Source organism: Actinoplanes sandaracinus, from assembly GCF_030009775.1.
In the GTDB taxonomy this organism is placed as follows: Bacteria; Actinomycetota; Actinomycetes; order Mycobacteriales; family Micromonosporaceae; genus Actinoplanes; species Actinoplanes sandaracinus.
On the sequence record NZ_JASCTH010000009.1, the window covers coordinates 115,042 to 172,101 of the forward strand.

The 57,060-nt window shown below is 71.8% G+C and carries 52 protein-coding genes (2 of these 52 cut by a window edge); 33 read left to right on the forward strand and 19 right to left on the reverse strand.

Annotated elements, in window-relative coordinates:
- The 3 genes in view from QLQ12_RS15605 to QLQ12_RS15615 are tightly spaced (at most 16 nt apart) and all read left to right on the forward strand, a layout consistent with a single transcriptional unit that may run on beyond the window.
- Positions 1-1,673: the 3' portion of a hybrid sensor histidine kinase/response regulator gene (locus QLQ12_RS15605; protein WP_282760585.1), read on the forward strand. The gene continues 403 nt to the left of window position 1, outside the view; 1,673 of the gene's 2,076 nt are visible here — the last part of the coding sequence; the start codon falls outside the window, past its left edge; its stop codon occupies positions 1,671-1,673.
- Positions 1,674-1,689: 16 nt separating this feature from the next.
- Positions 1,690-2,760, forward strand: coding sequence for a chemotaxis-specific protein-glutamate methyltransferase CheB (gene cheB, locus QLQ12_RS15610; RefSeq protein WP_282760587.1), 1,071 nt, complete (start codon positions 1,690-1,692; stop codon positions 2,758-2,760).
- A complete protein-coding gene (locus QLQ12_RS15615) occupies positions 2,757-4,745 on the forward strand; it encodes a response regulator (RefSeq protein ID WP_282760589.1) in 1,989 nt (662 codons plus the stop codon). Before cheB ends, QLQ12_RS15615 begins: the two co-directional genes overlap by 4 nt.
- A 4-nt stretch (positions 4,746-4,749) precedes the next feature.
- Here the strand turns inward: QLQ12_RS15615 and QLQ12_RS15620 are convergent, their stop codons facing one another.
- The 3 genes from QLQ12_RS15620 to QLQ12_RS15630 form a co-directional block, all read right to left on the reverse strand.
- On the reverse strand, positions 4,750-7,047 hold the full coding sequence (locus QLQ12_RS15620) for an N-acetylmuramoyl-L-alanine amidase (protein WP_282760590.1): 2,298 nt from the start codon (positions 7,045-7,047) through the stop codon (positions 4,750-4,752).
- 143 nt (positions 7,048-7,190) lie between these two features.
- A complete protein-coding gene (locus tag QLQ12_RS15625) occupies positions 7,191-9,680 on the reverse strand; it encodes an FtsX-like permease family protein (protein WP_282760591.1) in 2,490 nt (829 codons plus the stop codon).
- Positions 9,677-10,444, reverse strand: coding sequence for an ABC transporter ATP-binding protein (locus QLQ12_RS15630; protein WP_282760592.1), 768 nt, complete (start codon positions 10,442-10,444; stop codon positions 9,677-9,679). The genes QLQ12_RS15625 and QLQ12_RS15630 overlap by 4 nt, the downstream gene beginning before the upstream one ends.
- A gap of 140 nt (positions 10,445-10,584) precedes the next feature.
- Here QLQ12_RS15630 and QLQ12_RS15635 point away from each other — a divergent pair, with 140 nt between their 5' ends.
- Together QLQ12_RS15635 and QLQ12_RS15640 are read left to right on the forward strand one after the other, a co-directional pair.
- Positions 10,585-11,748: a sensor histidine kinase gene (locus QLQ12_RS15635; protein WP_282760593.1), complete on the forward strand. Its 1,164-nt coding sequence runs from the start codon at positions 10,585-10,587 to the stop codon at positions 11,746-11,748.
- Positions 11,745-12,383 (forward strand): response regulator, encoded by a 639-nt coding sequence (locus QLQ12_RS15640; RefSeq protein ID WP_282760595.1) that lies wholly within the window; start codon positions 11,745-11,747, stop codon positions 12,381-12,383. The genes QLQ12_RS15635 and QLQ12_RS15640 overlap by 4 nt, the downstream gene beginning before the upstream one ends.
- On the opposite strand, the gene QLQ12_RS15645 is transcribed toward QLQ12_RS15640, so the two are convergent.
- Positions 12,376-13,389: a sulfotransferase family protein gene (locus QLQ12_RS15645; RefSeq protein ID WP_282760596.1), complete on the reverse strand. Its 1,014-nt coding sequence runs from the start codon at positions 13,387-13,389 to the stop codon at positions 12,376-12,378. The genes QLQ12_RS15640 and QLQ12_RS15645 overlap by 8 nt on opposite strands.
- 254 nt (positions 13,390-13,643) lie before the next feature.
- Entirely contained in the window at positions 13,644-14,531 is an 888-nt protein-coding gene (locus QLQ12_RS15650) for a DMT family transporter (protein WP_282760598.1), read from the reverse strand.
- A gap of 70 nt (positions 14,532-14,601) precedes the next feature.
- Here QLQ12_RS15650 and QLQ12_RS15655 point away from each other — a divergent pair, with 70 nt between their 5' ends.
- Positions 14,602-15,525 (forward strand): LysR family transcriptional regulator, encoded by a 924-nt coding sequence (locus QLQ12_RS15655; protein ID WP_282760599.1) that lies wholly within the window; start codon positions 14,602-14,604, stop codon positions 15,523-15,525.
- Positions 15,526-15,543: 18 nt separating this feature from the next.
- Here QLQ12_RS15655 and QLQ12_RS15660 read toward each other — a convergent pair whose 3' ends face one another.
- Genes QLQ12_RS15660 through QLQ12_RS15670 form a run of 3 tightly spaced genes read right to left on the reverse strand, consistent with a single transcriptional unit; the run spans position 15,544 to position 17,403 of the window.
- Positions 15,544-16,059, reverse strand: a complete 516-nt coding sequence (locus QLQ12_RS15660; RefSeq protein WP_282760601.1) for a GNAT family N-acetyltransferase — start codon at positions 16,057-16,059, stop codon at positions 15,544-15,546.
- A 43-nt stretch (positions 16,060-16,102) separates the two neighbouring features.
- Positions 16,103-16,672, reverse strand: a complete 570-nt coding sequence (locus tag QLQ12_RS15665) for a DUF305 domain-containing protein (RefSeq protein WP_282760603.1) — start codon at positions 16,670-16,672, stop codon at positions 16,103-16,105.
- On the reverse strand, positions 16,657-17,403 hold the full coding sequence (locus QLQ12_RS15670; RefSeq protein WP_282760605.1) for a lytic polysaccharide monooxygenase: 747 nt from the start codon (positions 17,401-17,403) through the stop codon (positions 16,657-16,659). The genes QLQ12_RS15665 and QLQ12_RS15670 overlap by 16 nt, the downstream gene beginning before the upstream one ends.
- A 204-nt stretch (positions 17,404-17,607) precedes the next feature.
- Here QLQ12_RS15670 and QLQ12_RS15675 point away from each other — a divergent pair, with 204 nt between their 5' ends.
- Positions 17,608-17,910, forward strand: a complete 303-nt coding sequence (locus tag QLQ12_RS15675) for a DUF1905 domain-containing protein (protein ID WP_282760607.1) — start codon at positions 17,608-17,610, stop codon at positions 17,908-17,910.
- A 50-nt stretch (positions 17,911-17,960) separates the two neighbouring features.
- On the opposite strand, the gene QLQ12_RS15680 is transcribed toward QLQ12_RS15675, so the two are convergent.
- On the reverse strand, positions 17,961-18,590 hold the full coding sequence (locus QLQ12_RS15680) for a TetR/AcrR family transcriptional regulator (protein WP_282760609.1): 630 nt from the start codon (positions 18,588-18,590) through the stop codon (positions 17,961-17,963).
- Between the two features lie 49 nt (positions 18,591-18,639).
- On the opposite strand from QLQ12_RS15680, the gene QLQ12_RS15685 reads away from it, so the two are divergent.
- Positions 18,640-19,329, forward strand: a complete 690-nt coding sequence (locus QLQ12_RS15685) for an SGNH/GDSL hydrolase family protein (RefSeq protein ID WP_282760611.1) — start codon at positions 18,640-18,642, stop codon at positions 19,327-19,329.
- An 86-nt stretch (positions 19,330-19,415) separates the two neighbouring features.
- Here QLQ12_RS15685 and QLQ12_RS15690 read toward each other — a convergent pair whose 3' ends face one another.
- Positions 19,416-21,605, reverse strand: a complete 2,190-nt coding sequence (locus tag QLQ12_RS15690) for a putative bifunctional diguanylate cyclase/phosphodiesterase (protein WP_282760613.1) — start codon at positions 21,603-21,605, stop codon at positions 19,416-19,418.
- Positions 21,606-21,740: 135 nt separating this feature from the next.
- Here QLQ12_RS15690 and QLQ12_RS15695 point away from each other — a divergent pair, with 135 nt between their 5' ends.
- A complete protein-coding gene (locus tag QLQ12_RS15695) occupies positions 21,741-23,462 on the forward strand; it encodes a methyl-accepting chemotaxis protein (RefSeq protein ID WP_282760615.1) in 1,722 nt (573 codons plus the stop codon).
- A gap of 48 nt (positions 23,463-23,510) precedes the next feature.
- Positions 23,511-24,164, forward strand: a complete 654-nt coding sequence (locus QLQ12_RS15700) for a phosphatase PAP2 family protein (RefSeq protein ID WP_282760617.1) — start codon at positions 23,511-23,513, stop codon at positions 24,162-24,164.
- A gap of 104 nt (positions 24,165-24,268) precedes the next feature.
- Here QLQ12_RS15700 and QLQ12_RS15705 read toward each other — a convergent pair whose 3' ends face one another.
- Positions 24,269-25,864 (reverse strand): flavin monoamine oxidase family protein, encoded by a 1,596-nt coding sequence (locus QLQ12_RS15705; protein ID WP_282760619.1) that lies wholly within the window; start codon positions 25,862-25,864, stop codon positions 24,269-24,271.
- 117 nt (positions 25,865-25,981) lie between these two features.
- Between QLQ12_RS15705 and QLQ12_RS15710 the strand changes: the two genes are divergently transcribed.
- Positions 25,982-26,599 carry a 6TM ABC transporter family protein gene (locus QLQ12_RS15710; RefSeq protein ID WP_282760621.1) on the forward strand — a complete coding sequence of 206 codons (618 nt, stop codon included), beginning with the start codon at positions 25,982-25,984 and terminating at the stop codon, positions 26,597-26,599.
- A 50-nt stretch (positions 26,600-26,649) separates the two neighbouring features.
- Positions 26,650-27,303: a VOC family protein gene (locus tag QLQ12_RS15715; protein WP_282760623.1), complete on the forward strand. Its 654-nt coding sequence runs from the start codon at positions 26,650-26,652 to the stop codon at positions 27,301-27,303.
- A 73-nt stretch (positions 27,304-27,376) separates the two neighbouring features.
- Here QLQ12_RS15715 and aceB read toward each other — a convergent pair whose 3' ends face one another.
- Positions 27,377-29,002, reverse strand: a complete 1,626-nt coding sequence (gene aceB / locus QLQ12_RS15720; protein WP_282760625.1) for a malate synthase A — start codon at positions 29,000-29,002, stop codon at positions 27,377-27,379.
- A 33-nt stretch (positions 29,003-29,035) separates the two neighbouring features.
- Positions 29,036-30,322 (reverse strand): isocitrate lyase, encoded by a 1,287-nt coding sequence (gene aceA / locus QLQ12_RS15725; RefSeq protein ID WP_282760627.1) that lies wholly within the window; start codon positions 30,320-30,322, stop codon positions 29,036-29,038.
- 129 nt (positions 30,323-30,451) lie between these two features.
- Here aceA and QLQ12_RS15730 point away from each other — a divergent pair, with 129 nt between their 5' ends.
- Positions 30,452-31,924, forward strand: a complete 1,473-nt coding sequence (locus tag QLQ12_RS15730) for a helix-turn-helix domain-containing protein (protein WP_282760630.1) — start codon at positions 30,452-30,454, stop codon at positions 31,922-31,924.
- A gap of 313 nt (positions 31,925-32,237) precedes the next feature.
- Positions 32,238-32,366, forward strand: a complete 129-nt coding sequence (locus QLQ12_RS15735; RefSeq protein ID WP_282760633.1) for a DNA-binding transcriptional response regulator — start codon at positions 32,238-32,240, stop codon at positions 32,364-32,366.
- Between the two features lie 1,500 nt (positions 32,367-33,866).
- On the opposite strand, the gene QLQ12_RS15740 is transcribed toward QLQ12_RS15735, so the two are convergent.
- Positions 33,867-34,253, reverse strand: a complete 387-nt coding sequence (locus QLQ12_RS15740; protein WP_282760634.1) for a RidA family protein — start codon at positions 34,251-34,253, stop codon at positions 33,867-33,869.
- A gap of 506 nt (positions 34,254-34,759) precedes the next feature.
- On the reverse strand, positions 34,760-36,208 hold the full coding sequence (locus tag QLQ12_RS15745; protein ID WP_282760636.1) for an ATP-binding protein: 1,449 nt from the start codon (positions 36,206-36,208) through the stop codon (positions 34,760-34,762).
- Between the two features lie 145 nt (positions 36,209-36,353).
- Here QLQ12_RS15745 and QLQ12_RS15750 point away from each other — a divergent pair, with 145 nt between their 5' ends.
- The 4 genes from QLQ12_RS15750 to QLQ12_RS15765 are packed head-to-tail and all read left to right on the forward strand — an operon-like array spanning position 36,354 to position 39,827.
- The gene (locus QLQ12_RS15750; RefSeq protein ID WP_282760637.1) at positions 36,354-36,542 is read left to right on the forward strand and encodes an antitoxin; all 189 of its coding nucleotides are present in this window, start codon (positions 36,354-36,356) and stop codon (positions 36,540-36,542) included.
- Positions 36,543-36,568: 26 nt separating this feature from the next.
- Positions 36,569-38,368: a glycoside hydrolase family 15 protein gene (locus QLQ12_RS15755; protein WP_282760639.1), complete on the forward strand. Its 1,800-nt coding sequence runs from the start codon at positions 36,569-36,571 to the stop codon at positions 38,366-38,368.
- 46 nt (positions 38,369-38,414) lie between these two features.
- The gene (locus tag QLQ12_RS15760; protein ID WP_282760641.1) at positions 38,415-39,221 is read left to right on the forward strand and encodes a class I SAM-dependent methyltransferase; all 807 of its coding nucleotides are present in this window, start codon (positions 38,415-38,417) and stop codon (positions 39,219-39,221) included.
- A 48-nt stretch (positions 39,222-39,269) separates the two neighbouring features.
- Positions 39,270-39,827: a hypothetical protein gene (locus QLQ12_RS15765; protein ID WP_282760642.1), complete on the forward strand. Its 558-nt coding sequence runs from the start codon at positions 39,270-39,272 to the stop codon at positions 39,825-39,827.
- Positions 39,828-40,063: 236 nt separating this feature from the next.
- Here QLQ12_RS15765 and QLQ12_RS15770 read toward each other — a convergent pair whose 3' ends face one another.
- Positions 40,064-40,486 (reverse strand): hypothetical protein, encoded by a 423-nt coding sequence (locus QLQ12_RS15770; RefSeq protein ID WP_282760643.1) that lies wholly within the window; start codon positions 40,484-40,486, stop codon positions 40,064-40,066.
- 237 nt (positions 40,487-40,723) lie between these two features.
- Between QLQ12_RS15770 and QLQ12_RS15775 the strand changes: the two genes are divergently transcribed.
- The 11 genes from QLQ12_RS15775 to QLQ12_RS15825 all read left to right on the forward strand — a co-directional run bounded on the left by QLQ12_RS15775 (position 40,724) and on the right by QLQ12_RS15825 (position 49,814).
- The gene (locus QLQ12_RS15775) at positions 40,724-41,122 is read left to right on the forward strand and encodes an SRPBCC family protein (RefSeq protein ID WP_282760645.1); all 399 of its coding nucleotides are present in this window, start codon (positions 40,724-40,726) and stop codon (positions 41,120-41,122) included.
- A 42-nt stretch (positions 41,123-41,164) separates the two neighbouring features.
- The gene (locus QLQ12_RS15780) at positions 41,165-41,809 is read left to right on the forward strand and encodes a LysE family translocator (RefSeq protein WP_282760647.1); all 645 of its coding nucleotides are present in this window, start codon (positions 41,165-41,167) and stop codon (positions 41,807-41,809) included.
- A 421-nt stretch (positions 41,810-42,230) separates the two neighbouring features.
- A complete protein-coding gene (locus tag QLQ12_RS15785) occupies positions 42,231-43,352 on the forward strand; it encodes an ABC transporter substrate-binding protein (RefSeq protein WP_282760649.1) in 1,122 nt (373 codons plus the stop codon).
- Positions 43,353-43,377: 25 nt separating this feature from the next.
- Entirely contained in the window at positions 43,378-44,241 is an 864-nt protein-coding gene (locus QLQ12_RS15790) for an ABC transporter permease (RefSeq protein ID WP_282760650.1), read from the forward strand.
- Positions 44,229-44,993, forward strand: coding sequence for an ABC transporter permease (locus QLQ12_RS15795; protein WP_282760652.1), 765 nt, complete (start codon positions 44,229-44,231; stop codon positions 44,991-44,993). Before QLQ12_RS15790 ends, QLQ12_RS15795 begins: the two co-directional genes overlap by 13 nt.
- The gene (locus tag QLQ12_RS15800; protein WP_282760654.1) at positions 44,990-46,009 is read left to right on the forward strand and encodes an ABC transporter ATP-binding protein; all 1,020 of its coding nucleotides are present in this window, start codon (positions 44,990-44,992) and stop codon (positions 46,007-46,009) included. Before QLQ12_RS15795 ends, QLQ12_RS15800 begins: the two co-directional genes overlap by 4 nt.
- A 112-nt stretch (positions 46,010-46,121) precedes the next feature.
- The gene (locus QLQ12_RS15805; RefSeq protein ID WP_407651487.1) at positions 46,122-47,480 is read left to right on the forward strand and encodes a cellulase family glycosylhydrolase; all 1,359 of its coding nucleotides are present in this window, start codon (positions 46,122-46,124) and stop codon (positions 47,478-47,480) included.
- Between the two features lie 100 nt (positions 47,481-47,580).
- On the forward strand, positions 47,581-47,949 hold the full coding sequence (locus QLQ12_RS15810; RefSeq protein ID WP_282760656.1) for an ArsR/SmtB family transcription factor: 369 nt from the start codon (positions 47,581-47,583) through the stop codon (positions 47,947-47,949).
- The gene (locus tag QLQ12_RS15815) at positions 47,946-48,578 is read left to right on the forward strand and encodes an SRPBCC family protein (RefSeq protein ID WP_282760657.1); all 633 of its coding nucleotides are present in this window, start codon (positions 47,946-47,948) and stop codon (positions 48,576-48,578) included. The genes QLQ12_RS15810 and QLQ12_RS15815 overlap by 4 nt, the downstream gene beginning before the upstream one ends.
- Before the next feature lie 81 nt (positions 48,579-48,659).
- Entirely contained in the window at positions 48,660-48,998 is a 339-nt protein-coding gene (locus tag QLQ12_RS15820) for an MmcQ/YjbR family DNA-binding protein (RefSeq protein WP_282760659.1), read from the forward strand.
- A 33-nt stretch (positions 48,999-49,031) separates the two neighbouring features.
- Complete coding sequence (locus tag QLQ12_RS15825; RefSeq protein ID WP_282760660.1) at positions 49,032-49,814, forward strand: arylamine N-acetyltransferase family protein; 783 nt, start codon at positions 49,032-49,034, stop codon at positions 49,812-49,814.
- Positions 49,815-49,877: 63 nt separating this feature from the next.
- Here the strand turns inward: QLQ12_RS15825 and QLQ12_RS15830 are convergent, their stop codons facing one another.
- Positions 49,878-50,915: an ABC transporter substrate-binding protein gene (locus QLQ12_RS15830; RefSeq protein WP_282760661.1), complete on the reverse strand. Its 1,038-nt coding sequence runs from the start codon at positions 50,913-50,915 to the stop codon at positions 49,878-49,880.
- 148 nt (positions 50,916-51,063) lie between these two features.
- Between QLQ12_RS15830 and QLQ12_RS15835 the strand changes: the two genes are divergently transcribed.
- Genes QLQ12_RS15835 through QLQ12_RS15845 form a run of 3 tightly spaced genes read left to right on the forward strand, consistent with a single transcriptional unit; the run spans position 51,064 to position 53,985 of the window.
- Entirely contained in the window at positions 51,064-52,086 is a 1,023-nt protein-coding gene (locus QLQ12_RS15835) for a FecCD family ABC transporter permease (protein ID WP_407651488.1), read from the forward strand.
- Positions 52,083-53,120 carry a FecCD family ABC transporter permease gene (locus QLQ12_RS15840; protein ID WP_328518280.1) on the forward strand — a complete coding sequence of 346 codons (1,038 nt, stop codon included), beginning with the start codon at positions 52,083-52,085 and terminating at the stop codon, positions 53,118-53,120. Before QLQ12_RS15835 ends, QLQ12_RS15840 begins: the two co-directional genes overlap by 4 nt.
- Before the next feature lie 34 nt (positions 53,121-53,154).
- Positions 53,155-53,985, forward strand: a complete 831-nt coding sequence (locus QLQ12_RS15845) for an ABC transporter ATP-binding protein (protein ID WP_282760664.1) — start codon at positions 53,155-53,157, stop codon at positions 53,983-53,985.
- Between the two features lie 144 nt (positions 53,986-54,129).
- Here the strand turns inward: QLQ12_RS15845 and lhgO are convergent, their stop codons facing one another.
- The gene (gene lhgO / locus QLQ12_RS15850; RefSeq protein WP_282760666.1) at positions 54,130-55,326 is read right to left on the reverse strand and encodes an L-2-hydroxyglutarate oxidase; all 1,197 of its coding nucleotides are present in this window, start codon (positions 55,324-55,326) and stop codon (positions 54,130-54,132) included.
- 134 nt (positions 55,327-55,460) lie between these two features.
- Positions 55,461-56,018: a LemA family protein gene (locus tag QLQ12_RS15855; protein WP_282760668.1), complete on the reverse strand. Its 558-nt coding sequence runs from the start codon at positions 56,016-56,018 to the stop codon at positions 55,461-55,463.
- A gap of 59 nt (positions 56,019-56,077) precedes the next feature.
- On the opposite strand from QLQ12_RS15855, the gene QLQ12_RS15860 reads away from it, so the two are divergent.
- Positions 56,078-57,060, forward strand: the 5' portion of a protein-coding gene (locus QLQ12_RS15860) for a DUF2207 family protein (protein WP_282760670.1). 475 nt of this gene lie beyond the right edge of the window; 983 of the gene's 1,458 nt are visible here — the first part of the coding sequence; the start codon lies at positions 56,078-56,080; its stop codon lies off the right edge, out of view.

A 57,060-nucleotide genomic window follows, 5' to 3' on the forward strand; every position in this document is an offset into this window, starting at 1 on the left:
GGGCGGCGACACAGGATCTGGACGACCTGCTGGACGCGATCGGCGAGACCAACGCCCGGATGGCGCCGCTGCGTGCCGGCTGCGCCACATTCGACCGCCTGCAACGGTCCGCCGAACAGGTCGCCGAACAGCTGCGCCTCGGCAGGGGCACGGCCACCGGCCCGGCCCGCGCCGCGGCGGAGCGGCTGGCCGGGCAGCTCGGATCGGCGGGCCGCCGTTTCACCGACGCGGTGGACCAGATCGAACGGGAACTCGACGACGTCCGGGCCAAGGCCGAGGGGTTGCGCCTGGTGCCGGTCGGCTCGATGTTCACGGCCATGCGCCGGGCGGTGCGGGACGCCGCCGACGGCGAGGGCCGACGGGTCCGGTTCGCCGCCCGGGGCGCCGGCATCCGGATGGGCGCGCACCTGCTGGGACCGGTCAGCGGCGCGTTCCTGCACGTGGTGCGCAACGCGGTGGTGCACGGGATCGAACCGGAGGACGTGCGGCTGACCGCCGGCAAACCGGCCGAGGGCACCATCACCGTCGAGGTGGAACGGCGGGGGCGGTACGCGGTGTTCCGGTGCGTCGACGACGGGCGCGGCTTCGACCTGGACGCGCTGCGGCGTACCGCCGAGGCCCGGGGCCTGCTGCCGCCCGGCGGGCCGCCGCCGGACATCGACGAGCTGCTGGGGCTGGTGCTGCAGGGCGGGATCAGCACGTCGCCGTCGGTGACCGAGGTGTCCGGGCGCGGCATCGGCATGGACGCGGTCCGTGAGGTGGCCGCACAGCTCCAGGGCGAGGTCTCGGTCCGCACCACGCCCGGCCAGGGCACCACCGTCGAACTGGTCATCCCGCTCGCCCTGCTCGCCATGACCGGGCTGATCGTGGAGGCGGCCGGCACGGTGGCCACCCTGCCGCTGGACGCGGTGCGGGCCTGCGTGCGGCTCAGCGCCGAGGAGGCGGCGGCCGCGGCTGCCGGCGGCCGGCTGATCCACGAGGACAGCGCCGCCCCGTTCCTGCCGCTGGCCGAGGTCCTGTACGCCGGCTCGGTCGTCCCCGACGCGCCGGCCATCGGCGCCGCGGTCGTGGTGAACAGCGACGGCGGCGTCTTCGCCGTCGGCGTGGACCGGCTGGCCGGCACGTGCGCACTGGTCGCCCGGCCGCTGCCGGACCTCGCCCCGGCCTCAGCGGTGATCGGCAGCGTCGCGGTCGACGCCGACGGCAATCCCCGGCTGGTGCTGGACCCGCAGGGCCTGGCCGACGAGGTGTTCCGCAGCGACACCGGCGGGGTCCGCGGGGCCGCCGCCGCGCCTGCGGCCCCGCTGCCGATCCTGGTGGTCGACGACTCGCTGACCACCCGGATGCTGGAACGCAGCATCCTGGAGTCGGCCGGCTACGAGGTGGACCTGGCCGCCTCCGGCGAGGAGGGCCTGGACAAGGCCCGGGCCCGTGACTACGGCCTGTTCCTCACCGACATCGACATGCCCGGCATCGACGGGTTCACCTTCGTCGCGCGGACCCGCGCCGACCCGCGACTGGCCGGCGTTCCGGCGATCATGGTCAGCTCCCGGGCGAGCGCCGCCGACCGGGACCGCGGCCGCGAGGCCGGGGCCAGCGCGTACGTGGTGAAGGGCGAATTCGACCAGGAGCAGCTGCTGGCACACATCCGGCGGCTGGTGGTCCGGTCATGACGCGGGAAGCATGGTCATGACCCGGGTGCTGATCGTCGAGGACTCCGCGACCATGCGCCACCACCTGCGGGAGGCGCTCGCCCCGGATCCGCAGCTGGAGGTGGTCGGCGAGGCCCCGGACGGGGAACGGGCGGTGCAGATGACCGCCCGGCTGCGGCCCGACGTGATCACGATGGACATGATGTTGCCCGGGATCAGTGGGCTGGCCGCCACCGAGCAGATCATGGCGGAGCATCCGACCCCCATCCTGGTGGTGTCGTCGGCTGACCGGGAGGAGCTGTTCAGCACGTACAACGCCCTGGCCGCGGGCGCGGTGGACGTGATGGAGAAGCCGCGCGGGGACGACTCGGACGCGGACTGGGCGGTGCGGTTGCGCACCTCGCTGCGGCTGGTCGCCCGGATCCGGGTGATCACCCACCCACGGGCCCGGCTGGACGGCCGGGTGGCCACGCCTCCGCCCCGGCCGGCCACGGCGCCGGTGCCGGTGCCGATCACGCCCGGCGCGCTGGCCGTGGTGGCGGTCGGCGCCTCCACCGGCGGACCGGGCGTGCTCACCGAACTGCTGCGGTCGCTGCCGCCCAACTTCCCGGCCCCGGTGCTGATCGTGCAGCACATCGCCGCGAGCGAGCAGTTCGCGGTCGCCTTCTCCGACTGGCTGGGCGGGCAGACCGGCCGCGACGTCCGGTACGCCGTCGACGGCACCCTGGTCAGCCGGGTGGCCGGGCAGATCGTGCTCGCTCCCCCGGACCGGCACCTGTTCGTCCGCGACCGGATGTTGCGGCTCAGCACCGACCCGCCCCGGCACTCCTGCCGGCCGTCGGTGGACGTGCTGTTCGAGTCGGTGGCCGACGAGTTCGGGCCGAGCGCGGCCGGCTGCCTGCTCACCGGGATGGGCCGGGACGGGGCGGCGGGGCTGCTGCGGATGCGCGACCGGGGCGCGGTCACCTTCGCCCAGGACGAGGCCAGTTGCACCGTCTACGGCATGCCGCGGGAGGCGGCGCTTCTCGGGGCCGCCACCCACGTGCTGCCGCCGGTCAGGATCGCCGCCCGCCTGGCCGAGCTGCATCCCCCGGGGGTGCGCCGATGACACCGACGGTGCTGATCGTGGACGACAGCCTGACCGTACGGATGGACCTGCACGAGGCGTTCTCCGACGACGGGTTCGCCACCATCCTGTGCGCCACCGGCGCCGAGGCGCGGATCGCGTTCACCGGCAAGGAGTTCGACGCGGCCGTGCTCGACGTGCTCCTGCCGGACGCCGACGGCCTCGAACTGCTCACCGAACTGCGGCACACGCCCGGCCACGACCAGGTGGTGACGATGCTGCTGTCCAGCGAGAGCGAGGTCACCGACCGGCTGGCCGGGCTGCGCATCGGCGCCGACGAGTACGTGGGCAAACCCTACGACGCCGGGTACGTGGTGGCCCGTACCCGTCAACTGCTCGGGGAGTCCCCGGACCGGACCGCCGACCGCACCACCGTCCTGGTCATCGACGACAGCATGACGTTCCGGGAACAGCTGCGGGAGCTGCTGGAACCCGAGGGGTACACGGTGCTGACCGCGTCCGGCGGCGAGGAGGGCCTGCGGATGGCCTCCGACCGCCGGCCGCACGCCGTGATCGTCGACGGCGTGATGCCCGGCATCGACGGCGCCACCGTGATCCGCCGCATCCGCCTCGACCCGGCGCTGCGCGACACGCCGTGCCTGCTGATGACGGCCGCCGACGACTACGCCACCGAGATGCAGATGCTGGACGCCGGCGCCGACGCGTTCGTCCGCAAACAGCAGGATCTGGCGGTGGTGCTGGCGAAGCTGGCCGCGGTGCTGCGGCAGAGCGCCGAGCAGCTGCCGATCGGGACGACCGGCGGGGTGCACGGGCCCGGCAAGGTGCTGATCGTCGGCCAGGACCGCCGCGAGCTGGAACGGTGGGCCGAGCCGCTACGCGCCGACGGGTACGACGTCGTGCACGCCAACAGCATCGACGACACCCTCGACCTGCTCGCCGCCCAGCCGGTCGACTGCATCGTGGTCGGCCTCGACGACGCCGCCGAACAGGCCCGCGACGCCTGCCGCCGGCTGCGCGAGTCCCCGCACGTCGGGGACCTGCCGTTGGTGATGACCGGGGACGAGGAGCAGATGCTGGACTGCCTGGCCGCCGGCGCCGACGACTACGTGCGAGACGTCGACGTGCCGGAGGGGCTGCGGGTGCACGTACGCGCCCAGATCCGCCGCAAGCAGTCGCACGACGAGGCGCGCCGGATCCGGGAGGAGCTGATGCGCCGCGAACTGGACGCGGCCGAGGAACGGGCGGCCCGGCAGCTCGCCGAGACCCGGGCGGCGCTGGTCGAGGAGCTGGAGTGGCGCAACCGCGAGTTGGAGGCGTTCTCCGGCTCGGTCTCGCACGACCTGCGCGGCCCGCTCCAGGTGATCAGCAGTTTCGCCGAGCACCTGCTGGAGGAGGAAGAGGAGCCGATCGGCGAGCTGACCCGACACCGGCTGACCCGGATCCACGCGGCCGCGATGCGGATGGCGGACCTGGTGGAGTCGCTGCTCATCCTGGCTCGGGCCAGCCGCGGCGAACTCCGCCGGGAGCGGTTCGACATGACGGCGACGGCACGCCAGGTGATCTCCGAGGTCGCGGCCCGCGAGCCCGACCGGCAGGTGACCTTCACGGTACGGGAGAACATGACCGCCGACGCGGACGAGGGCCTGGTCCGGGTGATCCTGGAGAACCTGATCAACAACGCGGTGAAGTTCAGCCGCAAGGTGGCGAACCCGGTCGTCGAGGTCGGCGCCGACGACGGCCGGTACTACATCCGCGACAACGGCGCCGGTTTCCCGGCCGACCAGGCCGGCCAGCTTTTCCGGCCGTTCGCCCGGCTGCACGACGCCCGCGACTTCCCGGGCACCGGCATCGGCCTGACCACCGTGCACCGCGCGGTGGAACGCCACGGCGGCGAGATCTGGGCGGAGGGTGGGGAGGGCCGGGGCGCGACCTTCTGGTTCACGCTCCCGGCCTCCGACGGGTACACCGGCCCGGAGCGGCGCGACGGCTCGCGCCGCTCCGGGTGAGGCGTCACTTGATGTAGGCGAGGCCGTCCGACACCACGGCGGGCCGGCCGGACGTGCCGGCGACCACGATCTGGACGGTGTGCTTCTTCGCTTTCGTCGACGACACCCACAGCGCCTGGCGGTACTTCGTGGACCCGGCGCGGGTGTCGATCGTGGCGACCTTCTTGCCGTCCAGGTAGATGTACGCTTTGCCGGTCTTGGCGCCGCGGGAGAACAGCAGCGCGGCGGACCGTCCGGTGAAGGTGTAGGTCAGCTTCGCGTTCTTGCGCGTCGCGGCCAGCGCCTTGCCGCTCAGGTACTTCTTGCTGCTCCGCTTCGTCCACGAGCCGGTCTTCTTGGCGCCGGTCTCCGGGGCGAGGACGACGCCGCGGGTCATCGACGCGGCCCGGGTGTTGCCGGACATGTCGCGGGCGGTGACGGTCCAGACCGTGTTGCCGGGGCGGACCGTGGTGGTCCAGCTACCGACCGGGCCGAGGTTGGCCGACCGCGGGCGGCTCACCGTGTAACCGGCGAACTTCAGGTTGTCGGCGCCGGTGAGGCCGAGCCGGACCGGGATCGAGGTGGTGCTGTAGGTGCCGCCGACCAGGTTCAGCGGCAGGGGGCCGCGGTAGACGGGCGCGGTGGTGTCGCCGTAGACGGTCACGCCGACCCGGGCCGTGCTGCCGGAGGTGTGCACGGCACGGATCGTGACGCCGTGGGCGCCGGCCGGGATGGCCACGGTCACGCTGCGGTCGCCGCCGGGCAGCGTCCTCACGACCTGCCCGTCGAGCAGGACCTCGAACTTCTCCACCTCGGTGGACGCGTTGGCGACGGCCCAGGTCAGGGTGGCCGAGTCGCGCACGTAGTAGTCTCCGCCGGAGTAACCGCCGCCGGTGACCGACTTCAGCTCCATGCCGGTGACCATCGCCTGCGACCTGCTCCGGATCTCCGGCAGCCGCGCGTAGAGGTTCTTGCCCGGGCAGGCGGTGGCGGTCGCGTCGCGGTGGCCGGAGAGCCGGACGAACGTCTTGCCGTTCAGGTCGCCGCTGCTGGTCGGGTTGTAGCCGTACTTGCCGAGGCGGGCGGCCGCCACCTGCGCGACGATCGTCTCGATGGCCGCCGTCGACTGCGCGGTCTCGTAGTTGCCGATCACCGCGATCGCCACCGAGCCGGTGTTGTAGCCCTTGGTCGCGGCCGGCACGACGGCGTTCTCGACCCCGCCGGTACGTCCCTCGTAGAGCCGCCCGCACTTGTCGACCAGGAAGTTGTAGCCGAGGTCGGAGAAGCCGTCGATCTTGACGTCGTAGCTCTGGATGGCCCGGATGATCGCCGGGGCGTCCGCGCACTCGTACTCGTTCGCCTTCTCGCCGTGCGCGGTGTGGTGCAGGAACACCACCCGCACGTCGGAGGCGAGGGCGATGGCGCCCTTCGACACGATGGTCTCGTCGGCGCTCCACGCCCTGCGCGAGTAGTACGGCGGGAACTGCGCCTTCACCGGAACCGTGGAGGTGGGCGCGACGGTCGGCACGGACGACGCGGCCGGCGGGGTGGTGACCTCCTCGACCGCCGAGTTGATCACCGCCTTCGGGTCCGCCCGCACCGGAGCCGGGCTCTCCTCGACCAGGGCCGGCTCGGCGGAGGGAACCTCCTGGATGTCCTCGACCGGGCCGTCGCCCTCGACCGGCGGATCCTCCACGACCGGGAGCTCCTCCTCGGCCGGGGGCTCGCCGTTCTCCGTATCCGTCGGGGACGGGCTCGGCGAGGCGCTGGTGGACGGCTCGCCGGCGCCACGGCCGCCGGGCTCGCTGCCCGGGTCGACCAGGTCCAGGCGCAGGCCGGCGGGCAAGCCGGAGCCCTTGCCCGCGACGCGGGCGGCCACCCCGTCGGACGGGCCGACCCACAGCGGCTCGGTGGCGCCGCGGCCGAGGTCGGCCGCCTCGGTGCCGTCCGGGCCGCTGTCACGTTCTTCGAGGGACTGCCAGGCCGACCACTTGCCGGTGGAGACGCTGCGGGTCTTCACCTCGATGGTGCCGTCCGGAGCGGACCGCCCGTCGTCCCAGCTGACGCCGAGCAGGCTGAACCGCTTCGTGTTCTGCTCCGGCAGGTCCGCCTTGGCGCCGACGGCGGTGAGGCCGAGGGCGTTCAGCTCGGTCTTGATCCGCGGTGGTTCCGGACTCGGGTCCGGTGCGAGGAATCCGGTGGTCGCGACCGGGGCGGCGGCCTCGGCTTCCGAGCCGGACGGCCAGGTCAGGGCGGCGACTCCGCCGCCCGCTGCGAGCACGGCGACCGCCGTGCCGATTCCGATCGCGAGCTTGCGCTGCATTCCCCGTGTCCCCCGCGGTGATCGACGTACGTTGCGGCGGAACCATACCGAACGATCCGGACGCGTTCTGTCCCGCACCGACCGATCACCGAGCGTGTGGAGTCCGAGTGCGCTCCGCACCCGGACTCCACACGCTCACCGGGTCACTCGGTGCCGAGCGCGGTCACCGGGCTGACCCGCGCCGCCCGGCGGGCCGGCAGCACCCCGGCCAGCGCGGTCAGCGCCACGAGCACCACGAAGACCGCGGCGAGCTGCCACACCGGCAGGGTGAGCGGCGCGTTCAGGCCGATGGCCGAGACGGCGAGCCAGGCGTACGGGACACCGAGCAGCACCCCGAGCACCGCGCCGATCACGCCGTACATCGCCGACTCGGTGGTGAGCATCGTCTGCAGCCCGCCGCGGGACATCCCGACCGCGCGCAGCAGGCCGGACTCCCGGACCCGTTCGACGACCGACAGCGCGGTGGTGGCGCCGACGCCGACGATCGCGATCAGCACCGTCAGGCCGATCAGGGCAAGAGCGATCATCATCAGTACGGCCAGCGCGTCGTTGACCTGGTCACGCTGGTCGGCGAGCACCGCGACGCCGAGTCCCGGCTGGGCGGCGGCGATCGAGCGCAGGGCCCGCAGGCCCTCGGTGCGGCCGTCCTCGCCGGACTTCGCGGCGTCGGCGAGCAGCCCGTTCGGTGCGGCCGGGACGCCGAGCGCCGTCAGGTCGGCGGGGTCGAGCAGGACCTCGCTGTGCAGCGGGGCGTCACCGCCGAGGACGGCCACGACCGTCAGACGTGCCGACTTGCCCTCACGGGTGACCGTGACCGGGTCGCCCACCGCCAGCCCGTCGAGCCATCCGGCGATCACCGCCTTGCCGGCGGCCAGGTCGGTGACCGATCCGGCCTTGACGTCGAGGCCGGACAGCCGGGGCAGCGCCGTCGTGGACAGGTCGGTGGCGCGGGCGTTCTCCATGCCGGCCACCGTGACGTCCTCGACCCGCCGGTACGTGGTGACCTGGGTGAGTTCCGCCGCCTTCGCGGCCCGGTCGGCGATCCCGGCCGCCAGCGTGGTCCCCGCCTCGCCCTTCAGCTCGAAGTCGGTCGGCGCCGCGGCCACCGACTCGCGCTCGGCGAGGATCCGGATCGAGTCGCCGCCGACCAGCACCCCGGTGACCAGGGTGACGCCGAGCGCGACCACCACCGACACCGCCGCCGCGCGCCGGGCGCTGCCGCCGACGCCGCCGATGGCCAGCTCGCCGACCGGGCCGAGCCGGCGCAGCGGCCAGCCGGCGATCGCGAGGACCGGCCGGACCAGCGCCGGTCCGAGCGCGATCAGCGCGATGAACGCCAGCCCACCGGACCCGACGACGCTGAGCAGCATCGCCTCGGCCGGGTAGTCCTTCTCGGCGGGGCCGGGCAGGTTCATCCACACCATGCCCGCCAGGCCGGCGGCGCCCAGGGCGAGGATCAGGCCGATGGCCGCCCGCAGCCAGCCGATGCCCTGCCTGGCGCCGGTGCTCGCGGCCGAGCGCAGCGCCTCCAGGGGTGCGACCCGGGCGGCGGAGAGCGCCGGGGCGAGGACGGCCACGACCGTGATCAGCACGGCCAGCAGGATGGTCCCGGCGGCCTGGACCAGCGGGAGGCCGGGCTGGGACAGCTCGACACCGAAGACTCCGGCCACGAGCGGGACCAGGTGGCCGACGGCCAGCGCGGCGAGCACCCCGGTGAGCCCGGCGATCAGGCCGGTGAGGGCGCCTTCGGCGGCGAGCGCGCGGGCCAGCGAGCCACGGCCGGCGCCGACCGCGCGGAGCAGGGCGAGCTGCCGCATCCGCTGCGCGAAGACGATCCGGAACGTGGAGGCGGCGATCAGGCCGGCCGCGACGACGGCGACCGCGACGAACACCCGCACCACGATGAAGAGCTGGTCGACCTCCGCGGCGGCCGAGCGGGCCTCCTGGAGCCGGACGTCCGCCCCCGTGGCGATCTCCGGCGCGCTCTCCCCCGCGACCAGGGGCGTGATGGCGGCCCGCACCGATTCCGGATCGGTGCCGGGCTCGAGACGGAGCTCGGCGCGCTCGATGAACTCGCCGCCGTTCACCGCGGCCACGGTCGCCACCGAGCCGTACGACAGGAAGCCGAGGTCGTCGCGCGGCTCCACCACGCCGACCACGGTGAGTGTGGTCTTCTTGCCCTCGTTCACGTCGACGGTCGTGGTCGTGCCGAGGGACAGCCCCATCCGTTCCACGGTCCGCGGGGTGACCGCGATCTCGCCGGTCGCCGTGGGATAGCGGCCCTCGGTCAGTGTGACGGTGCTCAGCGGCCCGGTGCCCGGGTCGGCGCTGATGACGAGGTAGCCGGCGCCGAGCTCGACGCCGCTCTCGCTGCGGGCGACCGCCTCGGCGACGCCGGGCAGCTTGCTGATCGCGGTGAGATCCCCCGTGGTGATCTCACCGTTGCGGACGACCAGGGCGGCGGCCTCCGGGGTGCCGCTGAGGCCGTTGAGGACGCTGCGCTCGGTGATCTGCTGGGCGAGCACGGTGGCGTAGACGACGAACGAGGCGACCAGCACGGCCAGGCCGGTGAGCAGCAGCCGGGCCGGCCGCTTGCTCACCCCGGCGAGCTGGGTGCGCAGGACCACGCTCATCGGCCGGCCGCCAGGCTCTGCAGGGCGTCGGTGACGGCGGCGATGGTCGGGGCGTGGATCTCCCCGGCCAGCCGTCCGTCGGCGAGCATGACGACGCGGTCGGCGTACGCCGCCGCGCCCGGGTCGTGGGTGACCATGACGATGGTCTGGCCGAGGTCACGGGCCGAGTCCCGGAGCAGGGCGAGGACCTCGGCACCTGCGCGTGAGTCGAGGTTGCCGGTCGGTTCGTCGGCGAAGACCACCTCGGGGCGGGAGACCAGCGCCCGGGCCAGGGCGACGCGCTGCTGCTGGCCGCCGGAGAGCTCGCTGGGCAGGTGCCCGAGCCGTCCGGCCAGGCCCAGTGTGGCGATCAGCCGGTCCTGGAACTCGGTGTCCGGCTTGCGGCCGGCCAGGTCGAGCGGAAGGGTGATGTTGGCGGCCGCGGTGAGCTGCGGCAGCAGGTTGAACGACTGGAAGACGAAGCCGATCCGCTCGCGGCGGGCCTTGGTGAGCACCTTGTCCGGCTGGGTGGTCAGATCGGTGCCGCCGAGCAGCACCTGGCCGGAGGTGGCCGTGTCCAGGCCGGCGAGGCAGTGCATCAGGGTGGACTTGCCGGAGCCCGACGGGCCCATGATCGCGGTGAACCGGCCCCGCTCGAAGCCCACGGTGACGCCGTCGAGCGCACGGACCGCGGTGTCACCGGTGCCGTACACCTTCACCAGGTCAACGGCCGCGACCGCCGCCAGGCTGTCACGACTGGCGACGGGTGTGGGCTGCCTTTGCATGAATGCTCCAAGTTCGCTGTGAATCGGACGTGACGGATACTGGCTGATCTATGCAACCCACCGCATCCACCCGGCGTCAGGGGCCGGCTCTTACTTTCGGCCGATGGGGCCGGGGAGCCGGCCGCCTACGCTGGGTCACGATGATGAACCACACCCTGTTCCGGATGGGCCAGCTCTCGGCCCTCGGTGTGCTGGCGCTGCTCGGCATCCTCGACGTGCAGGGCGGTCTCATGTCCGAGGGCGCGGCCGGCGGGTTGTGGCGGGTGGCCACCGCGGTCGCCACGGCGGCGGTGTGGCTGCCCGCGCACCGGCCGGGCTCGGTGTCGCTGCCCCGGGTCGCGATCCTGCTCGGCCTGCACTCCGTGGCCCTGACCGTGCTCCTCTACCCGTACAGCTCCGGCGGGTCGCTGTGGGGGCTGGCCGAGTCGCTGGCGTTGCTGGGCGTGCTGATGGTGGTGGCGCGCCGGGGACGGGCCAGGTGGGCGGCCCCGGCGGTGGCGGTGGTGTTCCTGGCGGTCGCCGTCCTGCCGCTGCGGACCGGGCTGTTCACCGAAGCCGTCGTGTTCTGCCTGATCCAGGCCCTGGGTGGGGCCGCCGCCATCGGCATCGGGGTCTACCTGCGCATGCTGGAGGGCAACCGGCAGCGGGCGGTCGACGCGGTCCGCGCCGAGCAGCGCGCCGAGTTCGCCCGTGACCTGCACGACTTCATCGCCCACCACGTGACCGGCATCGTCGTGCAGGCGCAGGGCGCGAAGTTCATCGCCGAGCAGGACCCGAAACGGGTGCTGCTGGCCCTGGAGCAGATCGAGCACGCCGGCGCCGAGACGATGGCGTCGATGCGCAGGATGGTCGGCGTGCTGCGCGACCCCGAGTCCCGGCCGGACGCGCCGCTGGCCCCGGTCGCGGGGGTGCCGGACCTGGCGGCCCTGATCGACCAGTTCACCGCCGCCGGTGGGCCGCCCGCCAGGCTGCACGTCGACGGCGATGTGGCGTCCGTGCCGGTGGAGGTGTCGACCTCGGCCTACCGGGTGGTGATGGAGGCGCTCACCAACACCCGCCAGCACGCGCGGGAGGCGACCGCGGTGGACGTCTGGCTGTCCCGTACCCCGTCGCAGTTGCTGGTGAGGGTGGCCAACGACGGACCGGCGCCGAGGCCGCCAACGCCGCGTGATCGCCCGGGGTACGGTCTCGTCGGCCTCGCCGAGCGGGTCCGCGCCGTGGGCGGGCGGATCACGGCGGGGCCCGGCGTCGACGGCGGTTGGGCCGTCGACGCGGCGTTACCGCTGGAGTGGAGTGTCTCTTGATTCGCGTACTGATCGCCGATGACCAGGCCATGGTCCGGACCGGCTTCGGCATGATCATCGGAGCCCAGCCGGACATGGAGGTGGTCGGCGAGGCGGCCGACGGGGTGGAGGCGGTCGCGGAGGCGCGGCGGCTGAAGCCGGACGTCGCGCTGATGGACATCCGGATGCCGCGGATGGACGGTCTCCAGGCTTTGCGGCTGCTCGCCGGGCCCGAGGTCACCGAGCCGGTGAAGGTGGTCGTGGTGACCACCTTCGACCTCGACGAGTACGTGCACCAGGCGCTGCTCGGCGGCGCCGCCGGGTTTCTGCTCAAGGACTCCGGGCCGGCGTTGCTGATCGAGGCGGTGCGGGCGGCCGCCTCCGGGGACGCGCTGGTCAGCCCGTCGATCACGGTCCGGCTGCTGCGTCACCTGGCCGCCCCGGCGCCGGCCGGCGGCGACGGCGGGCTGTCCCCTCGGGAACTGGACGTGGTCCGCCTGACCGCCCGTGGCCAGACCAACGCGGAGATCGCCGGTGAGCTGTTCATCTCGGTCGGCACGGTGAAGACGCACCTCGGCAGCATCCACGGCAAGTTGGGCACCCGGAACCGGGTGGAGATCGCCGCCTGGGCCTGGGAGCGCCGGCTGGTCAGCTGACCGGGCGGGCGCCGAGCTGCCCGGCGGTGAGCAGGGCGGCGACCGGCGGCTCGGCCGGCTCGGCCGACCGGATCCGCCTCCACAGTTCGCGGGCTGCGCGCTTGGCCGGGCCGAGCCGGTGCCGGGCGATCAGCCGGGCGTCCGAGCGCATCCGGGTGAGGCGCGGAACCGGCGCCGACGGCTGGTACCCGAACCGGGCCAGCCGGTCACCGAACATCTCCTCGCACCGGCGCAGCTCCTCGGCCGACAGGCGGGTCCGCCAGCTCTGGACGCGCTCGGTGGTGGGCGCCCGGTGGGTCAGCGTGTGCCAGGTCTTGTACTCCGGCACGGCGACCGGCGCCAGCTTGTTCGGCGTGCTCATCGCCGGGTCGTAGTCCTCCCGCAGGAACTCGCACACCCGGCGCAGGTGCGGTTCCGGGTCGGCGACCAGGTCCTCGTAGCGGACCTGGTGGTAGACGTCTTTCGGGTAGCGGCGCTCGGCCAGCAGCGACGCGTCCGCCGACTTCGTCCAGTAGTCGATCAGCTTGTCGAACTCCGACGGCTTCCACGGCGTCTCCTTGAGCGACGCCACGCAGTCCCGCCCGTCCCGCATGATGTTGATGATCTGCGCGTCCGGGAACAGCCGCAGGATGGTCGGCAGGTGCCGCAGGTAGAGCGGCCGCTTGTCGCCCCAGCGGGGCTTGCCGAAGCGCTGCGAGTACATCCGGTAGACGATGCCGCACGCGGAGCCGAGTGTCGGCGGGCCGGCGACGATCGCGGCGGTCACCTCGTCGCCGTTCAGGCCGAGGTCCTCGAACTGCGCCGACTCCACGATGTAGCGGGCCAGCCCGTGCCGCCGCGCGGGCTCGGTGAGGTCACCGAACACGGCGCGCCTCTGGTAGGCGGCGAGGAGGAACCGGGTCTCCGGCGGGACCGCGATCCGCGGGTGGGCGTGCACCATGAGTTGCAGCATCGTCGTGCCGGACCGGGGGCAGCCGACGATGAAGATCGGGCGGTCAGCAGGCATCGCGACCACCGTTCCCCAGCACTGTCATCTCGCTCCTCTCGGGGCCCTACTTTCGATCTTGAAGATTGGGCAGAGATTTCGCAGCGAACCTGTGAGAGGAGGGTGCCCAACCTTTTGTCTCGCTGTGCGTCAACTAGAAATATTCCTAAAAAGCACACATCGCCCTCCGTGGCGTTATATAAAAGTCCTGGTCAGAGCCGATCAGATGGCGAGGCCGGCTCGCATAGCGGGCCGGCCTCTCCACCTAGCCTCACTCAGCGTGACGGCTCCAGGATCTTCTCTTCCGCGCGCGCCGGCACCGGCCGGGTGCAGAACCAGCACCCCGCGACGACCACGGCGAAACCTGCCACGGTTCCCGGCCCGACAGGCTCGTTCAACAGCGCCACACCGAGCAGGACGGCCACCACCGGGTTGACGTAGGTGACCAGGCCGGCACGGTTCGACCCGGCGAGGCCGATCAGTTTGTAGAACGCCAGCAGCGCCACCGCCGTGCAGAAGACCCCGAGCACCGCCAGCGCGCCCCAGGCGTCGGCGCCGACCGGCGCGTCCGGCAAGGCGAAGAGGCTCGCCGGCAGCAGCACCAGCGTGGTGATCACCGTGGTGCCGACGGTCAGCGACTCCGGCGGGAGGTCCGCGGCGTGCCGCTGCACCAGCATCGTCGCGACGGCGTAGCTGACCGCGGCGGCCAGCACCATGGCCGCGCCGAGCAGGCCGTACCGGTCGCCGGACAGATCCACGCCCACCAGGATCACCACTCCCGCGAAACCGAGGAACAGACCGAGGATCCGGACCGGGGTGAGCGGCTCGGCCCGCGACAGCAGCAGCGCGATGACGACCGGCTCGACGGCGATCAGGATGCCGGTCAATGACGACGTGATGTGCTGCTCACCGTAGGTGATCAACAGGAACGGGCCGATGATGTGCACCGCGGCGATCAGCGCGACCACCCGCATCCGGCCGCGCAGCGCCCCGAGCGTGCCGCGCATCAGCGCGAACGGGATCAGCACGGCGGCCGCGATCGCGGTGCGGCCGGCGACCACGAGGACCGGCGACAGATCCTCGATCGCGATCTTGATGAGGAAGTACGGGATGCCCCAGAGGAACGAGACCACCGCGAACAGGAGCCAGGCGAGACGATTCACAAGATCAGACTGGACCCGTACGGTAATAAGCGGAAGCGGTCACCTGCTGATGCCGTGTTAAGGAAAACTGATGATCGATCCGCGTCGCCTCCAGGTCCTCATCGAGGTCGCCCGGCAGGGCAGCTTCAACCGTGCCGCCGCCGAGCTGCGCCTCACCCCGTCCGCGGTGTCCCAGCAGATCAGCGCGCTGGAGCGGGCCGTCGGCACCCCCGTGGTCCGGCGCAGCACCCGCGGCGTCGAGCTGACCGAGGCCGGCCGCGTGCTCACCGAGACCGCCGCGACCATCGCCGCCGAGTTGCTCACCGCCGAGCGGGAGATCGCCCGCCTCGCCGCCACCCGCGCCGAGCCGCTGACCGTGGCCACGTTCACCAGCGGTGGGCAACGGATCCTGCCGCACGCGCTCACCCGATTCACCGTCGAGCGCCCCGGTGTCGAGCTCACCGTGATCGAGAGTGAGCCGGAGGAGAGCCTGACCCTGGTCCGCTCCGGCGCGGCCGACCTGGCACTGGTCTACCACTTCGACGGGCCGCCGCCGGTCCCCGCCGGCCTCGACTGGACACCACTGCTCGACGACCCGATGTGGATCGTGCTGCCGGCCGGGCACCGGCACGCCGGGCGCACCTCCCTCGCGATCGCCGAACTCGCCGGGGAGCGCTGGGTGCACGGCTGCCTGTCGGTCGGCGAGATGCTGGAGCACTACGCGGCCATGGCCGGTTTCGAGGTGGAGACCGCGTGCCGGGGCACCGACTACCAGTTCGCGCAGTCCCTGGTCCGGGCCGGGGTGGGGATCGCGATGATCCCCGAGGTGGCGCTCACCGCCGACTCGGCCGGGCTGACCGCGGCCCGGCTCATCCCACCCGGCCCGTGCCGGCACGTGGGCGCCGCCACCGCCCGGCGGCGCCGCACCGACCCACTGGTGGCGGGACTGCTGCGGACGCTGCGGGAGACCGTGCGGGCGCTGCCGGCCACCGTGCTGGCCGTTCCTCGCGGCTGACCGGCTCTTTCTCGCGGGTTAGAGAGCGATCCAGTAACGCCTGAGCGGGCCCAGCTCGGTGTCGCGGATGTCCTCCAGCACGCCGCCGTTGCGCTCGATCACCCGGGCCGACCAGAGATTGTCGACGTTGCAGGTGACCAGCGCCCGGCTCAGACCCCGCGCCCGCGCCTCCGGCAGGATCTCGGCGAGCGCCCAGGAGGCGAGGCCGCGGTGCCGCTCCGAGGGGCGCACCCCGTAACCGATGTGCCCGCCCGCCCGGAGCAGGAAGTCGTTCAGCTCGTGACGCAGCGCGATCGCGCCGAGGTAGCGGTCGCCCTCGACGATCCAGCGGAACGAACACGGCACCCAGCCGTCGGCCGCCTCCTTCTCCGCGGCGTTCAGGCGGTCGACCCACTCCGCGAAACCCTCGGGCGAGTCGACCTCGTCGGCTTCGCGCACGCCCGCGCCGTCCTGGTGGACGCCACGGCCCCACTCGTCACGCGACTCGATCCAGGAGGCGTGCAGGAGGGCGGTCGGTGACGTCAGTCGCGGCATGCGCCGACCGTACCCAAACAAGCATGTGCTCCTCGCCCGGTTTTCAACCCGCGGCGAGCGCGAGCAGCCTCCCAATCTGGCCCTGCCGCGCCTCCGACATGCGTGTGGCCAGGCCGACGGCTTCGGGGTACGACCCCGCGGTCGCCTCCATCCGGATCGTCTCCATCGCGTTGTGCAGGTTGCCGAGCAGCAGGGCCACCGCGGCCCGGTCGAAGTCGGCGCCCTCGAGCGCGCGCAGCCCGGCGAAGTCCTCCTCGCGCAGCGAGTGCAGATCGCCGTGCCCGGCGTGCGCACCGGCCGACGGATCGGCCTCGACCGGCCGCTTCCACCGCTCCAGCCAGCCGCGCAGGGTGGCGCTCTCGGTGCGCCACTGGCCGCGCAGTTCGGTGGCGACCGCCTTGATCTCGGGGTTGACCGCCCCGCTCCCGGCGATCTCCGCGACCCGGTCCCCCTCGGTGATCTGGGCCAGGCCCATCTGCGCGAACATCACGTCGGTGTCGTTGAACGCCTCCTCCGCAGCGGGGCCACCGCACGCGGCCAGCAGGCACAGCAGCAGGAGGGCGAGGGCGGCCCGGCACGCCGGGCCGCCCGTTCCCGCTAGACGGCGGCCCACAGCGCCGCGGCGTGCGGGGGCTCCCAGCCGGTCAGCGCGGTGTGCGCCTGCCGGCACTGGTAGGCGGCGCCGTCGAAGGTCACCCGGGTGCCCACCGGGTACGCCGTCCCGGCAGCCCAGGTGGTGGCGCCGGGGTCGTTCGTCGGGGTCGGCGTCGGCGTCGGCGTCGGCGTCGGGCTCACGGTCACCGTCGGGGTCGGAGCCGGGGTCGTCGGGCCGCCGCCGATGTTCACGTCCACGCACGAGTAGAACGCGTTGATCGTGTCCGCGACGTTCCACCGGGCCAGCACGGTCTGCCGTCCGCGATAGCCGGACAGGTCGACCGTGTGCGACTTGGTGGCCCCCGGCTGGGCGCCGTTGTCGTCGAACGACGCGACCCGTTTGGCGCCGATGAAGTACTCCCAGGTCGACGTCCGGTGCCGGGCGGTGAGCACCCAGTTGAAGGTGACGCTGGCGCCGACGGTCGCGGCCGGCCAGTTCTTGGAGTCGTCGTTGAGGACGGTGAACCGGCTGCCGCCGCCGTTGCACTGCATCGAGCCCTTGGGCTGCTCGACGCTCTGCGGCTCGTAGACGATGTCACCGCACCCGGAGACCGCGCCGCTGGCGCAGTTGGCCTGCCGACTGGGCGGGGAGGAGATGTAACCGTGCGCGGACGCCGGGGAGACGGCCACGAAGAGGGAACCACCGACCGCCGCGACGGTCAGGGCGGGAAGGACGAACCTGCGTCTCATGCACTTGCTCCTTGGTGTTCAAGCGAGGGACGGCGTGTTCATCAACGTAAATTAAAGAGTCCTAACAGTAAACATTGTTAAGGATTTTTTAGGGTTGATCCGCTTCACGCTCCACCTAGGCTGGTGGCATGTCTGCCGTAGCCCCGGAGGCATGCCGCACGCGATCGCGCCGGGAATGTCGCACCCGGGTGGCATGCTGCGCGGGTGAGGGTGGATTTCGAGAGTGAACTGTGGATCTGGGACGCGCGCCGCAGCGACAGCTGGACCTTCGTGAGCCTGCCGGTGGCCGCCGCCGAGGAGATCCGCGACCGGGCCGGCGGCCTGCGGCGTGGCTTCGGGTCCCTGCGGGTCCGCGCCACGGTGGGCCGCACGTCGTGGACCACCTCGGTCTTCCCGGACAGCGCCCGCGATTCCTATGTGCTGCCGGTGAAACGGGCGGTCCGCACGGCCGAGTCCCTGGCGGCCGGCGATGTCGCCGCCGTCTCCGTCGTGTTGCTCGACCTGTGAGACCGTGCCGCGCGACGTAACCGCTCGGCCGCGAGACCGCGCCGCCCGGCCTAGGCGACCGGGGCCGCGAAGGCCCGCGCCACCGAGGCTTCGGCCGCGCCGGGCCGGTCCCCGGCGCCGACCGCGAAGTTGACCAGGTAACGGCGGAACTCGCCGTCGCCGCCCGGCGGGCCGGCGTAGAAACCTGCCAGTTCGAGGCTGACCAGCCCGTGCACCTGACACCAGCCCTGCCGGGTGAGCACCCACGGCTCGACCGGGCGGAACCGTCCCGCCTCGACGCATCGCGGGATCACGTCCCGCGCCACCCGCAGCGTGTGAAGGCCCGCCCCCCGGTCCTGCGGCGTCAACGCGAAGCCGGTCGCGCCGAACATCACCCGGTACATGTGTGGGGCCCGGTGCGCGGCCCGACGGTAGGCGAGCGCGAGGGCCACACAGTCGGTCACCGGGTCCTCGGTCGCCGGCACCAGCGCCAGTTCGGCCGCCAGCCGGGTGAAGCCCTCGTGGATGATCGCCCGGACCACCGCCGGCATCCCGCCGAAGTGCGTGTACACCGCCATCGTCGACGTGCCCGCGGCCCGGGCGAGCGACCGCGCGGACAGGGCGCCGGGCCCCTCGCTCGCCAGCACCCGGGCACCGGCCTCGACGAGTTCCGCCCGCGGGTCTCGACCACGCTTCACCACCCGCCTACCATAACGAGTGTTATTGAATAACACCTGTTATGGAGGCGCCATGATCCGCGTGAAACCGGCGAGCGGCCCCTGCCACGGGCAGACCTCCGGCCCCGGCCCGGCCCTGCGCCTGGCGATCCTGGGCGACTCCTCGGCCGCCGGCTTCGGCGCGCCCGACCACGCCGGCGCTCTCGCCGGCCGGCTCGCCGAGGCCCTCGCCACCCGCCTCGGGCGTGCCGTCTCCTGGCGGGTGTCCGCGCGCGGTGGCGCCACCGCCCGCACCGCCGCCGGCCTGCTGCCCGGCCTCACCGACCCGGCGGCCGGCTGGCGCCCGGAAGTGGTCCTGATCGTCGTCGGCGTCAACGACACCACCCGGCTGCGCCGTCCGGCGGCCTTCCAGCGAGACGTCGCCCGGCTGGTCGTCGCGGTCCGCGACCACCTCCGATCCCCGGTCCCGGTGCTGCTCGCCGGCCTCCCGCCGATGCACCGCTTCCCCGGCCTGCCCGCACCGGCCCGTCTGCTTCTCGGCGCCCACGCCCGCCGTCTCGACCGCCGGCTGGCCGCCCTCGCCGCCTCCGCGGCCACCGCCGGCCTCGCCGGTGAGTCGCCTGCCCTCCACCACCTGCCGGTCGGCGACCTGCCGCTCGACCAGCCGGGCCTGTTCGCCCCGGACGGGTTCCATCCGGCCCCGGCCGCCTATCAGGTGTGGGGCAGCCTGCTGGCCGACCAGGTCGCTCCCCTGCTGGTGTAAACCGGGCCGGCCCTCAGCGCTGCCGCTCTCCTTATGCCGCCACTCTCCGCGCCGCCTCAAACGCCTGACCCGGCCGGGCGGTGGGGTCAGGCGGCGTGGGACTCGGTGCGGGCCGGCAGAGCCATCGCCGGCCGGCCGAAGTGATAGCCCTGCGCGCGCCGGTATCCGAGGCGGTACAGCTCGGCCGCCTGTTCCGGCGTTTCGACGCCTTCGGCGACGGCCACCAGCCCGAGGCCGTTGGCCACCTGGATCAGGGAGGTGGCGATGACGGCGTGGCGCCCGGCCATCGTGACGTTCTCGATGAACGACTTGTCGACCTTGAGGATGCTGACCGGGAGGGTCTGCAGCAGGCCGAGCGACGAGTGCCCGGTGCCGAAGTCGTCGAGGGCGATCTCGATGCCGAGGCCGTTGAGTTCGTGAACGGCCCGGACGGCGGCGCCGCCACCGAAGACGGCGGTCTCGGTGACCTCGACGATGAGGCGGGCGGGGTGGACACCGGTTTCGGCGAGGATCGCGGCGACCATGTCGACGAATCCGGGTTCGGCGAGCTGGCGGGCGGAGACGTTGACACCGAAGCGGTACGGGGCCACGCCGCGCCGCCACCAGTCGGCGAACTGGAGACAGGCGGTCCGCAGAATCCACTCGCCGAGCTCGACGATGAGCCCGGTGCGTTCGGCGACCGGGATGAACACGTCGGGCCTGACGTAACCGCGCTCGGGGTGCCACCAGCGGACCAGGCTCTCCACAGCGACGACGTTGCCGTGCGGCAGTTCGACGATGGGCTGGTAGACGAGGTGGAACTCGCCACGGTCCAGGGCGGTACGCAGTTCGGCGCCGAGGCGGGCCTCCTCGTCGGTGCGGTCGTCGAGGTCGGCGGAGTAGCGGCGTTGCCGGCCACCGTCGGCTTTCGCGGCGTACATGGCGACGTCGGCGCGCCGCAGCACCTCGACCGGTTCGGTGCCGTCGGCGATGCCGACGCTGGCGCCGACGAGCAGGTCGTGACCGCCGACGTGGGCCGGGCGGTGGATCGCCGACCGCAGCCGGGCGGCGAGTTCGTCGCCGCCGTCCGCGGGCAGCATGACGGCGAACTCGTCGCCGCCCATCCGCGCGGCGACCGCCTCGGGCGGCAGCTCCGCGGCGATCCGCCGCGCGACCACGGCCAGCAGATCGTCGCCGACGGCGTGCCCGAACCGGTCGTTGACCGCCTTGAACCCGTTCAGGTCGAGCAGCAGCACGGTCGGTGAACCGGCTCCGGCCGCCTCGACGAGTCGCTGCTCGAAGGCACGGCGGTTGGCCAGGCCGGTCAGCTCGTCGTGCATGGCCAGGTCGCCGAGGCGGGACGCCTGCGCCTTGACCTGCTGGACCAGGCCCCACATGCGGAGCACGACCAGCAGGAACAGCACGACCGCGCCGACGCCCAGCGACATCCAGGCGATGCCACCGGGGTCAGTGGCGCCCTGGAGGAAGAGCAGTCCGGGGGCGATCAGCGTGAACGCGGCCAGGACGGCGAGCCGGGTACGGCCGATCCGCTGAACGTCGATGTGGGTGTCCGGGCGCCGCCGCATGGACGGGTGCAGGGCGGCGGCGCCCCAGCACGCGTACGCCACCAGGAATCCGGAGTCGATGATCCCGCCGGTGTACTCCGCGGTGCTGGACATGGTCGTGTAGACGAGGTCGCCGGTCAGCAGGATGGCCGACCCGATCGCGAGCAGGCGCAGGCTGGGGGTGCGGTTCTCGGGCCGGGTGAGCATCCGGGCGACCGCGGTGGTCAGCAGGATGTCGGCCAGCGGGTAGCCGATGGTGACGAGCCGTTCCAGCAGCGGGGAGCCGGCGTCCTCCAGGGTGGGGCCGACCACCGAGACCCAGAAGATCAGCCCGATGCCGGTGGAGATGATCGCGGCGTCGATCAGGCCGCCCCGCTCCCGGTCGCCCTGGCCACGGCCGAGCCTCGACAGCGAGGCCCAGAGGAGCGGGTACGCGCCCAGGTACAACGCGTCGGCCCAGGACGGGTACGGATACTCGCCGAGCCGTAGCTCGGTCACGTCGTAGACGATGTCCGCGCAGACGGAGGTCAGCGCCCCGGCGGCGAACAGCGCCCAGGCCCCCCGGTGCCGGGGCCGGTTGCGCAGGATGCCGACGACCATCGCGGCGACCGACGACAGCCCCACCGCGTTGACATAGATCCTGGCGGTGAGAGTGTCGTCGGGAAGCAGGGGGTAGCAGAGGGCGGCGATGATCGCCACCGTCAGCCACCCCGCCCACATCGGGACCCTCATCCGCACGAATCCGCTATCGGCGGCCGGGGCCGGTGGTTGAGTGGTCCGGCTCAGCAAGCCCTCCGGCGGGCCGAACAGAGCCGTGTGGGGCGATTCCGGCCGGCCGCGGCACTGCGCCGGGGCGAGCTGTTACCGGTGTTGGGGCTGGTCGCGATCATGCTGGCGCTGCTCGGGGTGCCCGTCTATCTGGTGACCGTGTCCGCCTTCGATCGCCTGGAGCACACCCTGCTGGCGCGTGAGGGCGAGGAGTTGCGGGTGGCGATCAGCGCCCACGGGCAGCGGCTGCGCGACTTCGGGGTGACCAACTCGATCTGGACCGCCCTGTACGACGACGTGGCGACCGGCGACGCGGAGCAGTTCGCGATCGACATCCCGCCGGACGTGCTCACCCGGCAGTACGAGATCTCCGCGGCCATGATCGTCGACCCGCTGGGCCGGATCCGGGCCGGCGGCCGCATCACGAGCGCCGCCTACCAGGCCATGCCGGCCCCGCTGGACGACCCGGAGACCCTGCGCGGCTATCTGCGCGACGGCCCGGCCGGCGCCTCCCTGTGCGGGCTGACCAGCGTGACCGGCACGCCGACCGAGTTCTGCTCGTTCCCGGTCTATCGCGATGGGGGGACCGGGTCGTCCAACGGCCACCTGCTGCTGTTGCGGGTCCTGGACCGCGCCGGACTGGCGTCGCTGGCCGGGCAGATCGACGAAGACATCACGATGCCCGTGTCGCCCCGCGAGGGCGCCGAGGTGCAGCGCGAGCTGGACAGCATGTTCGGCCCGATCACCGTCACCACCGCGGTGGCCGGCGACGAGATCGCGGTGTCCTGCACGATCACCGGGGTGGACGGGGTGCCGGTCACCTTCGAAGGTCTCAACGACCGGCCGATCCACGCCCGGGCCCAGGTCACGCTGGCGCAGCTCGCGGTGGTGGTGCTGGTGGCGGTGGCGATCGCGGGACTGGCGGTCGGCATCGCGATGCGGCGGGCGGTCCGGCACCAGGTGAAGCCGCTGCGCCGTACCACCGAGAAGATCATGAGTTCGCGGGATCTGGCGCTGCGGGTGCCGCCGTCCGACGACGCGGACATCAACGTGGTCGGGAACGCCATCAACGACATGCTCGCCGCGATCGACCGGCACGCCGCCGAACTCGCCGGGATGCGGGCCCGTGAGGAGCACGAGCGGGAGCGGGAACAGCGGGAACGCGAACAGCAGCGGGAGGAGATGCTGCGCCGGGTGGAGATCGAGTCGGAACAGATCATCGGGGGTGTCAGCGATCGGCTGGGCGACGCGGTCCGCGGGGTGGACGCGGTCCGGGCCTCGGTGCACGAGATCAACACCGGTGCGGCCGCCGCGCACGCCGCCACCGAGCAGATGGCCGGGCACGCGGCACAGGCCGATCAGGCCGCCGAGGCGCTGACGGTGAGCCTGCCCGCGACCCGGGAGATGGTGGCGATGATCGCGTCGATCGCCGGGCAGACCCGGATGCTGGCGCTGAACGCGACGATCGAGGCGGCCCGTGCCGGGCCGGCCGGGCTGGGGTTCGCGGTGGTCGCCGACGAGGTCCGCAAGCTGGCCGACGACACCGCCGAGTCCACCGAACGGATCACCGCGACGCTCGGCACGCTCACCACCACGGCCACCGACGTGTCCGGGGCGGTGGCCACGATGACGGACACGATCACGAGCGTACGGACGGCGATCGGTCAGGTCCGCGCGGTCGCCGACGAGCAGCAGCACAGCATCAACGGCCTGGTCGACCAGGTGCGGGGCGCGATCGGGCAGATCAACGACTTCTCCGCCGACCGGACCCGGCTCACCGGCGGGCCGGACGGTCAGGGCAGCGGGGCGGACCCGCTCTGAGCCGGTTCACAGGGGCTTCGCAGGTGGGATGTGGGGTAATGGATCGTCATGCGGCCTGAATTCCCTGTCCTGCGCGCCGGCCTGGCCGTGCTGCTGCTGGTTCCGTGCGCCTTGCTCGCGGCGCTCGTCGTCGGCGGCTGGGGGCCGCTGCACGCGTTCGACCAGTCGGTGACCGACGGTCTGCACGAGCAGGCCCACGCCGGTTCCGCCCTGACCACGGCGATGACCTGGTGGACGAACATCTTCCAGCCCAACGTCTTCCGGGCGGCCGCGCTGGGCCTGGTGATCTGGCTGGTCCGCCGGGGGGAGCGCCGCACGGCCCTCTGGGTGGCGGTGACGATGGTCGCCGGCGGCCTGCTCGGCGGCCTGCTCAAACTTCTGATCGGGCGGGAGCGGCCGGAGTTCCTGGACCCGGTGGCCTCCGCCGTCGGTTATGCCTTCCCGTCCGGCCACGCGCTCAACAGCGCCCTCGGCCTCGCGGTCTTCGTGGTGATCTTCCCGCGGGTGAAGGCCCTGTGGGTGGCGGCGGTGGTGATCCCGGTGATGACCGCGATCAGCCGGGTCGTCCTGGGCGTGCACTGGACCAGCGACGTCGTCGCCGGCCTGCTGCTGGGGGTGGCGGTCGTGGTGCTCACCACCCGGGCCTTCGTGCGGAGCCCGGCCGGTGAACGGATGCCACAACGGGAGGCGGCTCAGCTCTGACACGGCCGCGGCGCGCCGGTCTCCGGCAGTGAGCGGACGGCCCGGGGCGCGCTTCGCGGTCTGGCGCCTCGCGGGCTCGCGCCGTCCCGGGCTGAGGCGGTGGGTCACCGGGCGGCGAGAGCCCGGCCGTGCAGCAGCGTGACCGCCTTGCGCGCGGACAGGATCGCGCCGTGCTGCCACGACGGCATGTTGCTGAGCCAGTCCCCCGCGAAGAACACCCGGCCCGCCGGCTCGGCGAGCGGCGTGAAGACCGGCGACTGCGGCGAGTGGCCGGAGAGGTGGTGCCAGGCGCCCTCCACGTGCGGCACCTGGCTCCACGGGACCGAGAACGACGAGGCGAGCTCGGTGCGGTACTTGGCGCCGTAGATACGCTCGCCCAGCCCCACCGCGGTGGTCTCGCGCTCCTTCGGGGGCATCGCCGCATAGCGGTCGGCGGTCTCCCCGAACTGGTAGTACCCGATCAGGACGCCGCGCTCGCCGAGATAGTCGTACGACGGGTGCCAGATCTGCGTGATCTCGGTGTCGGTCCAGGTGATGCCGCCGTAGATCCGGTGGTCGGTCTCCCACCAGCGGGACCGGTACTCCAGGCCGAGCTTGCCGGCCGACACGGGCTGCGCGGCGGAGAGCGCGGCGACCACGTCGGCGCCGAGATTGTGGGTGAGCTTGACCAGCAGTTGCGGGGGCATCGTGGCGATCGCGTAATCGGCGGTCAGGCTTCGGCTGCGGCCGGCCGCGTCGGAGTAGGTGACGGTGACTCCGGTCGCGGCCTGGGTCAGCGCCGTGACCCGACAGCCCAGTTTGACCCGCTCCGCGCCGATCGCCCGGGTCAGGGCTCTCGGCAGCATGTCCATGCCACCGACCGGCTGGAACATCGGCATCGCCTGGTCGAACCCGTTCTCGAAGGAGAAGTACCACCCCACCCCGGAGGCGATCACGTCGGAGACCGACGGCACGTCAGCGCGCGCCACGCCGGGAACGCCGACCTCGCCCGGCCAGGTGGTGAAGCCGCGCCGGGTGGAGCCGTTGTACTCGTAGCGGTCGCCGAGGTCGCCGAAGTCGGTGAGGAACCCGGTCAGGATCTCCTTGTCGTCCGCCGTCAACTCGGCGTCCAGGGCGCCCTGGTCGGTCGCCTTCGCCAGCAGTTCGCTCATGTAGCCGTAGGTGTCGGCCTTGGCGGTGCGGTAACGCACCGGCTGTCCGGCCGGCATCGGGCGCAGATGCATGTACGCGTCGGCGTTGGCGTTGGTGAACACCTCGATCGGCACGCGCAGCTCGCGGCAGTAGTCGAGGGTGACCATCCACTGGGCGAGCCGTGCGGCCCCGGCGTTCATGTACTGCCCTCTGCGGAACGCCGCCCGCTGGTGGAAGCCCCGCAGGTCGGTCAGCTCGTCGCCGCCGCGAACGGTCAGGACCCGCCCGCCGGTGCGGTCCCGCGGCTCCAGGACGGTGACCCGGTAACCGGCCTTGCCCAGCTCATAGGCGCTGATCAGGCCGGCGACGCCACCGCCGAGGATCACGACGGAGCCGGCGGCGCGGCCCTGCAGGTGGAAGTCGGACGCCGAGGGGGGCTGGAACCGGGATGCGGCGACGGCGGTGGGCGCCAGACCCAGGGCGCCCATGGCGGCGAACATCGTGCCGGCTCCGCCGGTCGCGCCGACCGCCCACAGGAAGTTGCGGCGGCTCAGAGACTGCTCCGGCATGGGAACCCCCCTTGGTCCACGAGGGGAAAATCATAGAAGAGGATCGCTTGATCGAACTGTCCCGAGAGGACGCCCGCGGTGGATGACTGAGTTGCCGCCAGGCGCGACAATACCCATGTGCCTCAATGGATCACCACCTGGCGGGCCGAGGAGATCGCCGCCGCGTCGCCGCATCCGCCGGAGATCGCGCTGCGCCTCATCCGCGACGGCATCGACGCCCGCTACCGGCGGCACGTCTCCCGGTCGCCGGCCGACTTCGTGATCCTGGGCGCCGCCGACGAACGCGGCATCCGGATCTGCGCCGCCCGGCCTTTCATCGAGAACAGCTGGCGTACGCTGCTGCGCGCCCGCCTCGTCCCGGACGGCTCCGGCAGCCGCCTGGAAGGCCGTCTCGGGTGGCGCCCGGCGGTCGCCGTCCTCACCGTGGCCACGACCCTCATCCTGATCGCCCTCTGGGCCTTCCTCACCGGAGCCGCCGTGCGGGCGGTCCTCCTGGGAGTCCCGGCCGGCGAACCCCTGGCCAGCATCCTGCTCATCACCGCTTTCGGAGCCGCGTGGGCGGTTCTCGTCGCGTTCGGCGAGCGCATGTCCCGGGCCGAGACCGCTCACCTGCGCGCCTGGCTCACCGGCCGGCTCAACTCCCCCGCGCCCTCGGCTCCACCGAACCCCCGCCCGCCCACGCCACCGGCGGTCCCCCGCGCGCCTGTGCGCCTGCGCCCCGCGGCGCCCGGCTGACACCCGCCGCCGGTACGGCCGCCGGCGCCCGCGGTGCGACCATGGGGGGCATGACGAAGCTGAGTGGACGGGAGATCGCCGACGGCGCGCCGGCCGGCTGGGTGTACATGCTGGGCGCGTTGCACGCGCGGCTGCGGACCGGGGACTTCCCGACCGGGCTGGCGCTCGTGGCCGCGATCGGAGCGGCGGCCGAGGCGGCCGATCACCATCCGGACCTCGACCTGCGCTACACGTACGTCGACGTGTGGCTGGCCAGTCATGACGTGGGCGCGGTGACCGGGCGGGACCTGCGGCTCGCGGCGACGATCTCGAAGCTCGCAGAACAGGCCGGCGTGACCGTCGATCCGGCCGGGCCGGTCCGCATCGAAATGGCCCTGGACACTCCCGACCACCGGAAGGTGCTGCCGTTCTGGGCGGCGGTGCTCGGCGCGGACCAGCGCGCGGAGGAGGATTTCGCGGACGAGGTGCGCCGCGACGACCGCGCGGTGCCGCCCGTCTGGTTCCAGAAGTCCGGCAGCGAGGAACCGCGCCAGCGGTGGCACCCGGACGTCTGGCTCGACCCGTCACAGGTTCAGCCCCGGATCGAGGCCGCCCTGGCCGCCGGTGGCACGCTGGTCAGCGACGCGGAGGCGCCCGCCTTCTGGGTGCTGGCCGATCCCGAGGGCAACAGAATGTGCCTCTGCACCTCGCAGGAACGTCAGTAGGCGCCGAACGGCGAGCGGACACCGAAAAGCGGGGCGGGGTGGACCGAGACCACCCCGCCCCGCCTCGTACCGATCAGGCCGCGACAGTAGCCTGAGCGGTGACCGGAGCCGCCACCCCACCGGACAGGTGCCGAAGGTAGGCCGGCAGGGTCAGGAACTCCGGGCAGGTCCGCTCGGAAAGCAGAACCGTCAACAGCGTTCGCGCCTGGCCGAAGCAGCGGGCCCCTTCCTCGTCCAGGGCGCCGGTCTCGCTGAGCACGTCGAGTTCCTCCCGCAGCATCCGGGTGACCAGACCCGCCGTGACCGGCACGCCGTAGTCGGTCGGCGTGCCCGTCGAGATCCACTGCCAGAGCTGGGCCCGGCAGATCTCGGCGGTCGCCGCGTCCTCCATCAGCCCGCCGAGCGCCACCGCGCCCCGGCCACCCAGCCAAGCGGCGATGTAGCGCAGCGCCACGCTGACGTTGGTGCGCAGCGCGACCTCGCTGACCGTGACCGCACTGGCCTTCACGTCCAGCAGGTCGGCGGCGGTGACCCGCACGTCGTCGCGCCTGCGCACGATCTGGTGCGGCTCGTCGCCGAGCCACTGGTCGAACACCTCACGGCAGGTCTCGACCAGGCCCGGGTGCGCGACCCAGGAGCCGTCGAAGCCGTCGCCGACCTCACGCCGCTTGTCCTGGCGGACCTGGTTGAGGGCCCGCTTCGCGGCGACCGGGTCACGGCTCGGGACGACCGCGGCCATCCCGCCGATCGCGTGGGCGCCGCGCTTGTGGCACGTCTTGACCAGCAGTTCGGTGTAGGCCCGCATGAACGGCGCGGTCATGGTGACCTGGGACCGCTCGGGCAGGACCACGTCCGGACGGTTCTTGATCATGCTGAACAGGTAGTCCCAGCGGCCCGCGTTCAGGCCGGCCGAGTGCTCGCGCAGCTCGTACAGGATCTCTTCCATCTCGAACGCCGCGTTGATCGTCTCGATCAGGACGGTGGCCCGGATCGTGCCACGCGGGATGCCGAGGTATTCCTGGGCGAAGACGAAGACGTCGTTCCAGAGGCGGGCCTCCAGGTGCGACTCCAGCTTCGGCAGGTAGAAGTACGGGCCGCTGCCCCGGGCGATCTGCCGCTGCCCGCTGTGGAACAGGTACAGGCCGAAGTCGAACAGCGAGGCCGAGACGGCCCGGCCGCCGATGCGCAGGTGACACTCCGGCAGGTGCCAGCCCCGCGGCCGCACCATGATCGTCGGCATCTGGGCGCCGATCTCGTAACGCCGGCCGTCGGGGGCCGTGTAGTCCAGCTCGCCGTCCAGCGCGTCCCGCAGGTTGAGCTGGCCGAGGATGACGTTGTCCCAGGTGGGCGACGTGGCGTCCTCGAAGTCGGCCATCCAGACCTTGGCGCCCGAGTTGAGGGCGTTGATGGTCATCTTCCGTTCCGGCGGGCCGGTGATCTCGACCCGCCGGTCGGTGAGGTCCGGCACCGCCGGGGCGACCTGCCACGACAGGTCGTCCCGGATGTGCTGGGTGGAGGTGAGGAAGTCCAGGTCGGTGGTGCGGGTGGCCCGGCGGCGCCGGCGGCGCTCCAGCAGCTGCACCCGGCGGGCGCCGAACTCGCGGTCAAGTGCCACGATGAACTCGACGGCCTCGGGAGTCAGGATCTCGGAGTAACGGCCTGCGGTCGTACCGGTGATGGTGATCTCTTCGGCGCCCATGTCTGGCTTTCCTTCCTACTTACGAACCAGGGCCTAGAACTGCTCGGCCTCGGTGGAGCCGGACAGGGCGGTGGTGGAGCTGGTGGGGTTGAGCGCGGTGGCGACGGCGTCGAAGTAGCCGGTGCCGACCTCGGCCTGGTGCTTGGTCGCGGTGTAGCCGTCGGCCTCGGCCGCGAACTCGGCCTCCTGCAGCTTCACGTAGGCGCTCATGCCGGTCTGCGCGTAACCGCGGGCCAGCTCGTACATCGAGTGGTTGAGCGCGTGGAAGCCGGCCAGCGTCACGAACTGGAACTTGTAGCCCATCGCGCCGAGCTCCTTCTGGAAGCGGGCGATGGTGTCGTCGTCCAGGTTCTTCTTCCAGTTGAACGACGGCGAGCAGTTGTAGGAGAGCAGCTTGCCCGGGTGCTTGGCGTGCACGGCCTCGGCGAACTTGCGGGCGAAGTCGAGGTCCGGCTTGCCGGTCTCAACCCACAGCATGTCGGCGTAGTCGGCGTAGGCCACACCACGGGCGATCGCGGCGTCGTCACCCGGGGTGACCCGGAAGAAGCCCTCGGAGGTGCGCTCGCCGGTCAGGAACGGCTGGTCGCGCTCGTCCACGTCGGTGGTGAGCAGGTCCGCCGCCAGAGCGTCGGTACGAGCGATGACCAGGGTCGGCACGCCGGCGACGTCGGCCGCGAGGCGGGCCGCGTTCAGGGTGCGGACGTGCTGCTGGGTCGGGATGAGCACCTTGCCGCCCAGGTGACCGCACTTCTTCTCGCTGGCGAGCTGGTCCTCCCAGTGCACACCCGCGGCGCCGGCCGCGATCATGCCCTTCATCAGCTCGAACGCGTTGAGCGGGCCACCGAAGCCGGCCTCCGCGTCGGCGACGATCGGGGCGAACCAGTCGCGCTCGTACTTGCCGTTCGAGGTGTCGATCTGGTCGGCGCGCAGCAGCGCGTTGTTGATCCGCCGGACCACCGCGGGAACCGAGTTCGCCGGGTAGAGCGACTGGTCCGGGTAGGTGTGGCCGGAGAGGTTCGCGTCCGCCGCGACCTGCCATCCGGACAGGTAGATCGCCTTCAGGCCGGCGCGCACCATCTGGGTCGCCTGGCCGCCGCTCAGCGCGCCGAGCGCGTTGATGTAGTCCTCGGTGTGCAGCAGGTCCCACAGCTTCGCCGCGCCGCGCTCGGCGAGGGTGTGCCGCTCCTGGAGGGAGCCCCGCAGCCTGACGACGTCCTGCGCGGTGTAGTCGCGCTTGATGCCGGCCCAGCGGGGGTTACTGGCCCATTCCCGAGTGAGGTCCTCAGCGGTACCGCCACGGTTTTCGGTCAGCTCAGTCATCTGAAAGATCCCTTTCCTGCCCTGTCGCGTTCTTCCGTGTGGAAGAACTTCACTCTCAGGGATCGCACCAGCCCCAATGAAGGGGCTATGCAAGGAAAGAAGTGAAGAAATTCTGTTAACGTCAAACCCGTGACCGCTTCACCTTCTTCCTCGCCCTCGTCCTCCCCAGCCGAGCCCACGGTCGACCTCGTAACCCTCGGGCAACGGCTACGTCATCTGCGCCGCACCCGTGGCATGACCCTCGACCAGCTCAGCGAAGCCGTGGGGCGGGCGCCGTCCCAGCTGTCACTGATCGAGAACGGCAAGAGGGAACCCAAACTCTCGGTGCTGCAGGCGATCGCGGGCGCGCTGGGCGTACCCATGCAGGATCTGCTCCGCCCGGAGGCGCCGAGCCGGCGCGCCGGCCTGGAGATCGAGCTGGCGCACTTCCAGCAGAGCCCCGCCTACCAGGCCCTCGGCCTTCCGGTGGTGCGCGCCGGCCGCCGCCTCGCCACCGACGCCCTGGAGTCACTGATCGGGATGCACCGTGAGCTCAACCGGGTGCTCACCGAGCAGACCGCCACACCTGAGGTGGCACGCCGCGCCAACGCGCAGCTCCGCGCCGACATGCGCCGGCGCGACAACTACTTCGCCGAGATCGAGCAGGCCGCGGCCAAGGTCCTGCAATCAGTACGGCACACCACCGGCCCCCTGTCACAGCGCGGCATCCTCGACATCGCCGCCCAGATCGGGTTCAGCCTGCACTACGTCAACGACCTGCCCACCTCGACGCGGTCGGTCACCGATCTGAAGAACCGCAGAATTTATCTGCCGCAGGTCGCCAGCGGCAAAGGACACGACCCCCGGGCCGTCGTCCTGCAGACCCTCGGGCACTTCGTGCTGGGGCACAACGACCCGGCCGACTACGGCGACTTCCTGCGCCAGCGGGTCGAGGTCAACTACTTCGCGGCCGCGCTGCTCATGCCGGAGAAGTTCGCCGTCGACTTCCTCGCCGAGGCGAAAGCCGACCGGGCGCTGGCCATCGACGACTTCCGGGACGCGTTCGGGGTGTCCTACGAGACGGCCGCGCACCGGTTCACCAACCTGGCCACCCACCACTTCGGCATCCCGGTGCACTTCGCCCGCGTGCACGAGAGCGGCATCGTCTACAAGGCGTACGAGAACGACAACGTCCGCTTCCCCGCCGACGTGACCGGCGCGATCGAGGGCCAGCCGGTGTGCCGCAAGTGGGCGTCACGGACGGTGTTCGAGGCCGAGGACCCGTACTCGTCGTTCTACCAGTTCACCGACACGACGGCCGGCACGTACTGGTGCACCGTGCACGTCGAGTCGACCCGCTCCGGCGAGTTCTCGGTGACCGTCGGCACGCCGTACGAGCACGCCCGCTGGTTCCGGGGCGGCGACGTGTCCGGGCGTACCGTCTCGAACTGCCCAGACCCCGACTGCTGCCGCCGCCCGCCGGCCCAGCTGGTCGACCGCTGGGCCGGCAACGCCTGGCCCAGCGCACGGGTGCACTCCCACCTGCTCGCCGCCCTGCCGCCGGGCACCTTCCCCGGTGTCGACAACCGCGACGTCTACGACTTCCTCGACCGCCGCGCCTGATCCGCTCACCCCACGAGTTCAGCCCACGAGCCCCGGCACTTCAGCCAAGGAATCCACCCCGTGAGCCTGCGGGAGCTCAGCCCGTGAATCCAGCCCGTGAATCCCCGGAGTTCCGCCTGTGAGTTCTCCGGGAGTTCAGCCCGTGAGTTCGGGCCTGTGAGTTCGGCCTGCGAGTTCGGCCTGCGAGTTCGGCCTGCGAGTTCGGCCTGCGAGTTCGGCCTGCGAGTCCCCCGGAGTTCAGCCTGAGTGTTCTCCAGCGCTTCCGGGGAATGTCGGGGGTGGACGATGGTTTCGGGCCATGCGGCGCTCGCCGATGGTGGACGACGAGGCGACAGTCCGTGCGCTCCTCTCAGACACGCTGAACCTCACGGAGTTCACTTCCTCGTCCGCCGCCACCGGTGCCGAGGCGGTGAACCTGGCCACGCGCGGGCCGCTGACATGATCCTGCTCGACGTCATGCGCCCCGGCCTCGACGTCATTCGACCCTGGCATGGACGGGTTCGAGGTGGTCCGGCAGCGCCCTGCCGGTGAAACGGACCCGTCCTTTGCTGGAAGCGGTCCTTTTCCTGAGCGCGGTGCCCGCGCCGGCCAAGGCGGCGCCAGTCTCGACCTGTCCATCGTCCGCTTCCTGGTATCTACCCACGGCGGCCAGGTGGACGTGCTCAGCCCACCAGTCGGCGGCGCAACCCGCCGGTAGCCCTCTACACCGCTCCGACAGTCCGTCCGACTCGCAACCATCTGCCCCGGCAACCTCACCGCGCCCCACCCCAGCGAGGGTCCGCGCGGCCCGGCTGGATTCGCTTCGGCCCGCCCCAACTCGACCCAACCCAGCCCAGCGCGGCCCAGCCCAGCGCGGCCCAGCCCAGCGCGGCCCAGCCCAGCGCGGCCCAGCCCAGCGCGGCCCAGCCCAGCGCGGCCCGGCCCGGCCTGGCCTGGCCTGGCCTGGCGCGGGCCGACGCGATGCAGATCGACGCGACGCGGGCATGAGCGCGACACGGGGCACGGGCACGGGTCGGAGCAGCGGGGCTCGGACTCTGCGCGGCCAGCATGGCGGGGCACGGCGGGGTTCGCCTTGGACCGACTGGGTCAAGCCAGGTTCGCCACACACCGCAAGCGCCGCTTGGTCGATTCAGCACGCTTGGCGAGTCCCACTCAAGGCTGCCCAACGGCCTTGTACCCGCGAAATGTTGACACCCGTTGTGGGTGTTGCCTACACCCACAACGGGTGTCGAGTTAGGACGGCACACACATCATGTGAAGGCACATCTCGTCCACGCGTAGGCAGACGAAGCGTCACTCTCGCGACTGTCATGAGTGCTGCCTCGAGCCTGCCGGGACAGCACTCACGACCAGCCCCAAACTGACGATGACCCCGGCAGCAGCGACGGGGCGGGGACGGCAGGCCCGAAGACGGCAGGGGCGACGGGCCGGGGTCGGCGGTCGGTGGCGGCGGTCGGTGACTCAGAGACGGCAGGCCGCACCCGAAGGCGAGCCGGCCCGAAGGCGAGCCGGGGAGAGCCGGGGAGAGCCGGGGAGAGCCCGGGCGAGCCCGGGACGGCAGGCCCGAGGGCGGGCCGAGGGCGGGCGAGACGGGGCGGCGGCGGTCAATGACCAGGGCGAGCGACCCGTGGACGGCTGGTGACATCGATTTAGAGGGCGATGTCGGTGGCGGCCGACGCCTCGTTGACAGCGGCTATGGCTTGTTGGCAGCGGCTATCCAACAGCCGGGTTCAGGGGCTAGGGTGACGAATTCTTGGGGCTGATCCATCGGCTTCTTCGGGCTGGTCCGCGGGCGGTTCGGGGCTCGGCGGCTCGACGGCTCGACGGCTCGACGGCTCGACGGCTCGGCCATCTGGCCATTGCCCGAGCTCGTTCGCGCCGAGGGGGTTGCAGCCGGTAGCGCCGATGAGATTGCCGTCCCACTTGGTGAAGCGCATCGGCGTCATGCGGCGACTGCGGCGACGGCCTCGACCTCGATGAGCAGGCCGGGGCGGAACAGGCCGGCCACCTGGACGAGAGAGCTCGCCGGTGGGCGGGTGACGTCGACGAACTCGTCCCGGACCTTGCGGACGGACACCAGGTCGGTGGTGGCGGTGACGAAGTAGGTCAGCTTGACCACGTCGGCCCAGCCTGCGCCGGCCGAGGCCAGCACGTCGCCGAGGTTTCGGAAGACCAGCCGGGTCTGCTCCTCCCAGCCGTCCGGGATGTCGCCGTGGGCGTCGATCGCCACCTGGCCGGACGTGTGGATCAATCGGCTGCCCGGCGCGACGACGGCGGCGTGGCTGTAACCGTTCACTGCGGGCGGGCCCGGAAAATCGATGATCGCCATATGCCCACCCTAGAAGAGGGCGGCCCGCGCAACGCCCGCCTCACGGCAGGCCGCCCCACACACAGGCCGCCCCACACACAGGCCGCCTCGTGCGACCGGGGCGGATACCGCTGCGGGGGATCGTGGGCGATATCGCCGCGGAAGGCCAGTGTGGTTACCACCACGGAAGATCCGAAGCGGAGGCCGCCGCGCCAAACCGGAACGGACGCCGCCGCGAGACCTGAAGCGGACGCCACCGCGCCAGACCCGGAACGGACCCGCCACCTAAGACCCGGAGCGGACGCCACCGCGACAGACCGGAGCGGACGCCACCGCGACAGACCGGAGCGGACGCCACCGCGACAGACCGGAGCGGACGCCGCCGCGAGAGGCCGGGACCAGGGCGCTGGGGTGCTGGGAGCTGAGGAGCCGGGAGCACGGACTCCGCCCGAAAGACGCGCTGGGGCCGTGAGTGGGCCGGGCGTCGCGCCGTAGCCACGGGTCGGGGTTTGGTAGCCGTACGAAGGCTAAGAAGTTGATCTCAGGGTTTCGATGGCGGTGAGCAGGTCCTGCTGGGAGATGGGGGTGACGGCGGCGCCGCGGGCGTCCTGCATGGCCTTCGTCAGCTGGACGCGGCGCAGGACCTCCTTGATGTCGGCGCCCGTCATGCCGCCGCAGGCGATGGCGAGGGCCGGCAGGTCGAGGTCGTCGGCGAACATCCGGAAGCCGGGGGTCTCGTGGGCGGCGATGAGGCCGCGGATCATCTTGCGGAGGATCTCGGCACGCGAGGCCTCGTCCGGCCGGGGGACACTGATCTTGACGTCGAAGCGACCGGAACGGATCAGTGACTCGTCGACCCGGTGCGGGAAGTTGGTGGTGGCCACCACGATGACGTTCGGGTTGGCCTCGATGAGGTCGTTCATCTCCTGCTTGAAGATGCCGGCCACGGCGTTGAGGGCCTGGCTGGCCGCGTCGCCCCCGGCGCCGGCGTAGCTGACGATCGAGTCGAACTCGTCGAAGAGCATCAGCGTCGGCGTGCGGTACCGGCGGGCGTCGCGGAAGATCTCCTTGATGTTGCGTTCCGAGCCGCCGAGCCATTTGTCGAGGATCTCCGGGGTGCGGATCTCGCGGAAGTCGGCGCCGATCTCGTTGGCGAGCGCCCGCGACAGCATGGTCTTGCCGGTGCCGGGCGGGCCGTACATGAGCAGGCCCTGCGGGCGGCGGGCGCCCCATCGGGCCATCGCCTCGGGGTGGCGGAACGAGACGGCGATCTGCCGCAGTTCGGCGACCACGTCGGTGAGGCCGCCGACCATGTCGAGGGTGACGGCGTCGGTGGTGACCGGGGTCCTCGGCAGGTTCTCCCGGCTGATCAGGTAGCGGCGACCGGTCAGCGAGCCGGCCCCGGCGAGTTCGGTGACGGCCTGCAGGGTGAGGGTGACGAAGGCGCGCAGGTGCTCCGGCCCGACCTCGTCGCGCGGCACCCGCGACACCAGGCGGGCGACGGCGCCGCCCTCCTCGTAGGTCACGGTCGCCTCGATGCCGGCGGCGGCGTCGGCGAGGAGTTCCGATTCGCGTTCCACCGGCTTCTCCAGACCGAGTTTGCGGTACGCGGCGGCGGCCGCCGTGCCGACGCCGTCGACGATGCGGGTCACCACCTGGTCCCCGGCGGCGATCCGGCGGGCCAGGAGCGGGCCGAGCGGGTCGATGTTCAGCACGAAGCCGCGCATCATCTGCTGCGTGGCCGCGGGCGTGGTCAGGGTGACGATGCGGGCGGTGAAGACGTGCTCGGTCCCGCCGGTGCCGTCGATGGTCAGGTCGATCCGCTGCACGGGGGCGGGCCAGCCGGCGCGGCGCAGCAACTCGACCGGGTTGACCCGGGCCGCGGCGAGCAGCGTGGTCGCGTCGACGATCTCGACGGTCGCCCCGGCGTGTTCGAACGTCTCGCTGCGGGGCCGGGCGAAGCTCGCGTCGGTCATGGGGTGTCCCTCCACCGATGACGGTTTCCTCCAGCGTGACACGACCGGGCGATGGCACGGCCGCCGAAGGTGCTCCTCAGAGCGACGAGGGACTCTCGGCTCGCCTGGGCCGTTTGAGTGCCGCCCCGGCGGGAATCGGCATGTCATGGGTGATTTTCTGAACAAGGCGAAGAGTTTCGCGGACCAGCACGACGAGCAGGTCGACCAGGGCTTGGAGAAGGCCGGCGACCAGATCGACGAGCGGACCGGCAACAAGTATTCCGAGCAGGTCGACCGGGGCGTGGACGAGGCGCAGAAGCGCACCGGGGAGGGCGACACCGTTCCGCGTTCATGACCCGCTCGGCGGGGTAACAACAAGTCATGGCACTGCCGATCGAGGACTACGCGATCATCGCGGACACACAGACGTCCGCTCTCGTCGGGCGCAACGGGTCGATCGACTGGTTGTGTGTGCCCCGGTTCGACTCCGGGGCGATCCTGGCGGCCCTTCTCGGTGACGAGGAGAACGGCCACTGGACCATCGCCCCGGACTCCGACTTCCAGGTCCGGCGCTGGTACCGGGACGAGACCCTGGTGTTGGAGACCGAGTTCGAGACCGGTGACGGCGTGGTGCGGCTGATCGACTTCATGCCTCCGCGGACCGAGTCGCCGTCTGTGGTGCGGATCGTGGAGGGCGTCCGGGGGCAGGTCGACCTGGAGATGGTGCTGCGGCTGCGGTTCGACTACGGCAAGGTCGTGCCCTGGGTCTACCGGGAACAGGACGCCCTGGTCGCGGTCGCCGGGCCGGACGCGGTCTGGCTGCGTACGCCGGTGGAGACCCGTGGCGAGAACATGGCCACCCGGGCGTCGTTCACGGTACGGGCCGGTGACCGGGTGCCGTTCGTGATGACGTGGCGGCCGTCGCACCTGAAACCACCCGAGCCGATCGACCCGGTGCACCAGCTCGGCATCACCGAGGGGTACTGGCGGGGCTGGGTGTCGGCGTGCACGTACGAGGGTGAGTGGCGTGACGCGGTGGTCCGGTCGCTGCTCACGCTGAAGGCTCTGACCTACGCGCCGACCGGCGGGATCGTGGCGGCGGCCACCACCAGCCTGCCCGAGAAGCTCGGTGGCGTGCGCAACTGGGACTACCGTTTCTGCTGGCTGCGGGACGCGACGATCACTCTGCAGTCGCTGCTGTTCTCCGGCTTCCAGAGCGAGGCGACGGCCTGGCGCAAGTGGTTGCTGCGGGCCATCGCCGGCAATCCGGCGGAGCTGCAGATCATGTACGGCGTGGCCGGCGAGCGCCGCCTCGACGAGTACCTCGCGACCTGGCTGACCGGCTACGACGGCAACCCGGTGCGGATCGGCAACGCCGCCGCCGACCAGTTCCAGTTGGACGTCTACGGCGAGGTGATGGACGCCCTGCACCAGGGCCGGCGGGCCGGCCTGAAAGCCGACGACCCGTCCTGGGGCCTGCAGGTGAAGCTGATGGAGTTCGTCGAGGAGCACTGGCGTGACCCCGACGAGGGCATCTGGGAGGTGCGCGGCGGCCCGCGCCAGTTCACCCACTCGAAGCTGATGGCATGGGTGGCCGCCGACCGGGCGGTCAAGGCGATCGAGGAGTTCGGGCTGCCCGGCCCGCGTGAGCGGTGGGAGGCGCTGCGGGAGGAGATCCGCGACGACATCCTCACCCGGGGGTACGACCCGCAGCGCCACACGTTCACCCAGTTCTACGGCTCGGAGGAACTGGACGCCGCTCTGCTGATGGTGCCGCTCGTGGGTTTCCTGCCGGCCGACGACGAGCGCGTGAAAGGCACGGTCGCCGCGATCGAGGAGCATCTGCTCGTGGACGGTTTCGTGCAGCGGTACACGCAGAAGCCCGGTGCCGAGGTGGACGGGCTGCCGCCGGGCGAGGGCGCGTTCCTGGCGTGCACGTTCTGGCTGGCCGACAACTACGCCCTGATGGGCCGGCACGACGAGGCGCGGGAGACGTTCGCCCGGCTGCTGGCGTTGCGCAACGACGTCGGGCTGCTGTCGGAGGAGTACGACACCGAGGCGGGACGACTGGTCGGGAACTTCCCGCAGGCTTTCAGCCACGTGCCGCTGATCGACACCGCGCGCACTCTGACCAGTTGTCAGGGGCCGACCGAGGCCCGCGCCCGGGAGGGCCTGCGCTGAGCAAATCCGCTGGATCCCGGGCGGGAGGCTTTGCCAGGCTGTCGTCGTGGACCAGAAGATCGCGGAGATAGTCAGCTTCTACACCGGTTACGACGAGGCCGGCCGGCTGGACCGACGGCCCTCGTTCCAGTTGGAGCGGATCCGCACCATGGAGTTGCTGGAACAGCATCTGCCGCCGGCGCCGGCGTCCATCTTGGACGTGGGCGGCGGCCCGGGGGCCTATGCCCGTCCTCTGCTCGCGGCCGGCTATCAGGTGCGGCTCGTGGACCTGGTGCCCGCGCACGTCGAGCAGGCCCGGGCCGGGCAGCCGCCGATCGACGCCGTGGTCGGCGACGCCCGTGAGCTGCCCGCGCCGGACCACGCCCACGACGCCACACTGCTACTCGGGCCGCTCTATCACCTGCAGCACCGCGACGACCGGGTGCGGGCGCTGCGCGAGGCGGTGCGGGTGACGCGGCCGGGCGGGGTGGTGGTGGCCGCGGCGATCTCCCGGTTCGCCGGGCCGGTCGACTTCGCCGTCACCGGGCGGCTCACTCCCGCGATCGTCGAGGAGACCCGGCAGATCCTCACCGACGGCATCAACCTTCCCGGGCTGGGGTTCACGCACGCGTACTTCCACCGGGTCGCGGACCTGATCGCCGAGTGCCGGGAGGCCGGGCTGACCGGCATCGTGGTGCACGGCGTCGAGGGCCCGGCGTGGGCGGCCGCCGAGGCCGCCGCCGGCACCCCGGACGGGCAGGTGGTCTTCGACGGGGCGCTGAAGCTGGCCCGGGTCTGCGGCGCCGACTCGGAGATCGTCGCCGCCAGCGCCCATCTGCTGGTGACCGCCACCACCGGACAGAGTGGCCGGTAGAGAAGTCCGGGCGGTGACGTGAGGTGCCCGCGGTGGCAGGATGTCGGCATGCTGGTCGTGTTCGCGCACAGCACCGCCGGGCCCACGGTCGCCACGCTGCACCGAGCGGACGGGGTGGTCCTGCAGCTGCCCGGTTACGACCGGGCCTACCGGGTGCCGCACGACCTGGCGCACTTCGCCACCGAGCGGGCGTTCGAGATGTCCGGCGGGGTGTTCGGGTCGATCGCGGCCGGGGCGGTGTTCGCCACCATGCGGGTGCTCAGCGGCCGGCCCCGCCATGACGCGGCGGCCCGCAGCAAACGCGTCCTGGACGCCAACAAGCTGAGCCTCAACCGGGCCGAGGTGATCGCCGGGATGATCCACCACGCGGTGGAGACGGGCGTTCCGGAGCAGGCGCCGGCCCTGGTCCGCAAGGCCTGGGGCGCGCTGGAGACGGGCGAGCTGCCGTGGGCCGACGATCGGATCACCGAGGCGGTCCGTGCCCTGTCCGAGCTGGCCGTCGACTTCGAGGCCGCCGGCACGGTCCGCGTCACCTGGCCGGCTCATCTCATCGCGACGCCTCCCCCACCCCGGGGCATCCGGCGCGGTCGCCGCGGCCGCACCTGAGAGACCCTTTCCGGTACGGCCACGAACAGGCCGGACGGGCACTCCTCGCGACGTCACCCGGGGCCGGGGCCGCGGCGCCGCCGCCGGGCGGATCCGGCGCGGGACGGCGGCGGGTCCGGGCGGCGGATCCCGGCGGCGGATCCCGGCGGCGGGTCCCGGTCGCGGCAGGCGCGGCAGCCGCGGATCGCCCGGCGTCAACGGGCGTCGCGGGGTGCCCGGCGGCACAGCGCCCGGTGTCAGCGGGCGGCGCGGGAGGCCCGGCGGCGCAGGAGGCGGCGGACCTTCCGGATCAGCTCGACGGCGCCCAGGGCCAGGAGCAGGCCGCCGATGACGCGCTGCCAGAGCGGCCGGTCCTCGGTGAGGACGCCCATCAGCCCGGCGCCGATCATCAGGGCCGGCCACCACCAGCGGCCGTCCTCGTCGTCGTCCGTGGCCGCCTGGCGGAACGGGTCCCGGCCGATGGCGTCACGGGCGGCGTCCCGCAGGCGGATCCGGCTGAACTCGCCGTCGCGCGCCGAGGCGCCGGCCGCGTCGAGGACCGGGCGGAGGCGGTCCAGTTCGGCGGGGGTGAGCACGGCTTCGAGGGGCCGGGGCCCGGCGTCGAGGACGACCAGGACCGCCCGTCCCAGTGGCGCCGATCGCCACCCGTCGTCGCTCATCGCACCTCCGTTTCGAGTCGGCCCCGGGCACGATCGTCCGGCGGCGCACCGAACCTATCGTGGACCGGCGAGCGACCGGCGAGCGACCGGCGCGGATCCTCCGGCATGCGACACCCTCGGCGTTCGCGGGCGTGGAGGTCCCGGTGAGCACGGGACCGACGCCACATCGACGGACAAGGACCATGCCGATCAATCGGTACGCCGTCGAGCGGCGGGATTTTCTGCGAGGATGCCGGGGTGACTTCCGCATCCCGCTACCTCAGCGAGCGCATCGCCCGGCCGGCCGGCGCGGTGTACGAGTTCACGGTCGACCCGGCCAACCTGCCCCGCTGGGCGTCGGGCCTGGCCACGACGGTGGCGAAAGAGGGCGACCGCTGGCTCATCGGTGACGACGGTGCGGAGATCGTGTTCGCCCCGCACAACGACCTGGGCGTGCTCGACCACTGGGTGCGGCTCACCGACGGCGGCGAGGTGTACTCACCGATGCGGGTCATCCCGGACGGCGACGGCTCGGAGATCGTGTTCACTTTGCGGCGGGCGCCCGGCATGACCGACGAGGAGTTCGACCGCGACGAGGACCTGGTCTCGGCCGACCTGACCCGCCTGAAGGAGATCCTGGAGTCCGCGAGCGCCTGATTGGCTCTTTCGGCCGGTGGCGCCCGCACGAAGACTGGCCACGTGGTCACGCTGTCATCAGTCCTCGCCGTCTCCGCGGTCGCCCTCGGCATGGTTCTCACCCCGGGGCCGAACATGATGTACCTGGTCTCCCGGAGCATCACGCAGGGGCGCCGGGCCGGCATCGTGTCGCTGGCCGGGGTGGCGCTGGGCTTCCTGGTCTATCTGACCGCCACCAACCTGGGGCTCTCGGTCATCTTCGTGGCCGTGCCGGAGCTGTACCAGGCGATCAAACTGGCCGGCGCGGCCTATCTCGCGTGGCTGGCGTGGAAGACGCTCCGGCCCGGCGGCGTCTCGGTCTTCGATCCGCGCCCCCTGGACCCCGACTCGCCGCGGCGGCTGTTCATGATGGGGCTGCTCACCAACCTGCTCAACCCCAAGGCGGCGGTGATGTACCTGTCGCTGATCCCGCAGTTCGTGCGGCCGTCGGAGGGCAACGTGATGGTGCAGGGGTTCCTGCTCGGCGGGGTGCAGCTCGCGGTCAGCATGGCGGTGAATCTGACGATCGTGCTGGCGGCCGGCGGCATCGCGGTGTTCCTCGCCCGGCGCCCCACCTGGCTGCGCGTCCAGCGTTACCTGATGGGCACCGTGCTCGGCGTCATCGCGGTCAAGCTCGCCACCGACCGCGGGCGCCCGGCCGTCGTCTGAGACCACCGGGCCGCGGCACCTGAGGCCCGCGAGAGAGATCCAGGTCACACTCGGGCAACCTTCCCCGGCTCGTCGGCCACCAGTTGATCGACGCGGTTTCCGCTGTAGCGGCGCCGGGGGCCCGCCAGCTCCCGGCGTCGCGGGCGAAGGCTCCGCCCGTCCCTCCCGCCAGGGGGACGGGCGGGGCCTTCGTCATGTCCGGCGCGCAGCGGGCGCACCCGGCGGACCGTCCGGATGTAACAGTCAGCCAACGACCGCTTTCGATCACAGCCGCACCGTGGAAAAGTGCTGGGGGACCCCGGCGACGCCACGGGAGCCGAATTCGCCGTCAGGCCTCCCGCCGTACGCCTCTCCTCCACCCGGCACTTTCATGATCCACCCAGCGCGCACCGGTTGCGGTGAGCGCAGAAGGAGGAACACAGTGCGCACCCTTGCCCGCTCCGCGGCCGCCACCCTGACCGCCACCGCCATAGTCGCTCTGGCCAGTGCCTGCTCGCCGCCGGAGAAGAAGACGGAGTCCGCCGCCGGCGGCGCCGCCACCGCCACCAGCGCCGCCGACCTCGGCGGCCTGGACGCCCTGATCGCCGCGGCCAAGAAGGAGGGTCAGCTCAACGTCATCGCCCTGCCCCCGGACTGGGCCAACTACGGCGAGATCATCAAGACGTTCGGCACCAAGTACGGCATCAAGGTCAACTCGGCGCAGCCGGACGGCTCCAGCCAGGACGAGATCAATGCCGCCGACCAGCTCAAGGGCCAGGACATCGCACCGGACGTGTTCGACCTGGGCGCCTCGGTGGCGGCCGCGAACGTGGCGAAGTTCGCGCCGTACAAGGTCTCCACCTTCGACGAGATCCCGGCCACGCTGAAGGACCCGAACGGCGCGTGGGTCAACGACTACGGCGGCTACATGTCGATCGGCTACGACAGCGCGAAGGTGCCGGCCCCCACCAGCGTCGCCGACCTGCTGAAGGCCGACTACAAGGGCAAGGTCGCGCTCAACGGCGACCCCACCCAGGCCGGCGCGGCGTTCGGTGGGGTGCAGATGGCCTCGCTGGCGAACGGCGGCACCGTCGAGGACATCAAGCCCGGCGTCGACTTCTTCGCCGACCTGAAGAAGGCCGGGAACTTCCTGCCGGTCGACCCCAGCCCGACCACCATCGAGTCCGGCCAGACCCCGGTCGTCTTCGACTGGGACTACCTGAACGCCTCGCAGTCGAAGAAGCTCCCCAGTTGGAAGGTGTTCGTGCCGGCCGGCAGCGTGCTGGGCTCGTACTACGTGCAGGCGATCAACTCCGGCGCCCCGCACCCGGCCGCGGCCCGGCTGTGGCAGGAGTTCCTCTACTCCGACGAGGGCCAGAACCTGTGGCTCAAGGGCGGCGCCCGCCCGGTGCGCGCCGACGCGATGACGAAGGCCGGCACCATCGACGCGGCCGCGGCCGCCGCACTGCCCAAGGTGGAGGGCACCCCGGTGATCCCGACCGAGGCGCAGAACACCAAGGCCAAGCAGTACCTGTCCGCGAACTGGGCCAAGGCCATTGGCTGAGATCACACCGGCCACTCCGCAGCGCGTGGCCCGCCGGCCGCGCCTGCGGGGCGGCGCCCTGCTGGGCACGGTGCCGTTCTTCGCGTACGTCACGATCTTCCTGATCATCCCGACGCTGGTCGTGGTAATCGGGGCGTTCACCGGTGACGGCGGGCGCGGATTCACGCTGGAGAACGTCCGGGCCCTCGGCGACGACCACATCGCCGCGGCGTTCGGCCGCAGCATCACCCTGTCCGCGTCCAGCGCGATCATCGGCGCGGTGCTCGGCGCGATCCTGGCGTACGCGCTGGTCACCGGAAAACCGGACGGCCTGCTCCGGCGGGTGGTCACCGCCGCGGCGGGGGTGCTGGCGCAGTTCGGCGGCGTCACGCTGGCATTCGCGTTCCTGGCGACCATCGGGCTGTCCGGCTTCGTCACCCTCTGGCTCCAGGAGCACGGGCTCGACCCGTACGCGAACGGGGTCTGGCTGTTCGAGCTGCCGGGACTCACGCTCGTCTACACGTACTTCCAGATCCCGCTCATGGTGATCGTCTTCCTGCCGGCGTTGGACGGCATCCGGCCACAGTGGCGCGAGGCCGCGACGAGCCTGGGCGGCACCACCTGGCAGTACTGGACCCGGGTGGCCGGGCCGCTGCTGGCGCCCGCGTTCCTGGGCTCGACGCTGCTGCTGTTCGCCAACGCCTTCTCCGCGTACGCCACCGCCGCCGCCCTGGTCAGCCAGGGCAGCCCGATCGTCCCGCTGCAGATCCGTGGCGCACTGACCAGTGAGGTCGTCCTCGGCCAGGCCAACCTGGGCAAGGCGATGGCGCTCGGCATGGTGATCGTGGTGGCCGTGGTGATGGCCCTCTACTCCCTGCTCCAGAAGAGGACGGCGAAGTGGCTCGGGTAGCTTTCCGCTGGACCGTGCTCGCGGTCTTCGGCGTCTTCTTCCTGCTGCCGCTGGTCGCCATGGCCGAGTTCAGCGCCCGCGACGAGAAGACCTGGCCGCTGCTGCTGGACTGGCCGCGACTGAGCGCCGAGTACCCGGGACTGGCCGAGGGCATCCTCTCGTCGCTCGGTCAGGCGGCGCTGACCGCGCTGCTCATGCTGGTGCTGCTGGTGCCGACCGCGATCTGGGTGCGCCTGCGGCTGCCCGGGCTGCGGCCCCTGGTCGAGTTCCTGTGCCTGCTGCCGCTGACCATCCCGGCGATCGTCCTGGTCGTCGGCCTGGCCCCGGTGTACGCGTGGGTCAACTACCTGATCGGCGGCTCCTCGCAGACCCTGGTCCTCGCCTACACGGTCCTGGTCCTGCCGTACGCCTACCGCGCGATCGACACCGGCCTGTCCGCGATCGACGTGAAGACCCTGGCCGAGGCGGCCCGCGGTCTCGGCGCCGGCTGGGCCACGGTGATCTGGCGGGTGGTGCTGCCGAACATCCGCTCGGCGGTGCTCTCCGCGGCGTTCCTGACGGTCGCCCTGGTGCTGGGCGAGTTCACCATCGCCTCCCTGCTGCACCGCACCAACCTGCAGGTCGCCATCGAGGCCCTGGGCAAGAGCAGCGCCGGCGTCTCGGTGGCGGTCTCCCTGACCGCTCTGATGCTCGCGTTCGTCCTGCTGCTCGTGCTGTCGCTGGCGGGCTCCCCGAGGAAGGAAAGATCATGACCGGCGTCGCCGTTCATCTCGACGGGCTGAGCCGCGCGTTCGGCAGCGTGCACGCCCTCGACGACCTGGACCTGTCGATCGAGCCGGGTGAGCTGGTCGCTCTGCTCGGCCCGTCCGGCTGCGGCAAGACCACCGCGCTGCGAATCCTCGCCGGCCTGGAGGAGGCGGACGCGGGCCGGGTGCTGGTCGGCGGGAAGGACGTCACGCGGCTGCCGGCGAACCGCCGGGACATGGGGATGGTGTTCCAGGCGTACAGTCTCTTCCCGCACCTGAACGCCCGGCAGAACGTCGAGTTCGGCCTGCGCCTGCGTCGTTCCCGAAAGGCGCCGGAGCGCGCCGCCGAGATGCTGGAGCTGGTCGGCCTGGGCGGCTTCGCGACCCGGTTCCCGAACCAGCTCTCCGGCGGGCAGCAGCAGCGGGTCGCGCTGGCCCGCGCGCTCGCGATCGAGCCGCGGGTGCTCCTGCTGGACGAGCCGCTGTCGGCGCTGGACGCCAAGGTTCGGGTGCAACTGCGCGACGAGATCCGCCGGATCCAGACCGAGGTCGGCACCACCACGCTGTTCGTGACGCACGACCAGGAGGAGGCTCTCGCGATCGCCGACCGGGTCGGGGTGATGCGGGCCGGGAGGCTGGAGCAGCTGGCGTCGCCGTCCGAGGTCTACCTGCGGCCCGCGACCGCGTTCGTGGCCGATTTCGTCGGGCTCAGCAACCGGCTGCCCGGCATCGTCGAGGGTGCGACGATCGAGGTGTTCGGCAACCGGCTGCCGCTGGTCACGCCGCATGCCGCCGGTGCGGCGACCGCGCTGGTCCGCCCCGAGGCGATCGAGGTGTCCCCCGGCCCGGATGCCGGCGCCCGGGTCCTGACCAGTAGTTTCCTCGGCCCGCTGAGCCGAGTCACGGTGGCCGTCGGCGACCATCTGGTGGTCGCGCAGGTGCCGAGCGGGCGGCTGCCGGAGCTGACCCCGGGCACCTCGGTCCGGATCACGATCCAGCCGGTGGCGGTCGCCCTGGAATAGACGGGCTTTAACACAAGGGCTACAGTCGAAGACCCTGGGAGCGCTCCCAGCGCGGGTTCCCCCACCGTCGTCCCCCACGGCGGCCCGCGTCCATCCCCCCGAGGTGGTCTTCGTGAAACGCCGAACCGCAACCATCCTAGCCACGGTGTTCGCCGTGGCAGCGGCATCGACCGCCGCCTTCTTCGCGCTCCCGGCGAGCGCGGAGACCGCGGCGTTCACCGTCCAGAACACCTGGAGCAACGGCTACCAGGGCCAGGTGACGGTGAACAACACATCGTCGTCGGCGATCAACACGTGGAAGGTCGAGCTCACCTTCCCGGCCGGGACGACGGTGGCTCAGTCGTGGAACACGACGCAGGCGGCCAGTGGCAACTCCTACACGTTCACGCCCGCGGGCTGGAACGCGACGATCGCGGCCGGGGCCTCGACCAGCTTCGGGTTCATCGTGAACGGCACCGGACGGCCGACCAGTTGCCTGGTCAACGGCCAGGCGTGCACCGGCACGACCCCGCCCGGCCCCAGCGCGAGCACCTCGACCCCGCCGGCCGACGGTACCCCGGTGGGGGTCAACGGGCAGCTGAAGGTCTGCGGCACGAAGCTGTGCAACGAGCGCGGCCAGGTGGTCCAGCTCAAGGGCATGAGCACGCACGGCCTCCAGTGGTTCCCGAACTGCTACACCGACGCCTCGCTCGACGTGCTCGCCAACGAGTGGAACAGCGACCTGCTGCGCATCGCGATGTACGTGCAGGAGCAGGGTTACGAGACCGACCCGGCCGGGTTCACCAACCGGGTCAACAACCTGGTCGAGGAAGCGACCGAGCGCGGCATGTACGCGATGATCGACTTCCACATCCTCACGCCCGGTGACCCGGCGTTCAACCTGGAGCGCGCGAAGACCTTCTTCGCCCAGGTCTCGGCCCGTCACGCGGCCAAGAAGAACGTCATCTACGAGATCGCCAACGAGCCGAACGGCGTGAGCTGGGCGCAGATCAAGAACTACGCCGAGCAGGTCATCCCGGTCATCCGGGCGAACGACCCGGACGCGGTCATCATCGTCGGCACCCGCGGCTGGTCGTCGCTGGGCGTCTCGGAGGGCGGCAACTCGTCCGAGATCGTGAACAACCCGGTCAACGCCTCCAACATCATGTACACGTTCCACTACTACGCGGCCTCCCACAAGGACAACTACCGCGCCGAGGTGGAGCGCGCGGCGGCCTCGCTGCCGCTGTTCGTGACCGAGTTCGGCACGGTGACCTACACCGGCGGCGGCGCGGTCGACACGGCCAGCAGCAACGCCTGGTTCGACCTGCTCGACCGGTTGAGGATCGGTTACGCCAACTGGACGTTCTCCGACGCGAACGAGGGCAGCGCGGCGCTGCGGCCGGGCACTTGCAACGCGGGCTCGTTCGCCGGCACCGGCTCGCTGACCGAGTCGGGCGCCATGCTGCGCAACCGGCTGCGCGCCGGATAGGCCGAACCCACCAGCACCGGGCCCGCCCCCCTTCCACCGGGCGGGCCCGGCTCATCAAAAGTCGCCACTTATATAAGTCGTATCTGATAGGGTCGCTCTCGTGCATGCGTTCGATGTGCTCGGTGATCCGGTTCGGCGCCGGATCCTCGAGTTGCTCGCCGAGGGCGAGCAGACCTCCGGCGCCGTCACCATGGTGATCCGTGGTGAGTTCGGCATCACCCAGCCGGCCGTGTCCCAGCACCTCAAGGTGTTGCGCGACAACGGCTTCGCCACCGTGCGCCCCGACGGCGCGCGCCGCCTCTACGCGGTCGACCACACCGCGCTGCGGCAGGTGGACGAGTGGCTGGAGCCGTTCCGGAGGTTCTGGGCGCCGCACCTCGCCGCGATGGCCACCGAGGTGGCCCGCGGCAAGCGCCTGCGGCGCCTCGCCGAGGGCGCCGGACCCAACGATGCGAGGAGCGCACGATGATCGACGTCAAAGAGCAGATCAGTGAGGTACGGCGGAGCATCGGCAGCCGCGTGCTGGAGGCGGGTGAGGCCCGCGTGATGACGATCAGCCAGGCCTACGACACCGACGTGGACGACCTGTGGGATGTGATCTCCAACCCGGAGCGCATCCCGCGCTGGTTCCTGCCCGTCTCCGGCGACCTGCGCGAGGGCGGAAGATACCAGTTCGAGGGCAATGCCGGCGGCACGATCACCAAGTGCGACCGGCCCCGCTCGGTCGCCGCGACCTGGGAGTTCGGCGACCAGGTCAGCTGGGTCGAGGTGCGTCTCACGCCCGAGGGCGACGGCCGCACCCGGTTCGAGCTGGAGCATGTGGCGCACGTCGCCGACGAGCACTGGGAGCAGTACGGGCCGGGCGCGGTCGGCCTCGGCTGGGAGGGCGCCTTCTGGGGCCTGGCCAACCACCTCGCGACCCCGGAGGCCCCGATCGGCCCGGAGGCCGCCATGGCGTGGGCCGCCTCCGCGGACGGCAAGACGTTCATGCGGCTCAGCGCCGACGCGTGGGCGGAGGCGGACATCGCCTTCGGCACCGAGCCGGAGCAGGCCCGGCGGCAGGCGGAGAACACCTTCAAGGCGTACACCGGCGCCTGATCCTCACCGGGGCGCCGGACCCCTTTTACGAAGAAGGCGGCGATACTTGCCGTCCCGCGCCGCATGGGGTAGGCACGCCTGATGACGGGTGACGAAATGCTCCAGTACTGCCTCGCCAAGCCCGGGGCCTGGCAGGACGAGCCATGGGAGGGCGACATCGTCGCCAAGGTCGGCAAGAAGGTCTTCGCGTTCCTCGGCGACGGGACGACCGTCGGCGTGAAGTGCGGCACGGACCGCGACACCGCCGGCGAATGGCTGGCCCGCTACCCGGACGACGCCACGGCCAGCCCGTACATCGGCCGGCACGGCTGGAACACGCTGCGCGTGGGCGGCACGATCCCGGACGACGAACTACGGGAAGCCGTCGACGCGTCCTATGACGCGGTGGTCGCCACCCTGCCGAGGAAGGACCGCCCTTGACCTCAACGCCGGTTCAGGTCCGATGCTTGGCGCATGGATGTCAACGCCTACCTCGACCGGATCGGGGCGCCGCGCACCGGGCCCGCTGACGCGGCCCGGCTGCGCGCGCTCCACCACGCGCACCTCACCGCCGTGCCCTTCGAAAACCTCGACATCCACTTGGGCGCGCGGATCTCCCTCACCGCCGAAGACCTTTTCGACAAGATCGTACGGCGGGCGCGCGGCGGATTCTGCTACGAACTCAACGGCCTGTTCGCGCTGCTCCTGGAGGAACTGGGCTACACCGTGACCCGGCTCGCCGCCCGCGTGTTCGGCGCCGAACGCCTCGGTCCGCCCTACGACCACCTGGCCCTGCTGGTCTCCCCGGCCCGCGCCCACGATCAGCGGTGGCTGGTGGACGTCGGCTTCGGCGACCACAGCATCGGCCCGCTCGACTTCACCTCGCGGGCCGGTCAGGACGACCCGGGCGGCCGGTTCCTCCTGGTGGACACTCCTGACGGCGACGTGGACATCCTCCGCGACGGCAAACCCCAGTACCGCCTGGAGTTGCGCCCCCGCGTCCTGGACGACTTCGCCGCGACGTGCTGGTACCAGCAGACCGCCCCGGAGTCGCCCTTCACCGCGAAGACCGTCTGCACCCGCCTCACCTCGGGCGGCCGGATCACGATCAGCGACCGCACCCTGATCGTCACCGCCGCCGACGGCCGCGCCGAGACGCCATTGGCGACCGGCGAGGCCCTGCGAGCGGCCTACCGCGACCACTTCGGCGTGCGGCTCGACCCGGACGCCGCGTTCCGCCCACCGCCACCCCTCTGACCGGTGGCCCGGCGGCCCCGCCGCCGGGCGTCGTGCCTGCGACGGGGCTCTGCGCTACCCGGGTCAGGCGACCTGCTTGGACTTCTTGATCGCGGCGGTCAGTGCCTCCAGCAGCGGAGCGGAACCGGCCCAGGAGTAGATCGGGACGGCCTGCCAGGGGAACACCTGGTTCGCCGCGACGGCGGGCAGGGCGCTCCAGCCCGGCTTCGACGCCAGGTCGGCCGGCTGCAGGGTGCCGGGACGCGAGTCGAGGAAGATGATGTCCGCCTTGTACTTGTTGGCGTTCTCCCAGCTCAGCGACTCGTAGTAGTCGCCGCCGTCGGTCTTCTCCGGGACGATGATGTCGACGCCGAGCTCCTTGAAGTACATGAGGTCGCTGGACACCTTCGGGTTCGACACGTAGAAGATGTCGGCGGCGCCCGAGCTGGCCAGCACCCTGATGCCGCCGCTGGCCTTCGCGGCCGCGGACAGTTCGGCGGCGGCCTTCTCGAACCGGGCCTTGGCCTCGACGACCTTCGGCGCGTTGAGGTCGGCGCCCAGCGACTTGGCGAGCTCGGCGTACCGCTCGATCGGCTTGGTCATCGGGACGCGACCGACGGTGATGGTGGCGGTCGGCGCCAGCTTGAGGATCTGGTCCTTGCTGCCGTCCGGGAGGTACCAGTACGCGCCGGGGTCGAACATGTGGGTGATCAGCAGCTCGGGAGCGAGCGCGGCGTACTTCTCGACGGAGAACTCGCCCCACTTGTTGCCGATGATCTGGACCTTGTTGACGTCCAGCGAGCCGGCCTGCTCCTCAGCGCTGCCGTCGGCCTTCTTGGTCTCGCCGAAGACGCCCACGATGGAGTTCTGCAGGCCCAGGTCGACGAGCGCGGCGGCGGTGCCCGTGAAGGCGACGACCTTGGTCGGCGTCTTGGGGGCGGTCAGCGGCTTGGGCTGGTCGTCGGTGAACGACCACGGGCCGGACGTGGTGGCGGAAGCAGCCGGCGCCGCCCCGCTGTCCGTCTTGTTGCCACCACAGGCGGCGAGCAGGGCGCCGGCACCGGCGGCGCCGCCCGCGGCCAGCAGGCCACGACGGGACAAGGAAAGCTGCGAGTACTTCATCTTCAAGTCTTTCTGGGGGTACGACCGGTCCTGCGACCGCGTGAGATGGTTAGGCTAACCTAACGAACCGAACACGCGTCAACAGGATCTAGAACACCGGGACGGGAGAACCGCTCTGTCCACCTATGACACCCCTACCGACCAGGGGTTGAGCACCACGGCGCCGACCGGCCCGGCTCCGGCACGTCCCGGCCGGCGCTCGTCCGTACGCCTGCTCGGTCTGCTGGTCGCGCTGGCGGCTCTCGCCGCGGTGGCCGTCCTGAGCATCGGCTTCGGCGCCCGCTTCCTCTCCCCCGGCGAGGTGTGGGCCGGCCTGTGGGACCCGGCGTCGCCGTCCTACCGGATCGTCCACGAGATGCGGCTGCCGCGTACCCTGCTCGGCCTGATGGTCGGCATGGGGCTCGGCCTGGCCGGCGCGATCATGCAGGCGCTGACCCGCAACCCGCTCGCCGACCCCGGCCTGCTTGGCATCAACGCCGGCGCCTCGGCGGCGGTCGCCACCGCCGCCGTCTTCTTCGGCGTGAGCACCTTCTTCGGGTACGTGTGGTTCGCCCTCGCCGGAGCCGCGATCGTCACCGCGATGGTCTACGCGGTCGGTGGCGGCCGCTCGGCCACCCCGGCCCGGCTCGCGCTGGCCGGCGCCGCGCTCAACGCCACGCTGTACTCCTATGTGAGCGCGGTGCTGCTCAGCGACACCGACTCCATCGACAGGCTGAGGTTCTGGACGGTCGGCTCGCTGGCCAGCGCCGACTTCGCCACCGTCGAGCGGCTCCTGCCGTTCTTCGCGGCCGGCCTGCTGGCCGGGCTCCTGGTGGCCCGCCCGCTCAACGCGCTGTCGCTCGGCGACGACGCGGCCCGCGCTCTCGGCGCCCGCCCGTCGCTGATCCGCGTCGCGGTGATCGTGGCGGTCACCCTGCTCTGCGGCAGCGCCACCGCGGCGTGCGGCCCGATCGTCTTCATCGGACTGCTGATCCCGCACATGGTCCGCCCGTTCACCGGCCCCGACCTGCGCTGGCTGCTGCCCTACACCGCGGTGCTGGCGCCGGTGCTGCTGCTCGGCGCCGACGTGCTCGGCCGTGTCCTGGGCAGTCCCGGGGAGTTGCAGGTCGGCACGGTCACCGCGGTCCTCGGCGGTCCCCTGTTCCTCTATCTCGTGCGAGCCGCGAAATGACACTTGCCACCTTGGACAAGACGCGTTCCATCGGCAGCCGCGTCGGTGTCCGCCCGCGGGCGGTCGCCGTCGGGGCGCTGGCGCTGATCGGCACGTTCGTGGTCAGCGTCTTCGGCCTCGGCACCGGAGACTTCGAGATCGCCCCGGTCGACGTGGTGACGACCCTGTTCGGCGAGGGCAACCCGGCCCACGAGTTCATCATCGGTGAGCTGCGGCTGCCCCGGCTGATCACGGCGATCCTGGTCGGCGCGGCCATGGCGGCCAGCGGCGCGGTCTTCCAGTCGCTGGTGCGCAACCCGCTGGGCAGCCCGGACATGCTGGGCGTCACCAACGGCGCGAGCACCGCGGCGCTGGCCGTGGTGATCCTCGGCGGCACCAGCACCCAGCTGTCGATCGCCGCGGTGGCCGGCGGTCTGGCGGCCACCCTGCTCGTCCGGTTGATCGCCGGCCGGGCCCTGCACGGATTCCGGTTCATCCTGGTCGGCATCGGCATGGCCGCGATCCTCACCGGCATCAGCGGTTACCTGCTGACCCGGGGCGTCCAGATGGAGAACGCCCGCGCGCTGCTGTGGCTGACCGGCAACCTCGACGGCCGGGACTGGGGCCAGGCGGTGCCGATGGCCCTGGTGCTGGCCGTGGTGCTGCCGTTCCTGCTGCTGGCCTGCGGCCCCGGACTGCGGATCCTGGAGATGGGTGACGACTCGGCGTCCGCGCTGGGCGTGCCGGTCTCCCTGCTGCGCAACGGCGCGCTGCTGGCCGCGGCCCTGCTGATCTCGTTCGCCGCGGCCAGCGCTGGCCCGGTGCTCTTCGTCGCGCTGATCGCGCCACACCTGGCCAAACGGATGTCCCGGGCGCCCGGCCCCAACCTGCTGCCGTCGATCGCGGTCGGCGCGCTGCTGCTGACCGGCGCCGACTTCCTCGCCCAGCACGCGCTCGACGACCAGACGCTGCCGGTCGGCGTGGTCACCGGCCTGCTGGGCGGCGGCTACCTGGTCTGGCTGCTCACCACCGAGCGCCGGGCCGGACGGATCTGAGGCGGACATGACCGACACAGCAACAGGAGACATCATGACGGGTCACACGCCCCGGCTCAGCGGCAGCGCGATGACGCTCGCGTACGACAAGCGCGTCATCGCCGAGAACCTGAGCGTCGAGATCCCGGACGGTTCCTTCACGGTGATCATCGGCCCGAACGCGTGCGGTAAGTCCACCCTGCTGCGGGCCCTGTCCCGGCTGCTCAAGCCGACCACCGGCACCGTGCTGCTGGACGGGCGGGACGTGCACTCGCAGCCCACCCGCGCGGTCGCCAAGACGCTCGGCCTGCTGCCGCAGTCGTCGACGGCGCCGGACGGCATCACCGTCGCCGAGTTGGTGGCCCGCGGCCGCTACCCGCACCAAGGCCTGCTGCGCCGCTGGTCGGCCGAGGACGAGCGGGTGGTGATCGAGTCGATGGAGGCCACCGGCGTCGCCGACCTCACCGACCGCGCGGTCGACGAGCTGTCCGGCGGGCAGCGACAGCGGGTGTGGCTGGCCATGGCACTGGCCCAGCAGACGCCGCTGCTCCTGCTCGACGAGCCGACCACCTATCTGGACATCGCGCACCAGATCGAGGTGCTCGACCTGTGCGCCGAGTTGCACGAGACCCAGGGCCGCACGCTGGTCGCGGTGCTGCACGACCTGAACCACGCGGCCCGCTACGCCACCCACCTGATCGCCATGCGGTCCGGGAAGGTGGCCCGCTCCGGACCGCCGTCCGAGGTGCTCACCGCGGAACTGGTCGAGGACGTGTTCGGGCTGCCCTGCCGGGTGATCGACGACCCGGAGACCGGCACGCCGCTGGTCGTTCCGGCGGCCCGCCGCCGCACCGGCGTGGAGCACCCCGCCCCCGCCGTCCCCTGAGAAACCGGGCCGGCCGGCTCTCAGCGCTGTGTCGACGCCGGTGAGACAGCGCTGTGTCGACGCCGGTGAGACAGCGCTGTGTCGACGCCGGTGAGACAGCGCTGTGTCGACGCCGGTGAGACAGCGCTGAGAGCGGCCGGTTGTTCAGCCGCCGAAGACGTCGGCCACCACGTGCTCCGCGATCGCCAGAGACGACGTGGCCGCGGGTGACGGCGCGTTCCGCACGGCCGTGACCGGCCCCATGCGGTGGATGCGGAAGTCGTCGACGAGACTGCCGTCCCGGTCCAGCGCCTGAGCGCGCACACCGGCGCCGGCGCGGTAGACGTCGGCCGCCCCGATCTCCGGGACGTACCGCATGGCCTCGGCCATGTAGCGGGTCTTGGAGAGCGAGCCGCGGACCTCCTTGACACCGGTCCGCCAGTGCCGGCGGGCCATCTGCCAGGTGCCCGGCCAGGTCGCGATGCCGACCAAGTCGGGAACCGAGAACGTGGTACGCCGGTAGCCCTCCCGGGCGGTCGCCAGCACCGCGTTCGGGCCGACCTCGACGACGCCGGTCACCCGGCGGGTGAAGTGCACGCCGAGGAACGGGTAGCGCGGATCGGGAACCGGGTAGATCATGCCCCGGACCAGGTCGGCCTTCTCCTCGCGTACCCGCATGTACTCGCCGCGGAACGGGATGATCCGCGGCTCGGCGGCGTCGCCGGCCAGCTTGGCGACCTTGTCGCTCTGGATGCCGGCGCAGACGATCACCTGGTCGACCGTCACGCTGCGTTCACCGGACTCGATCCGGATCGACCCGACGTTCTTCTTGATGCCGGTGACCGGGAAGTTGACGTGGACCTCGCCGCCCGCGGCGCGGATGTCCTCGGCGAACGCCTTCGCGACGCCCGGGAAATCGGTGATCGCCGTTTCCGGTGAATGCAGCGCGGCGAGTCCGGCGGCGTGCGGCTCGATGTCGCGGATACCGCTCGGATCGACCCTTCGCAGGCCGGGTACGCCGTTCTCCCGCGCCCGCTTCTCCAGGTCGTCCAGGCGCCCCAGCTCGTCCTCACGGACCGCCACGACGAGCTTGCCGCACTCGTCGTAGGCGATTCCCCGTTCCGCGCAGTACTCCCGCAGCAGAAGCCGCCCACGGGTGCACAGTTCGGCTTTCAGGCTGCCCGGCGTGTAGTAGATGCCGGCGTGCACCACGCCGGAGTTGTGGCCGGTCTGATGCAGAGCGACGTCGGGTTCCTTCTCCACGACCACGACCCGGGTGCCCGGCCGCCGGAGCATGATCTCCCGGCCGATGGCCAGGCCGACGATGCCGGCCCCGATGATCCCGATGGTCTCGTCCGCCACGTGTGTCGCCTCTCTGGTTCAGCCGTCCCCACCACGGCGTTGCGCCGGACCGTCATCGGCGCGCGAGGGTGATCGACTTCCTGGGAGCTTATCCCCGGACCGGGGACCGGATCGCGACGGCAGGTCCCCGCACTTCAGAACTGGACGCGCACGTCCCGCTGTTCCTCGCCGGTCGCCTCGAAGTACTGCCTCGCCCGCTGCCCGGTCACCGCGGCGATCAGGCTCGTCGGCACGGACGCCACGGCGCCGTTGTACTTCTGCACGGCGAGGTTGTAGAACTGCCGCGCGTAGGCGATCTTGTCCTCGGTGTTGGCGAGCTCCCCCTGCAGATCGCGGAACGAGGCGCTCGCCGCCAGTTGCGGGTACGCCTCCGCGACGGCGATCAGCCGGCCCAGCGCGCTGGTGAGGGCGTTCTCCGCGGTTGCCCTCGCGGCCACGTCGCCGCCCTGGTGCTCGGCGCCCTGGCGGGCCGCCGTCACCGCCGCGAACGTCTGAAGTTCGTGGGTGGCATAGCCGCGAACCGTCTCGACCAGGTTGGGTACGAGCGAGTGGCGGCGTTTGAGCTGGACGTGGATCTGTGCCCAGGAGGCCTCGACCTGCGTCCGCAGGCGGACCAGCCGGTTGTAGGCGACGACGGCCCAGAGAAGTGTCAGAACGATCAACGCGATGAGCGTGATGAATATGACGGTCACGCCCTCATGGTGACGGGTCCGTCAAGTCCGTGTGGCGCGTCTCATACACCATGTGCGGTATGGACTATCGCTGGGGGCTCGCCGTCCTGATCGGTTTCGGGGCCGTCGTCGTCCTGATCGGGCTGCTCGTGCGCTTCGTGGCGTGGTCGACCGCGGCCCGCGTGCCGGCGGGACCGGCCACACCGGACCTCATGGACACCCCGCCGGCCGTGGTGAATCTGCTGATGAACGGCCTGCGTGCGGCCCCGGAGGCGGCCGCGGCCACACTGCTCGACCTGGCCGCCCGCGGACACCTGGAACTCGACCAGCCGACCGCCGACCCGGGAGCCACCGTCGTGCGAGTGCGCCGCGGCGGGCATGCCGGGCTCACATCGTACGAGCAGCGGGTCCTCGACCGGGTCGACGTGGCGCCCGGCGTACGCCCACTCACTCTGGCCGATCTCGCCCGGCGGCACGCGCGGGACGGCCAGAGCTGGCACGAACGTCTCGTGATCGCCGTCCGCGAGGAGGCGATCGCCCACGGGCTGATCCGGGTGGGCACCACACCGCCCGCGATGGTCGTCCTCATCGTCGGCCTCATGCTGCTGCTGATCTTGTCGTGCGTGCCCGGGGTGTTCGTGATCGACCTGGTCGGCATGACGGATCGGCTCGGCAGCACCGGCGTCGGGATCGGCGTGCTCGGCGTCGCCTTCGTGCTCATGATGATCGCGATCTTCATCGTGGTCCAGCTGGGCGGCGAGATCCGCGACGACCGGCTGACCGCCGCGGGCCGCCGGGTGGCCCGCCACTGGGCCGGGGTCGGCCGCTGGCTGCGGAGCCACGAGGCCTTCGCTGATCTGCCACCCGCCTCGGTGACGGTCTGGGACTCCTATCTCGCCCATGGTGTCGCCCTCGGCGCGGCGACCCGGGCCGCGGCGACCGTGGACCTGCGCGTCGGGCGAGTCGACGTGGTCCGGTCGTCACCCGGTGACCGGCTCGTCCGGATCCGCTACCCGGCCACCGGCGGCCTGAAAGCGACGTCCGCGGGCACCCGGGTCGTGGG

Coding starts and splice junctions, on each gene's coding strand:
- QLQ12_RS15845 (WP_282760664.1), top strand. CDS start 53,155: ATGACGGGTCACACGCCCCGGCTCAGCGGCAGCGCGATGACGCTCGCG.
- QLQ12_RS15705 (WP_282760619.1), bottom strand. CDS start 25,864: ATGCCGGAGCAGTCTCTGAGCCGCCGCAACTTCCTGTGGGCGGTCGGC.
- QLQ12_RS15685 (WP_282760611.1), top strand. CDS start 18,640: ATGATCCGCGTGAAACCGGCGAGCGGCCCCTGCCACGGGCAGACCTCC.
- QLQ12_RS15755 (WP_282760639.1), top strand. CDS start 36,569: ATGGCACTGCCGATCGAGGACTACGCGATCATCGCGGACACACAGACG.
- QLQ12_RS15765 (WP_282760642.1), top strand. CDS start 39,270: ATGCTGGTCGTGTTCGCGCACAGCACCGCCGGGCCCACGGTCGCCACG.
- QLQ12_RS15620 (WP_282760590.1), bottom strand. CDS start 7,047: ATGCAGCGCAAGCTCGCGATCGGAATCGGCACGGCGGTCGCCGTGCTC.
- QLQ12_RS15645 (WP_282760596.1), bottom strand. CDS start 13,389: ATGCCTGCTGACCGCCCGATCTTCATCGTCGGCTGCCCCCGGTCCGGC.
- QLQ12_RS15670 (WP_282760605.1), bottom strand. CDS start 17,403: ATGAGACGCAGGTTCGTCCTTCCCGCCCTGACCGTCGCGGCGGTCGGT.
- QLQ12_RS15750 (WP_282760637.1), top strand. CDS start 36,354: ATGGGTGATTTTCTGAACAAGGCGAAGAGTTTCGCGGACCAGCACGAC.
- QLQ12_RS15715 (WP_282760623.1), top strand. CDS start 26,650: ATGACGAAGCTGAGTGGACGGGAGATCGCCGACGGCGCGCCGGCCGGC.
- QLQ12_RS15615 (WP_282760589.1), top strand. CDS start 2,757: ATGACACCGACGGTGCTGATCGTGGACGACAGCCTGACCGTACGGATG.
- QLQ12_RS15745 (WP_282760636.1), bottom strand. CDS start 36,208: ATGACCGACGCGAGCTTCGCCCGGCCCCGCAGCGAGACGTTCGAACAC.
- QLQ12_RS15630 (WP_282760592.1), bottom strand. CDS start 10,444: ATGCAAAGGCAGCCCACACCCGTCGCCAGTCGTGACAGCCTGGCGGCG.
- aceB (WP_282760625.1), bottom strand. CDS start 29,002: ATGGGCGCCGAAGAGATCACCATCACCGGTACGACCGCAGGCCGTTAC.
- QLQ12_RS15770 (WP_282760643.1), bottom strand. CDS start 40,486: ATGAGCGACGACGGGTGGCGATCGGCGCCACTGGGACGGGCGGTCCTG.
- QLQ12_RS15800 (WP_282760654.1), top strand. CDS start 44,990: ATGACCGGCGTCGCCGTTCATCTCGACGGGCTGAGCCGCGCGTTCGGC.
- aceA (WP_282760627.1), bottom strand. CDS start 30,322: ATGACTGAGCTGACCGAAAACCGTGGCGGTACCGCTGAGGACCTCACT.
- QLQ12_RS15815 (WP_282760657.1), top strand. CDS start 47,946: ATGATCGACGTCAAAGAGCAGATCAGTGAGGTACGGCGGAGCATCGGC.
- QLQ12_RS15660 (WP_282760601.1), bottom strand. CDS start 16,059: ATGCCGCGACTGACGTCACCGACCGCCCTCCTGCACGCCTCCTGGATC.
- QLQ12_RS15635 (WP_282760593.1), top strand. CDS start 10,585: ATGATGAACCACACCCTGTTCCGGATGGGCCAGCTCTCGGCCCTCGGT.
- QLQ12_RS15740 (WP_282760634.1), bottom strand. CDS start 34,253: ATGGCGATCATCGATTTTCCGGGCCCGCCCGCAGTGAACGGTTACAGC.
- QLQ12_RS15700 (WP_282760617.1), top strand. CDS start 23,511: ATGCGGCCTGAATTCCCTGTCCTGCGCGCCGGCCTGGCCGTGCTGCTG.
- QLQ12_RS15735 (WP_282760633.1), top strand. CDS start 32,238: ATGGTGGACGACGAGGCGACAGTCCGTGCGCTCCTCTCAGACACGCTG.
- QLQ12_RS15655 (WP_282760599.1), top strand. CDS start 14,602: ATGATCGATCCGCGTCGCCTCCAGGTCCTCATCGAGGTCGCCCGGCAG.
- cheB (WP_282760587.1), top strand. CDS start 1,690: ATGACCCGGGTGCTGATCGTCGAGGACTCCGCGACCATGCGCCACCAC.
- QLQ12_RS15840 (WP_328518280.1), top strand. CDS start 52,083: ATGACACTTGCCACCTTGGACAAGACGCGTTCCATCGGCAGCCGCGTC.
- QLQ12_RS15690 (WP_282760613.1), bottom strand. CDS start 21,605: ATGAGGGTCCCGATGTGGGCGGGGTGGCTGACGGTGGCGATCATCGCC.
- QLQ12_RS15830 (WP_282760661.1), bottom strand. CDS start 50,915: ATGAAGTACTCGCAGCTTTCCTTGTCCCGTCGTGGCCTGCTGGCCGCG.
- QLQ12_RS15820 (WP_282760659.1), top strand. CDS start 48,660: ATGACGGGTGACGAAATGCTCCAGTACTGCCTCGCCAAGCCCGGGGCC.
- QLQ12_RS15625 (WP_282760591.1), bottom strand. CDS start 9,680: ATGAGCGTGGTCCTGCGCACCCAGCTCGCCGGGGTGAGCAAGCGGCCG.
- QLQ12_RS15825 (WP_282760660.1), top strand. CDS start 49,032: ATGGATGTCAACGCCTACCTCGACCGGATCGGGGCGCCGCGCACCGGG.